At 70.1% G+C, this 57671-nt stretch carries 47 protein-coding genes and 2 pseudogenes (1 of these 49 running past the window's edge); 32 read left to right on the forward strand and 17 right to left on the reverse strand.

From position 1 onward, the window contains the following. On the reverse strand, nt 1-366 hold a 366-nt coding region (locus ACFWBB_RS09605; protein WP_385268896.1), incomplete at its 3' end, for a tectonin domain-containing protein. A gap of 254 nt (nt 367-620) precedes the next feature. On the opposite strand from ACFWBB_RS09605, the pseudogene ACFWBB_RS09610 reads away from it, so the two are divergent. Continuing rightward, a pseudogene (locus ACFWBB_RS09610) lies at nt 621-1603 on the forward strand (FAD-dependent monooxygenase); the annotation flags it as partial. Here ACFWBB_RS09610 and ACFWBB_RS09615 read toward each other — a convergent pair. The 3 genes from ACFWBB_RS09615 to ACFWBB_RS09625 all read right to left on the reverse strand — a co-directional run bounded on the left by ACFWBB_RS09615 (nt 1548) and on the right by ACFWBB_RS09625 (nt 3769). Next, nucleotides 1548-2621 carry a M14 family metallopeptidase gene (locus ACFWBB_RS09615; protein ID WP_385268898.1) on the reverse strand — a complete coding sequence of 358 codons (1074 nt, stop codon included), beginning with the start codon at nt 2619-2621 and terminating at the stop codon, nt 1548-1550. The pseudogene ACFWBB_RS09610 and the gene ACFWBB_RS09615 overlap by 56 nt on opposite strands. A gap of 10 nt (nt 2622-2631) precedes the next feature. Beyond that, entirely contained in the window at nt 2632-2946 is a 315-nt protein-coding gene (locus ACFWBB_RS09620; RefSeq protein WP_385268900.1) for a hypothetical protein, read from the reverse strand. Nucleotides 2947-3040: 94 nt separating this feature from the next. Next, nucleotides 3041-3769 (reverse strand): TetR/AcrR family transcriptional regulator, encoded by a 729-nt coding sequence (locus ACFWBB_RS09625; protein WP_385268902.1) that lies wholly within the window; start codon nt 3767-3769, stop codon nt 3041-3043. A gap of 1276 nt (nt 3770-5045) precedes the next feature. On the opposite strand from ACFWBB_RS09625, the gene ACFWBB_RS09630 reads away from it, so the two are divergent. The 21 genes from ACFWBB_RS09630 (at nt 5046) to ACFWBB_RS09730 (ending at nt 32642) form a co-directional block, all read left to right on the forward strand. Then, a complete protein-coding gene (locus tag ACFWBB_RS09630) occupies nt 5046-6524 on the forward strand; it encodes a sugar transferase (RefSeq protein ID WP_385268904.1) in 1479 nt (492 codons plus the stop codon). 73 nt (nt 6525-6597) lie between these two features. Beyond that, complete coding sequence (locus ACFWBB_RS09635) at nt 6598-7923, forward strand: nucleotide sugar dehydrogenase (RefSeq protein ID WP_385268906.1); 1326 nt, start codon at nt 6598-6600, stop codon at nt 7921-7923. Continuing rightward, entirely contained in the window at nt 7913-9193 is a 1281-nt protein-coding gene (locus ACFWBB_RS09640; RefSeq protein ID WP_385268908.1) for a glycosyltransferase family 4 protein, read from the forward strand. The genes ACFWBB_RS09635 and ACFWBB_RS09640 overlap by 11 nt, the downstream gene beginning before the upstream one ends. Further along, entirely contained in the window at nt 9190-10563 is a 1374-nt protein-coding gene (locus ACFWBB_RS09645; protein ID WP_385268910.1) for a Wzz/FepE/Etk N-terminal domain-containing protein, read from the forward strand. Before ACFWBB_RS09640 ends, ACFWBB_RS09645 begins: the two co-directional genes overlap by 4 nt. Further along, on the forward strand, nt 10560-12113 hold the full coding sequence (locus ACFWBB_RS09650) for a Wzz/FepE/Etk N-terminal domain-containing protein (RefSeq protein ID WP_385268912.1): 1554 nt from the start codon (nt 10560-10562) through the stop codon (nt 12111-12113). Before ACFWBB_RS09645 ends, ACFWBB_RS09650 begins: the two co-directional genes overlap by 4 nt. Before the next feature lie 3 nt (nt 12114-12116). Next, complete coding sequence (gene asnB, locus ACFWBB_RS09655; protein WP_385268914.1) at nt 12117-14042, forward strand: asparagine synthase (glutamine-hydrolyzing); 1926 nt, start codon at nt 12117-12119, stop codon at nt 14040-14042. Between the two features lie 25 nt (nt 14043-14067). Beyond that, nucleotides 14068-16272: a bi-domain-containing oxidoreductase gene (locus tag ACFWBB_RS09660; RefSeq protein WP_385268916.1), complete on the forward strand. Its 2205-nt coding sequence runs from the start codon at nt 14068-14070 to the stop codon at nt 16270-16272. Continuing rightward, entirely contained in the window at nt 16269-18245 is a 1977-nt protein-coding gene (locus ACFWBB_RS09665; protein ID WP_385268918.1) for an alginate lyase family protein, read from the forward strand. Before ACFWBB_RS09660 ends, ACFWBB_RS09665 begins: the two co-directional genes overlap by 4 nt. A 10-nt stretch (nt 18246-18255) precedes the next feature. Beyond that, the gene (locus tag ACFWBB_RS09670) at nt 18256-19776 is read left to right on the forward strand and encodes a right-handed parallel beta-helix repeat-containing protein (RefSeq protein ID WP_385268920.1); all 1521 of its coding nucleotides are present in this window, start codon (nt 18256-18258) and stop codon (nt 19774-19776) included. A 1-nt stretch (nt 19777) separates the two neighbouring features. Next, a complete protein-coding gene (locus ACFWBB_RS09675; RefSeq protein WP_385268922.1) occupies nt 19778-21019 on the forward strand; it encodes an O-antigen ligase domain-containing protein in 1242 nt (413 codons plus the stop codon). 2 nt (nt 21020-21021) lie between these two features. Beyond that, the gene (locus tag ACFWBB_RS09680; protein ID WP_385268924.1) at nt 21022-22293 is read left to right on the forward strand and encodes a glycosyltransferase; all 1272 of its coding nucleotides are present in this window, start codon (nt 21022-21024) and stop codon (nt 22291-22293) included. Continuing rightward, complete coding sequence (locus ACFWBB_RS09685) at nt 22293-23528, forward strand: class I SAM-dependent methyltransferase (RefSeq protein WP_385268926.1); 1236 nt, start codon at nt 22293-22295, stop codon at nt 23526-23528. The genes ACFWBB_RS09680 and ACFWBB_RS09685 overlap by 1 nt, the downstream gene beginning before the upstream one ends. Further along, nucleotides 23525-24334, forward strand: a complete 810-nt coding sequence (locus ACFWBB_RS09690) for a glucose-1-phosphate cytidylyltransferase (protein WP_385268928.1) — start codon at nt 23525-23527, stop codon at nt 24332-24334. Before ACFWBB_RS09685 ends, ACFWBB_RS09690 begins: the two co-directional genes overlap by 4 nt. Further along, entirely contained in the window at nt 24331-24978 is a 648-nt protein-coding gene (locus ACFWBB_RS09695) for a PIG-L deacetylase family protein (RefSeq protein WP_385268930.1), read from the forward strand. The genes ACFWBB_RS09690 and ACFWBB_RS09695 overlap by 4 nt, the downstream gene beginning before the upstream one ends. A 3-nt stretch (nt 24979-24981) precedes the next feature. Then, complete coding sequence (locus ACFWBB_RS09700; protein ID WP_385268932.1) at nt 24982-26007, forward strand: NAD-dependent epimerase/dehydratase family protein; 1026 nt, start codon at nt 24982-24984, stop codon at nt 26005-26007. Further along, on the forward strand, nt 25995-27278 hold the full coding sequence (locus tag ACFWBB_RS09705; RefSeq protein WP_385268934.1) for a DUF4910 domain-containing protein: 1284 nt from the start codon (nt 25995-25997) through the stop codon (nt 27276-27278). The genes ACFWBB_RS09700 and ACFWBB_RS09705 overlap by 13 nt, the downstream gene beginning before the upstream one ends. Nucleotides 27279-27283: 5 nt before the next feature. Further along, nucleotides 27284-28573, forward strand: a complete 1290-nt coding sequence (locus ACFWBB_RS09710; RefSeq protein ID WP_385268936.1) for a hypothetical protein — start codon at nt 27284-27286, stop codon at nt 28571-28573. Continuing rightward, on the forward strand, nt 28570-29517 hold the full coding sequence (locus ACFWBB_RS09715; protein ID WP_385268938.1) for a glycosyltransferase family 2 protein: 948 nt from the start codon (nt 28570-28572) through the stop codon (nt 29515-29517). Before ACFWBB_RS09710 ends, ACFWBB_RS09715 begins: the two co-directional genes overlap by 4 nt. Further along, the gene (locus ACFWBB_RS09720) at nt 29514-30752 is read left to right on the forward strand and encodes a polysaccharide pyruvyl transferase family protein (RefSeq protein WP_385268940.1); all 1239 of its coding nucleotides are present in this window, start codon (nt 29514-29516) and stop codon (nt 30750-30752) included. Before ACFWBB_RS09715 ends, ACFWBB_RS09720 begins: the two co-directional genes overlap by 4 nt. Next, the gene (gene rfbC / locus ACFWBB_RS09725) at nt 30749-31300 is read left to right on the forward strand and encodes a dTDP-4-dehydrorhamnose 3,5-epimerase (protein ID WP_385268942.1); all 552 of its coding nucleotides are present in this window, start codon (nt 30749-30751) and stop codon (nt 31298-31300) included. Before ACFWBB_RS09720 ends, rfbC begins: the two co-directional genes overlap by 4 nt. Before the next feature lie 7 nt (nt 31301-31307). Next, nucleotides 31308-32642: a glutamate-1-semialdehyde 2,1-aminomutase gene (locus ACFWBB_RS09730; protein WP_385268944.1), complete on the forward strand. Its 1335-nt coding sequence runs from the start codon at nt 31308-31310 to the stop codon at nt 32640-32642. Nucleotides 32643-32649: 7 nt separating this feature from the next. On the opposite strand, the gene ACFWBB_RS09735 is transcribed toward ACFWBB_RS09730, so the two are convergent. After that, nucleotides 32650-33330, reverse strand: a complete 681-nt coding sequence (locus tag ACFWBB_RS09735) for a phosphatase PAP2 family protein (RefSeq protein WP_385268946.1) — start codon at nt 33328-33330, stop codon at nt 32650-32652. A gap of 561 nt (nt 33331-33891) precedes the next feature. Then, entirely contained in the window at nt 33892-34107 is a 216-nt protein-coding gene (locus tag ACFWBB_RS09740) for a hypothetical protein (protein ID WP_385268948.1), read from the reverse strand. A gap of 122 nt (nt 34108-34229) precedes the next feature. Here ACFWBB_RS09740 and ACFWBB_RS09745 point away from each other — a divergent pair, with 122 nt between their 5' ends. From ACFWBB_RS09745 to ACFWBB_RS09755, 3 genes are all read left to right on the forward strand, one after another. Next, a complete protein-coding gene (locus ACFWBB_RS09745) occupies nt 34230-35192 on the forward strand; it encodes a hypothetical protein (protein ID WP_385268950.1) in 963 nt (320 codons plus the stop codon). 250 nt (nt 35193-35442) lie between these two features. After that, complete coding sequence (locus ACFWBB_RS09750; protein WP_385268952.1) at nt 35443-36978, forward strand: hypothetical protein; 1536 nt, start codon at nt 35443-35445, stop codon at nt 36976-36978. 59 nt (nt 36979-37037) lie between these two features. Next, nucleotides 37038-38183 (forward strand): hypothetical protein, encoded by a 1146-nt coding sequence (locus tag ACFWBB_RS09755; protein WP_385268954.1) that lies wholly within the window; start codon nt 37038-37040, stop codon nt 38181-38183. A gap of 577 nt (nt 38184-38760) precedes the next feature. Here ACFWBB_RS09755 and ACFWBB_RS09760 read toward each other — a convergent pair. Further along, nucleotides 38761-38956, reverse strand: a pseudogene (locus ACFWBB_RS09760) (LacI family DNA-binding transcriptional regulator); the annotation flags it as partial. 590 nt (nt 38957-39546) lie between these two features. Between ACFWBB_RS09760 and ACFWBB_RS09765 the strand changes: the two are divergent. Continuing rightward, complete coding sequence (locus tag ACFWBB_RS09765; protein WP_385268956.1) at nt 39547-41007, forward strand: arabinofuranosidase catalytic domain-containing protein; 1461 nt, start codon at nt 39547-39549, stop codon at nt 41005-41007. 232 nt (nt 41008-41239) lie between these two features. After that, the gene (locus ACFWBB_RS09770; protein WP_385268958.1) at nt 41240-41515 is read left to right on the forward strand and encodes a hypothetical protein; all 276 of its coding nucleotides are present in this window, start codon (nt 41240-41242) and stop codon (nt 41513-41515) included. Between the two features lie 58 nt (nt 41516-41573). Here the strand turns inward: ACFWBB_RS09770 and ACFWBB_RS09775 are convergent, their stop codons facing one another. From ACFWBB_RS09775 to ACFWBB_RS09785, 3 genes are read right to left on the reverse strand one after another with little or no spacing between them, the layout of a single operon-like run. After that, complete coding sequence (locus ACFWBB_RS09775) at nt 41574-42254, reverse strand: 3-oxoacid CoA-transferase subunit B (protein WP_385268960.1); 681 nt, start codon at nt 42252-42254, stop codon at nt 41574-41576. Continuing rightward, nucleotides 42251-42946, reverse strand: a complete 696-nt coding sequence (locus tag ACFWBB_RS09780) for a 3-oxoacid CoA-transferase subunit A (protein WP_385268962.1) — start codon at nt 42944-42946, stop codon at nt 42251-42253. Before ACFWBB_RS09780 ends, ACFWBB_RS09775 begins: the two co-directional genes overlap by 4 nt. Beyond that, the gene (locus ACFWBB_RS09785; protein ID WP_385268964.1) at nt 42943-44148 is read right to left on the reverse strand and encodes a thiolase family protein; all 1206 of its coding nucleotides are present in this window, start codon (nt 44146-44148) and stop codon (nt 42943-42945) included. Before ACFWBB_RS09785 ends, ACFWBB_RS09780 begins: the two co-directional genes overlap by 4 nt. A 71-nt stretch (nt 44149-44219) precedes the next feature. Here ACFWBB_RS09785 and ACFWBB_RS09790 point away from each other — a divergent pair, with 71 nt between their 5' ends. After that, the gene (locus tag ACFWBB_RS09790; protein WP_385268966.1) at nt 44220-45101 is read left to right on the forward strand and encodes a LysR substrate-binding domain-containing protein; all 882 of its coding nucleotides are present in this window, start codon (nt 44220-44222) and stop codon (nt 45099-45101) included. A 64-nt stretch (nt 45102-45165) separates the two neighbouring features. Here the strand turns inward: ACFWBB_RS09790 and ACFWBB_RS09795 are convergent, their stop codons facing one another. Together ACFWBB_RS09795 and ACFWBB_RS09800 are read right to left on the reverse strand one after the other, a co-directional pair. Beyond that, nucleotides 45166-45594 (reverse strand): MarR family winged helix-turn-helix transcriptional regulator, encoded by a 429-nt coding sequence (locus ACFWBB_RS09795; protein ID WP_385268968.1) that lies wholly within the window; start codon nt 45592-45594, stop codon nt 45166-45168. Further along, nucleotides 45594-46010: a polyketide cyclase gene (locus tag ACFWBB_RS09800; RefSeq protein ID WP_385268970.1), complete on the reverse strand. Its 417-nt coding sequence runs from the start codon at nt 46008-46010 to the stop codon at nt 45594-45596. Before ACFWBB_RS09800 ends, ACFWBB_RS09795 begins: the two co-directional genes overlap by 1 nt. 468 nt (nt 46011-46478) lie before the next feature. On the opposite strand from ACFWBB_RS09800, the gene ACFWBB_RS09805 reads away from it, so the two are divergent. After that, nucleotides 46479-47774 carry an MFS transporter gene (locus tag ACFWBB_RS09805; protein WP_385268972.1) on the forward strand — a complete coding sequence of 432 codons (1296 nt, stop codon included), beginning with the start codon at nt 46479-46481 and terminating at the stop codon, nt 47772-47774. Nucleotides 47775-48196: 422 nt separating this feature from the next. On the opposite strand, the gene ACFWBB_RS09810 is transcribed toward ACFWBB_RS09805, so the two are convergent. From ACFWBB_RS09810 to ACFWBB_RS09820, 3 genes are all read right to left on the reverse strand, one after another. After that, nucleotides 48197-48736, reverse strand: a complete 540-nt coding sequence (locus ACFWBB_RS09810; protein ID WP_385268974.1) for a hypothetical protein — start codon at nt 48734-48736, stop codon at nt 48197-48199. A gap of 574 nt (nt 48737-49310) precedes the next feature. After that, nucleotides 49311-49652 carry a hypothetical protein gene (locus ACFWBB_RS09815; protein ID WP_385268976.1) on the reverse strand — a complete coding sequence of 114 codons (342 nt, stop codon included), beginning with the start codon at nt 49650-49652 and terminating at the stop codon, nt 49311-49313. Between the two features lie 253 nt (nt 49653-49905). Continuing rightward, nucleotides 49906-50133 carry a hypothetical protein gene (locus tag ACFWBB_RS09820; RefSeq protein ID WP_385268978.1) on the reverse strand — a complete coding sequence of 76 codons (228 nt, stop codon included), beginning with the start codon at nt 50131-50133 and terminating at the stop codon, nt 49906-49908. Between the two features lie 594 nt (nt 50134-50727). Between ACFWBB_RS09820 and ACFWBB_RS09825 the strand changes: the two genes are divergently transcribed. After that, nucleotides 50728-52722, forward strand: coding sequence for a hypothetical protein (locus tag ACFWBB_RS09825; RefSeq protein WP_385268980.1), 1995 nt, complete (start codon nt 50728-50730; stop codon nt 52720-52722). Nucleotides 52723-52825: 103 nt separating this feature from the next. Further along, nucleotides 52826-53050 (forward strand): hypothetical protein, encoded by a 225-nt coding sequence (locus tag ACFWBB_RS09830; protein WP_385268982.1) that lies wholly within the window; start codon nt 52826-52828, stop codon nt 53048-53050. Between the two features lie 274 nt (nt 53051-53324). Here ACFWBB_RS09830 and ACFWBB_RS09835 read toward each other — a convergent pair whose 3' ends face one another. Next, complete coding sequence (locus tag ACFWBB_RS09835) at nt 53325-56384, reverse strand: ATP-binding protein (RefSeq protein WP_385268984.1); 3060 nt, start codon at nt 56382-56384, stop codon at nt 53325-53327. A 356-nt stretch (nt 56385-56740) separates the two neighbouring features. Between ACFWBB_RS09835 and ACFWBB_RS09840 the strand changes: the two genes are divergently transcribed. Next, nucleotides 56741-57151, forward strand: coding sequence for a hypothetical protein (locus tag ACFWBB_RS09840; RefSeq protein WP_385268986.1), 411 nt, complete (start codon nt 56741-56743; stop codon nt 57149-57151). Nucleotides 57152-57612: 461 nt separating this feature from the next. Here the strand turns inward: ACFWBB_RS09840 and ACFWBB_RS09845 are convergent, their stop codons facing one another. Continuing rightward, nucleotides 57613-57671 carry the end of a VOC family protein gene (locus ACFWBB_RS09845; protein ID WP_385268988.1) on the reverse strand. The gene runs 682 nt beyond the window's last position, so the window shows 59 of its 741 coding nt (coding positions 683-741); its start codon lies off the right edge, out of view; it ends in the stop codon at nt 57613-57615.

Here is a 57671-nt window from a genome sequence, read left to right on the forward strand (position 1 = left end):
GATACCCACCCACGGGTTCGCGTCATGCCCGGTGTACCGGTAGATCTGACCCGACGAGTTCACCCCCCACACATGGGTCCTCGACCCCACCGAGATGCGGGACAGGCCACCCGAGACACCGACCCAGTCCGTGGAGCCCTGGTCCCCGGTGTAACGGAAGATGCCACCCGCGGAGTTGACGTGCCACACCGTCCCGTCGGCGGCCACACCGATATCCACCGCGCGACCCGGGATACCCACCCACGGGTTCGCGTCATGCCCGGTGTACCGGTAGATCTGACCCGACGAGTTCACCCCCCACACATGGGTCCTCGACCCCACCGAGATCGTCGTCAGACCACCAGAGATCTGCTTCCAGTCAGCCACGCTGTGCCCCTTTTCGCGTCGGACCTTGCCTCCGGAACATGTGACACAACTAGGACACCGAAACAGCCCCATATGCTGATTGGCCTCTTAAATCATCTAAAAATCGATGTTTGACGACGTCCCGCCTTCCCGGCGCACGGCGACCCGGCGGGCCGTGTCAGTTCATGAAGGCCAAAAGCGCGGTAACCCACATGGCGGCACCGGCCCCTCGCCGGGGATCACCCCCGCCCCGTGACTCCCCAAGCATCCGCCGCTGGCCCGCCCGGATGGACGGGACCCCGCCGGAACGCGAGTTGGGCACGCCGATCTTCGGTGTCCCCCGGTTCCTACTGCACCAACTGCTGCGCGCGGCGCTGCCGTCGGAGTGCCTGTTGGTCGGGGCCGAGGTGACGTCCGTCGGCTGTTCCGATCCCGGCCGGGTGCGGATACCACTCAACCACGCTGCCCTGGAGGCGGATCTGGTCGTGGCCGCGGACGGAGTGGGCAGTCGGCTGCGGGCCCAGCCGTTCCCCGAGTACCCCGGCCCGGCCGACAGTGGGTCGACTGTGTTGCGCGCCATCACCGAGCGTCAGGTCGATTTGGACGGCGACTTCGATCTGACCTGGGGTTCGATCTGACCTGGGGCAAGGGCGCCGAGTTCGGCCACGTCGCGTTCACCGACGGCCGGGCCGAGTGGCATGCAGTGCTCAACTCGCCGCCCGGCGTGCGACATGCGGACGCCCTCGCCGCGATGCGCCGGCGCTTCGGCGACCGGCACGATCCGATCCCCGCGCTGCTGGACGCGATCCGGCCCGACGCCGTCCTGCACCACGTTCCACGAACTCGCAACACCTTTGCCCGCCTTCGCCATTGGCCGGATCGCCTTGCTCGGTGACGCGGCCCACGCCATGACCCCCAACCTCGGCCAGGGCGCCTGCCAGGCACTGGAGGACGCGGCCGTGCCGGCCGCCGCACTCACCACCGAGCCCACCGTCGCATCGGCGCCGGCCCGTTATGACGCCGAGCGCCGCCCACGCAGCCAGTCCGTCGCACGCGCCGCCCGCCAGGCCGGCCGGATGGGCCAGCCACTCACCCACCCCTGGCCGTCGCCCTGCGCAACACCGCCCTCCGGCTGGCCCCCTCCCGCGCGACTGTCCAGGCCATCCTGCGCGACGCTGGCGCCACACTGCTGGATGCCGGCACTAGGTGGCAGCGGTCAGGCAGAACTGCACCAGCCCGGCGTCCACGTCGAGGATGATCTCCTTCATCTCCGGCCACGGCGGGTGGAAGCTCTTCTCTCCCCACTCGACCGTGAAGCCGAGGACCTTGCCGTTGCGTGACTCCACCAAGTGGCGCGCATAGGCGTAGTCGTCGCTGGTTCCGCAGGTCGGGTAGAGGTCGAAGGCGGGCATCGGCGTGTAGTTCTTCCCGCGTACGCCCTTCACCCCCTTACAGAACTGTTCCGCGAGCACGGCGGCGTCGTCGCTATCGGCCTTCGGGACGAACTCCCCGTACAGCAGGTCGTCGGTCAGTCCGCGCTTGCCGTCGAAGGCCGGGTTCTGGAAGTTCTTGTTCGGGTCGAGGGACTGGTTGTCGTCGTCCCCCCAGACGAAGAGCATGTCCTCGGAGTAGCTGTGCACGTCGACGAACCAGCGGGTCCGCGAGAACTGCTCGAGCAGCCAGCGGACGTTGCGGGTCTCGGGCTCGGAGAACGGCTTGGGGCCTTGGTACACCTGCCGGAGGTCGGCCGGATCGGCCGAGACCCGCACCGGGGCGGCCGGGTGGAAGGCGGTCTCGAAGTCGAAGAGGAAATCGTAGTTGCGGTTGATGTCGACGCCGACACCGGCCGGGTCGCCGCCGGACCGCGCCGGGTTGCGGTTCTTGCGCCACATCGGGTCGACGGTCTGGCTGTAGTGCCGACCGTCCGGATTGACGAGCGGGAAGACGACGACATCGAGTTCGTCGAGGATGCTGCGGTCCTGGGTCGAGGTGAAGGTGGTACTGCCGTAGGTGAGACCGGTACCGTCGCGGTGGGCCTCCAACAGGTCGGCTGCGAGGTCCACGAGGATCTCGCAGCTGCCCCACTCGCGGGCGTGGACGCCGCCGATCAGCACGACGGCCTCGTTGGCGCCGCGCTCCCCCGTGCCGATCCGCAGGGCGTGCGAGGTCCGGCCCTCGACGGAGGGCTCGGGCAGTTCGATGAGTTCCGCGGCCGGGAACGCGGCGGCCAGACTGGTCACGGCCGACTCGACCTCGGTGATGTTCAGATACGGCATGGCGTCCCTCCTAGGCTTCCGTGATCTTGAGGGCGAGCCCATGCGGAACCGCGTCCTCGGGAGCGAACCGGTCTCCCTCTCCGACCTCGGCCTGACGGGCTCTTCCGCTGGCCGTCGCGTCCTCGTGGATCGTGACCGACACACCCTCGCGGTCGAGGGCCTCGGCCTCCTCGGGGGACACGTAGGCGTCGATGCCGAAGCTGCCGTCCTCGCCTCGGCGGGCCCGGCCACCGACATCGGGACGGGCCTCGCGCAGGAGCGCGCGCAGCGTGTCGGCGTCCTTGGCTGTGACCCGGACGCGCAGTGTCGTGTACTCGGTGGACATGGCGGCCTCTTCCCGGGCGCCGCCGAACTCACATCAGCGGTGCCGGCGACGCGCTTGCCGACGTAGGGATATGTCCGATGTGTACCTCGTATCCTCAGGGTGCGCCTCTGCCGTAGAACGCGTCAAGGGGCGCCTCGGGCATCCGGCCGAGCAGGCTGTCGAGACCTGCGATCAGTTCCTGCTCGTCGTCGTACTCGGCAAGTCGCGGCACGAGGGCACGCAGTCGCGGGTACTCGGCGGCGGGCAGCCGGTGCAGCCCCAGGCGCAGCATGAGGTCCGGTTCGTCGGGGTTGTCGACGACCTGCCGCGTGTCCACGAGGAGACAGCCGAGAACCCAGGCCACGAACACGCGGTAGATGGTGAGCGTGGTGGCGTCGTCGAAGCCGGCCCGGCCGAGCACGGCAAGGATGTGTTCGGTGAGCTGGAGCAGGGGGGCCGGGCGCCGGGCCACCGGCACGGCGAGCGGGCGCGTGGCCACCACGGACAGGATTTCGGGGTGGACGTGCACCACCGCGGAGAAGGCGCACGCGATCCTGCACAGTTCGGCGCGCCAGGGCAGCTCGGAGAATTCGGCGTCCCGGGCCGGCCGGATCTCTTCGGACGTGGTGCGCGATTCGGACGTGGTGCGCGAGTCGGACGTGGTGCGCAACCGGTCGTTCACCTCGCCGAAGAAGGCCTCGACCAAGCCGTCGATCAGCGCTTCCTTGCCGGCCGTGTAGCGATAGATGGCCATCGGCTCCACACCCAGGTCGGTGGCGAGGCGCCGCATGGTCAGTGCCGCAAGCCCTTCCCGGTCGACGAGTGCGACCGCTGCGGCGAGCACCAGTCGACGGTTCAGACGCCCCCGTCTCCGTTTTTCTGGGCTGTCCCGCTCGACCATCTGCCCACTCCTGCCCGAGAGGCATACAAAGTACATATCATACGTAATTCTACTAAATATCCAGGGGCCACCGCGAGCCTGGTGTCCGCGTACGCCGTCGGCATGGTCGTGGACGTGGCCCACCCGAGCATCTCGTGACGCCATTGACCAGGAGATATACAGAATCCCGGCGCCGCATCGATACTCGCCACCTCGACAAACCCGACCTGTGCAACGGGGCACCTGACACCCAACAGCTCGGCGTCGACGGAGCGTCATTTCAGCGTCGAGTTATTGCCCGTAACACCCACACCGCACAGCATGCGAATGCACAAAACCGCAGTTCCGGAGCTCTTCACGGCCGGTCAAAAGATCACCACGCACTCCACGTGGTGTGCCATGGGGAAGATGCAACTGATCTCTGCGGGGTGAACCACCAAATCAGGCCCTGTTTGGGGGCGATCTTCCAGCCAGGCTCTGCGGGTCGATGATTGTCAAATCAACTTTACGAATTTTGATCAATGTGCTCCCCCTCGGACATGCCGCCGAACACCGAAACGATCAAGTCGTGCGCCGCGTTGCCCGGGTCGATCCCCCGCCCACCTCGGCACTCACAGCGGCAAGTTGCGGCCGAACCGAGCGCCGCGCAAGGCTCGATGCACCTCACGGTTCACCACCGCGAGGAAGCCGGGCCCGGGGGCCGGGCGAGCTGCTGGAGCGCGCGGTGGCCTCAAGACGTCCATAGGCAGGCACCGATCGGTGGATCCCGCCTCGAAGCTTGAACACAAATTACACACATCCCCTCTTCATATCTGGCCCCGATGGTCTAGATTGACCGTGCTTCAGCTGTTCGGATACGAGGCGACCAGTAATCATCTATAGGTCCGGCGCTACGGAAAGCCAGCAGTCGCGTCACCGGCGCCAGCCGTGGGGGTGATCAATTAGCGGAGCCCAGGGGGGGTCTTGGGTGCGGGGAGCACCCGAGGTTTCGACGGGTTCCCGCACGCCTCGAGAATCTGGCCGGACATGCGCGTCTGCTGCCGCCAGGGCGAGTTGTTCAACTGGCCGGGAAATAGCCGGGATGTCATGCGCGGGGGGCGGGGGTCTCCCGAGGGGAGGAACAGTGCGAGGGGGGGCGGGGGCCTCCCAAGGGGAGGAACAGTGCGGGGGGCGGGGGCCTCCCGAGGGGAGGAACAGTGCTAGGCGAACACGTCGAACCACTGGGGACCTGGGGGGTTCTGTGCGGCAAGGGGGCATAGTCAGCCCGTTTCCGTCGGCGCGCGGGCGTCTGACGGACGGGGCAATCAGCCAGCCCGCGGTCGACTGGGAGCAGCGGTACCGCCGTGCCGTGATCACCAGCGATACCGTGGCCACCGCCTTCGTGGTGGCGGCGATCGGCAACTTCTTCGGGGCCCGGGACGCGGCCAACTGGCACGAGAAGTGGGGGATTCTCGCATTCGGCACCGAGCTGCTGGTGCTGGGAGCGCTTGCGGTGAGCCGGTCGTGGGCTCCGGCCGTGCTCGGCCAGGGCGCCGAGGAATTCCGCCGGCTCGGACGCTCACTGTTCACGGCGACCGTCGTACTGGCGCTCGGCGGCATCGCTCTCACCTCGCGCAACATCAAGCTCTGGATCTTCGTCGCGATCCCCGCGATCGCGCTCGTCACCATGACCGCGCGGTATCTGCTGCGCCTCTGGCTGCACAAACAGCGGAAGGAAGGGCGGTGCCTGAGACCGGTGCTCGCTGCCGGAAGCCTGGCCACCGTGCACGACCTGATCACCCGAACCCGCAAGTTCCCGCACCTCGGCTGGCGGGTGGACGCGGTGTGCACGACGGACGGTCTCGGGCTCGACGGTGACCAACTGGACGGAGTGCCGGTCGTCGGCCTACTGACGGACGTCGCGGTTCACGTCCACCGCGACGGCTACCGAGTCGTCGCGGTCACACCGGACCCGCACTGGTCACCGAACCGGCTGCAACGGCTGGCTTGGAACCTCGAAGGCAGCGACGCCGAGATGGTCGTGGCTCCCGTGCTGATGGAGGTGGCCGGCCCGCGGCTGCACATCGACGCGGTGCTCGGGATCCCGCTGCTGCGGGTCAGCATGCCGACCTTCACCGGGGGCCGCCGGGCGGTCAAAGGGGTCGTCGACCGGATGGGCGCAGCGATCCTGCTGATGCTGTTCGCGCCGCTGATGGTGTTCGTCGGGCTGCTCGTACTGATGGACAGCCGGGGTGGGGCGTTCTACCGCCAGCGCAGAGTCGGCAAGGACGGCCGCGAGTTCACCATTCTCAAGTTCCGCACCATGGTCGCCGGGGCCGACAGGGCACGTGCCGAACTGGCCGACCGCAACGAGGGCGCCGGTCTGCTGTTCAAGCTCCGCCGGGATCCGCGGGTGACCCGGGTGGGGGCAGTGCTGCGCCGGTATTCGATCGACGAGCTCCCGCAGCTTTTCAACGTGCTCACCGGATCGATGTCGCTCGTCGGTCCGCGGCCTCCGCTGCCGGAGGAGTCAGCTGCGTACGGCCCGGACATCAAGCGGAGGCTGCTGGTCAAGCCCGGGCTCACCGGCCTGTGGCAGATCAGCGGACGCAGCGACCTGTCGTGGGAGGAGGCGGTACGGCTGGACCTGCGGTACGTGGAGGACTGGTCGCTCGCCCTGGACACAGTGATCTTGTGGAAGACGCTGCGTGCGGTGCTCTACGGGCAGGGGGCCTACTGATGCGCACGGATCGTCGTCCGGCCGGTGCGCGGACCGCAGGCCGGGAAGGCCTGCCTGGGGGGAGGAACGGGTCATGAGAGTCAGCGTTTTCGGGCTCGGCTACGTGGGCTGCGTGTCGGCAGCGTGCCTGGCCAGCATGGGTCACGAGGTCATCGGGGTGGACGTCAACCAGGTGAAGGTCGACCTGGTCAACGACGGCAAGGCCCCGGTGGTCGAGGAACGGATCGGCGAGCTCATCGCCGAGGTCGTGCGGACCGGAGCGCTACGCGCCACCGGTGACGTCCGCGAGGCGATCATGGGCAGCGAGGTGTCGCTGGTCTGCGTGGGCACGCCCTCGGAGCCCAACGGCAGCCTGTGCACGACGTACTTGGAGCGGGTCACCGAGCAGATCGGCGCCGTGCTGGCCGAGGGGGCCGAGCAGGGAGGCCGGCACACCGTCGTGTTCCGCAGCACCATGCTCCCGGGCACCTGCCTGAACCTGCTGGTGCCGATCCTGGAGAAGTACGTCGGCGGCACGGCCGGGGTGGACATCGGGGTCGCGGTCAACCCGGAGTTCCTGCGCGAGGGCACGAGCGTGCGGGACTTCTTCGACCCGCCCAAGACCGTCATCGGCGAGCTCGACCCGGCAAGCGGCGACGCGGTGACGGCACTGTACGACGGCTTGCCCGGCGAGGTGTTCCGGGTGCCGGTCCCGACGGCCGAGGCGATCAAATACGCGGACAACGCGTTCCACGGCCTCAAGATCGGCTTCGCGAACGAGCTGGGCGCGGTGTGCCAGGCGCTCGGGGTGGACTCGCACCAGGTGATGGACGTGTTCCTGGCCGACCACAAGCTGAACATCAGCCCCGCCTACCTGCGGCCCGGCTTCGCCTTCGGTGGCTCCTGCCTGCCCAAGGACCTGCGCAGCCTGGTCCACGCGGCGCAGCGGGCCGACGTCTCGGTGCCCATACTCGCCCACGTGCTGCCCTCCAACTCCGACCATCTGCAGCGCGCGGTGGAGCTGGTCGAGCGCACCGGCAAACGCCGGGCGGGCCTGTTCGGGTTGTCCTTCAAACCCGGCACCGACGACCTCCGCGAGAGCCCGCTCGTCGAGCTGGCGGAGAGGCTCTTCGGCAAGGGGTACGACCTGAAGATCTACGACGCCAACGTGAGCCTCTCCCGGCTGCTCGGCGCGAACCGCGAGTACATCGAGACCCGGCTGCCGCACCTCGCGCAGCTGCTCGCGGATTCCGTCGACGAGGTGCTCGAGCACGCCGAGGTGTGCCTGGTCGGGACCAGGGATCCGGCCGTGCTGTCGGCGCTGCCCCATGGCGACGGCCCGGTGATCATCGACCTCATCCACCTTCCCGACGCCGCGGCGCGCCGGACCGAACCGGGGTACGTGGGCCTTGCCTGGTGACACATCGTTCGATGACACGGCCGGCGGCGACCGGCCGGACCGGCGCGCGCTGATCCTGGTGGAGAACCTGTCGGTGCCGTTCGACCGGCGGGTGTGGCAGGAGTGCACGACGCTGCGTGACGCGGGCTGGACGGTGCACGTCATCTGTCCCCAGGGGAGCAAGCGGGACACGGAGCGGGAGGCGGAGATCGACGGGGTGCGGATCCACCGCTACCCGTTGCGCGCGGCCACCGGGGGGCCGGCCGGCTACCTGCGGGAGTACGGATCGGCGTTGTGGCACACGGTCCGGCTGGCCCGGAAGGTCGGCCCGGTCGACGTGGTGCACGCCTGCAACCCGCCCGACCTGCTGTTCCTGCCGGCACTGTGGCTGAAACGGCGCGGAGCGCGGTTCGTCTTCGACCAGCACGACCTGGTACCCGAGCTGTACCTCTCCCGGTTCGACCGCGGCGAAGATCTGCTCTACCGCGCCGTGTGCGCGCTGGAACGGCTGACCTACCGGGCCGCGGACGTCGTGCTCGCCACGAACGAGAGCTACCGGGACGTCGCGGTGCGCCGTGGCGGTCGGCGGCCGGCGGACGTCTTCGTGGTGCGCAGCGCGCCCGACACCGACCGGTTCCACCCCGTACCGCCCGAGCCGGAGCTCAAGCGCGGCAAGCCCCATCTGCTGTGTTACCTCGGGGTCATGGGTCCGCAGGACGGCGTCGACTACGCCTTGCGGGCCCTCGCGAAGCTGCGCGACGAACTCGGGCGGACCGACTGGCATGCGGTGTTCGTCGGCGCCGGAGACACCTTCGACGCGATGGTGGAGCTGTCCCGGCGGCTCGGGCTCTCGGAGCAGGTGCAGTTCACCGGGCGCATTCCGGACGCCGACCTGGTGCGCTACCTGTCCACCGCGGACGTGTGCCTCTCCCCCGACCCGCGCAATCCGCTCAACGACGTGTCGACCATGAACAAGGTCCTGGAGTACATGGTGATGGGCCGGCCGATCGTCTCGTTCGACCTCCGGGAGGCGCGAGTCTCCGCCGGTGACGCCGCCGTCTACGCGCCCGCCAACGACGAGGCCGCGTTCGCCGAGCTCATCGCGGCGCTGCTGGACGACCCGGAGGAGCGGGCCCGGATGGGCAAGATCGGCCAGGAGCGGATCAGCGGGCCGCTCTCCTGGCGGAACTCCCAGCGATCGCTGCTCGCCGCCTACGCCGCTGCCCGCCGTGAGCACGCTCCGGTATCGGCGAACCACCCGGATCCTGCACGGAAGAGGCCGCGTCGTTGAGCGATGACACCATACGCCTGGTCACGATCGGGCGGATTCTCCGTCGGCGCCGGCGGTTTCTCACCATCCTCGCCCTGGTGGGTGCGCTCGTCGGCTACGGCGCCTCTTTGCTGTTTCCGCCGCGCTACACGACGTCGGCGTCGGTACTGCTGCCGGGGGCGTGGGAGGAGCGCGAACTGCTGACCCAGGCGGAGATCGCGACCAGTTCGGTGGTGGTCGACCGCGCGGCCGCCAAGCTCAACTGGACCGGGGCCAGCGGCAGCGAGCTGCGGGATCGGGTGGGCGCCAAGGCCGCCGACGGGAACATCATCAAGATCTCGGGCACGGCCGACACCCCGAAGCGCGCGCAGCAACTCTCCGACCAGGTGGCCCAGCAGTTCGTCACGTTCGCCGCGCAGATCGCAGGCGACAACACCGACCCCGAGGCGGCGCAGCCCGAGGCACTGCGGCAGATGGTGGCGCAGACCAGCCGCCGCATCACCGAGCTGGCCGATGCGGCCGGTACTGGGCAGAGCGTGGAGAGCGTGCAGACCCGCACCGAGCTCGCCAAGCTGCGCACCGCGCTGCAGGAGGCCATCAACAAGCTTGACCAGGCCGACCCGACTGCCAACCAGGCCAACCGGGCCAACATGGTCGTCATGGGGCCGGCGCCCCGGCCGGCCGGCGAGGCACCGCCGACGAGGGTGCAGCTCATCGCCGCCGGGGCGCTGCTGTTCTTCCTGCTCGCGGTCATCGGCCATCTCACCGCCGCACGGATGAGCCGCCGGCTGCGCAGCGAACCGGAGATCGCCGCGGCGCTGGGCTCGGCGGTGCTGGGTGCCGTCGACGTACCGGGTGAACGGACCGCGCACCGGCCGGAAGGCCGTGGCCCGCGGGCCCGGATCCGCCGGCTGCTGGGCGTCGACATCCGGTGGGACCTACCCACCCCGCAGACGTCCGGCGACGAGGCCGGCAGGCAGATCCGCTACCGGCGGATGTGCGCCCGCCTCCGGGACCAGCTGCCGGCCCCCCGGCGGCTGCTGGTCGTCGTGCCGGACGGCGACGAGATCGCCCGCCGGGCCGCCGGACAGCTCGTCGCCGTGGCCGAGAGCGATCCGCTGCTGCGGGTGGTGGGGGTTTCGGTGTCCGAGCCGATGGTGCCGGACCGAGACAACGAGTCCGGCGTCCTGGTCGTGCTCAGCGCGGGCAGCTGGACCGCAGGGGACCTCGCCGGCATCGCCGAGGCGTGTGCGGACGCCAAGCACGAGGTCGTCGGCATCGTCCTCGCCGGCACGGTCCGGGCCCGTCCGACACGGTCTGCCGGTCATCCTCGGCATGCCGCCACGCCGGCGCTCGCAATCGGCGACGACGCGACAGGAGGTTCAGAGTGACGACGAGTACGACTTCGGAGTCGTCGGCCGCCGCTCCGCTGCTGGACCTGCAGGCGCTGGTGGTGGCGGTGCGGAGGCGGCGCCGTCTCTGGGGCTCCTTGGCGCTGCTGGGGCTGCTCGTAGGCGCGGCGGTGGCGGTCCTGCTGCCGCCGCCGCCGACCGCGGTGACCAAGGTGCTGGTCGCGCATCAGGAGGACCAGCCGAACGATCCCGGAACGCTGATCCGCACCGACGTCGCGCTGCTGCAGACCACGCGGATCGCCGGTGAGGCCCTGCATGCCCTCAAGTCCCCTGAAAAGCCAGAGGACTTCATGCCGGACTACGGGGGTATCGGCCTGACCAACAACCTGCTGCAGATCAACGTGACAGGTGACAGCGACGCACAAGCGGTGGCCCGCGCGGAGGCGCTGGCCGACGCGTTCATCGCGGACCATGTGAAGCGGATACAGGCAGCCGCGAACGCCGAGGCCAAGGCCCTGCTCGCCCAGCGTGACCGAATACGGGACGAACTCTCCCAGGTCAACAAGACGATCGGAGACGGATCGCAGGAGAGCGGGCCGAACGCGGCGGCGAACCTGGAGTCGCTCTTCGCCCGCCGGGCCGAACTCACTTCGCAGATCACCGATTTCACCCAGCGCGCCGCGGAGGCGCGCATCGGCACGCCCCAGCTCATCGCCGGCACACAGATCGTGGACGCCCCGCGCGCGGTGCCGCACTCCCTGCCCAGGAGCGCTGCCACCAACGCCGCGATCGGGCTCGTCCTCGGGCTCGCCCTCGGGCTCGCTGTGGCCGCGGTCGGCACGGTGGTGGCTGACCGCCCCGTACTGCGCCGGGAGATCGCGGCGAACCTCGGCGCCTCGGTCATCGCGGAGCTGCCCCGCCGGCCGGCCAGGCTGTGGCAGCGCCGACGCGTCCGGGCGGCACGCGAACGGCTCACCGCGTTCCTGGCCCGCACCGTGCGCGGCTCCGCGGAACCGGTGTCGCTGCTGGAACTGGGCTGCGCGCGCAGCGCCGGCGTGATCGCCCTGGACCTCGCCAGAGCACTGGCGGCGGAGGGACCCGTGGTCATCATCGACGGTCTGCCCGGCCCGCAGCTCGCCGGCCGCCGGCCGAAGCCAGGAGACCCGACCGTGGTCAGCGGCGAGCGTGCCACGGCAGTGTCGCAACAGGAGCGTCGGCTCGGCGTCGGCTCGGTGGCGCCCGGCACCGCGTGGACCGACCTCCAGTACCTCGGCACTCGGACCGTGCTCGTCGTGCGTGCCGGGCACGGCAGCGCCGCATGGCTGCACACCGTGGCGCGGCAGCTCGCGGACCAGCGCATCCCGGTCATCGGTGTGGTGCTGATCGACCCCGATCCACGTGACCGGACCGACGGCACGCTGTGGGACGGACTGCACACCGCGCTGCGCGGCCAGAACGAGCGGCCGGCCCGGCCGAACGGTGGGGGTACCTCCCACGCCTTTCAGGCAGTGGGGGAGGGCCGGCGGCAGACGGAGCGGCTGCCGATGTGGGCGGCACGGATCCCGGACAGCGACCAGGAGGCGCGGTAGCACATGTGTGGCATCGCAGGCACTTACCGATGGCCGGACGGGAAGATCGTGACCGACCGGCTCACCGATACCCTCGCCCACCGCGGTCCGGACGGGGCGGGCCGGTACAGCCACCCCGTCGGTGACGGCGAAGTGCACCTCGGGCACCGCCGGCTGGCCATCGTCGACCTGTCCGAGACCGGCGCCCAGCCGATGGCCTCGGGCGGCCTCGTCCTGACGTACAACGGCGAGCTGTACAACGCGCCCGAGCTGCGTGCCGAGCTGGCGGCCGCCGGGGTGCGCTTCCGCGGCACCTCCGACACCGAGGTGCTGCTGGAGGCCTGGCGGCGCTGGGGCACGGACTGTCTGCCCCGGCTGCGCGGCATGTTCGCGTTCGGGATCTTCGACGAGCGAACCGGTGAGCTGGTGCTCGCTCGCGACCAGCTCGGCATCAAGCCGCTGTTCCTGCTCCGGCGCGGCGAGGGTCTGGTGTTCGCCTCCGAGCTCAAGGCGCTGGCCGCCGTGAGCGGCGGGTCGCTGCAGGTGGACCATGCGGCGCTGGTGGCCTCGCTGCTGTACTACTGGGTGCCGGACTCACGGTGCGCCTTCCGCGAGGCGGAGAAGCTGCCGCCGGGGAGCTGGCTCCGGTGCCGGCCGGACGGCCGGGTGGAGCGCGGCCGGTTCTGGAACCTCCGGGACGTCGCCGCCGAGGGCCGGGAGCGGGCCCGGAGCGGCGAGCAGCCGGATATCGCCGCCATCGTCGAGGAGTCGACCCGGCGCCACCTGCTCTCCGACGTACCCGTGGCGACCTTTCTCTCCGGCGGTCTCGACTCCAGCTACCTGACCGCGCTGGCGGCCCGCGACCGACCCGGGATCTCCGCCTACACGATCGGGTTCCGCGCCGAGGACGCCAGGTTCGAGGCGATGCCGGACGACCTGCGCTATGCCCGGCAGGTGGCCGAGCGGTTCGGCGTCGACCTGCATGAGATCGAGATCGCTCCGAACGTGCTCGACCTGCTGCCGCAGATGACGTACCACCTGGACGAGCCGATCGGCGACCCCGCCGCGATCAACACATTTCTGATCTGCTCGGCCGCCCGGGACGCCGGGGTCAAGGTGATGCTCTCGGGGATGGGTGCCGACGAGCTGTTCGCCGGTTACCGCAAGCACCTGGCCAACCAGATGGCGCTGCGCTACCAGCGCATCCCGCGACCCCTGCGGCGCGGCCTGTCCAGGGCCGTGGACCGACTGCCGGTCGCCACGGCCCGCCGGGGGTACCGGTCGGTGCGCTTCGCGAAGCGGTTCCTCTCCTTCGCCGATCTGCCGGAGGAGGCCGCGTTCCGGCGCAGCTACACCATGTACGACCAGGACGAGCTGCTCGCCCTGGTCGATCCGGACCTGGCCGGGACGGTCGATGACGTGCTGACCGAGCATGCGGACGTCTACCAGGACAACGACCTCGACGACTTCGTCAACCGCATGTGCCTGGGTGACGCGCGGATGTTCCTGCCGGGCCTGAACCTCGCCTACACGGACCGGTCGAGCATGGCCGCGTCGACCGAGGTGCGGGTGCCGTATGTGGACGTCGAGGTGGTCAAGGCGGCGTTCGCCGTGCCCGGTGATCGCAAGATCGTCGGACGGCAGGGCAAGGCCGTCCTCAAGGAGGCGGCCGGCTCGGTCCTGCCCCGGGAGATCGTGTACCGGCCCAAGGGCCTGTTCAGCGCCCCGCTGCGCGCCTGGATGAGCCGGGATCTGGCACCGCTGGTACGCGAGGTGGTGAACGACGGCGAGCTCGTCCGTTCCGGGCTCCTGCGCCGCGACGCGCTGGCGCGCATGGTCGCCGAGGACGCCGCCGGGCACCGGGACTTCTCCAAGCATCTGTGGCATGTGCTGACCCTCGAGTACTGGTATCGCGGCGCGACCTCCGGGGCCGGTCAGAACTCCCTTTGACGGCGTAGAGACAAGAGGACTTCGGGTGAAACAGGTAGTACAGAACTACAAGAGCGGCGAGCTGACGCTGCTCGACGTGCCGGTGCCGGGGTGCAAGCCGGACGGTGTGCTGGTCCGGAGCGCCTACTCGCTCATATCGACCGGGACCGAGCTCATGAAGGTGTCCGAGGCCGGCATGTCGATGCTGGGCAAGGCCCGCTCCCGGCCGGACCAGGTGGCCAAGGTCGTGCAGAGCGTGGCCACCAACGGGGTGCCGGCCACCTACCGCAAGGTGATGGGCAAGCTGGACTCCTACACGCCGCTCGGGTACTCGCTGTGCGGGGTGGTCGAGCAGGTCGGCAGCGGGATCGACGATGTGAAGGTCGGCGACCTCGTGGCCTGCGCCGGCAACGAGCACGCGCTGCATGCCGAGCTGAACTGGGTGCCGAAGAACCTCTACGCCCGGGTGCCGGACGGCCTCGCGCCGCGGCACGCGGCGTTCGGCACCGTCGGGTCGATCGCGATGCAGGGCGTCCGCCAGGGCGAATCACGGCTCGGCGAAGTGGCGCTGGTCATCGGTCTGGGGCTGATCGGGCAGCTGGTGGTGCAGCTCCTCGCCGCCTCGGGGGTCCGCGTCGTCGGGGTCGACCCCGACCCGGCGCGCTGCGAGCTCGCCGAGCGCCTGGGCGCGGCGGCCTGCGGTGATCCCGCGTCCGCGGCCGTGGAAGCCGCCGTCGCCGAACTCACCGGCGGGCACGGCGTGGACCAGGTGTACCTGGCCGCCGGAGGCGGCAGCAACCAGCCCGTCGAGCTGGCCGCGCGGCTCTGCCGGGACCGCGGCCGGGTCGTCGACATCGGCAAGTGCCGCCTGGACCTGCCGTGGAACGCGTACTACGAGAAGGAACTCGACGTCCGGTTCTCGCGCTCGTACGGCCCCGGGCGCTACGACCCGGAGTACGAGCTCGAGGGGCGGGACTATCCGATCGGCTACGTGCGCTGGACCGAGCGCCGCAACCTGGCGTGCTTCCTCGATCTCCTCGCCCGCGGCAGCGTCGACGTGGAACCCCTGGTCTCCCACATCGCCGACTTCGATGACGCCGTCGAGACGTACCAGCGCCTGAAGGACGGCGGCCTCAAGGCCGTGGCTGTGCTGTTCCGGTACCCCGAGCAGAAGGAGGAAGCGGGGGAAGCCGAGGCCCCGGCGGTGGCCGTGCCCGCGGTGCGACGCGGCGGCGGAGCGTCCACCCCGGCCCGGTCCGCCAAGGCGCCGGTGCGGCTGGCGTTCGTAGGCGCGGGAAACTACGCGACGTCGATGCTGCTGCCGCACCTGGCGCAGCGCGACGGCGTCGAGTTGTCCACGGTCGTCACCACGACGGCGCTGTCCGCGGCCAACGCGCAGCGCAAGTTCGGCTTCGCCGAGGCGACCACCGACCTCGACGCCGTGCTCGGCGACAGGTCCATCGACGCGGTGTTCGTCGTCACCCGGCACAGCTCGCACGCCGAACTGACCCGAAGGGCGCTGCTGGCCGGCAAGACGGTGTTCGTGGAGAAGCCGTTGGCACTCACCGAGGACGAGCTGGCCGGCGTGCTCGCGGCGGTCGAGGAATCTGGCAACGACCGGATACAGGTGGGCTTCAACCGCCGGTTCGCGCCCCTGTTGCAGGAGGCGAGGAAGCGGTTCGGCGCCCGGACCGGACCGGCGAGCCTCCGCTACCTGGTCAACGCGGGCCGGCTGCAGCACGGCAGCTGGTACCTCCAACAGGGCACCGAGGGCTCGCGCTTCGCCGGCGAGGGCGGACACTTCATCGACACGGCGAGCTGGCTGCTCGAAGCCGACCCGGTATCGGTGTACGCGGTCGCCACGTCCGGCAACGAGGACCTGCAGGTCGTGCTGCACTACCCGGACGGGTCCACCGCGACCATCAGCTACGTCACCACCGGCGCGCCCAGCTTCCCCAAGGAGACGCTGGACCTCGTCGCGGACGGCAAGGTGCTGCGGCTCGACGACTTCGTCCGTGCCTCGCTGTACTCGGACGGCACGGTCGGCCGCAAGCGGTGGGTCAGTTCGCGGCTGCCCAAGGCCCGGGACAAGGGCCAGTCCGCCGAGCTGGCCGCGTTCGTCAAGGCCGTGCGGACCGGCGGGCCGATGCCGGTACCGCTGGAGTCGCTCGTCGCCACCACGGCGGCCACCCTCGCCGTGCAGGCCGGCCTGGCCGGCGGCGTGCCGGTGACGTTGGCGGAGGCGCGATGACTGTGAGCTCAGGGAGTCCGGGCTGGTACCTGCGGCGGCTGTCCCGGATGGGGCCGCAGGAGGTCGGCGGCCGGGTGGGCGACGCGGTGCGCAGGCGGCGGTGGCGGTCGGCGCGGCCGGACTGCCCGAGCGTGACCGGCGCCCGGTTCACCGCGGTACTGCCCGCGGGAACGATCGACGCGGTGCCACCGGACGCCGCGAAACGTCTCGTCGCCGAGGCGGACCGGCTGATGTCCGGGCACGCCGAGTTCTTCGGGGTGGACCGCGACGACCTGGTCGACCCGAACTGGTGGTACGACCCGAAGACCGGGCGCCGGGCTCCGTGGGGCTACGCCTTCGACGTGCCGTACCGGGACGAGGACGCGGTCGGGGACATCAAGCAGATCTGGGAGCTGTCCCGGCATCAGTACCTCACCGTGCTCGCCGCCGCCTACGCGATCACCGGGAACGAGCGGTACGCCGAGCGGGTGGCCGAGCACCTGCGGTCGTGGTGGGCGGCCAACGCACCGCTGCGCGGAGTGCACTGGACCAGCGGCATCGAGCTGGGGATCCGGCTGCTGTCCTGGGTGTGGATCCGCCGGCTGCTCGACGACTGGCCGGGCGTGGCCGCTCTGTTCGATGGCAACCCGGTGGCGCTGAACCAGATCTGGCACCACCAGCGCTGGCTGGCCGCCTTCCCCAGCCGGGGATCTTCGGCGAACAACCACGTCATCGCGGAGGCCGCCGGTCAGTTCGCCGCGGCCTGCGCGTTCGGGTGGTTCCCCTCCTCTGCGCGTTGGCGAGCCGACGCGCTGCGGTCGCTGGAGCGGCACCTGCGAAACAACACCTTCGGCTCCGGCCTCAACCGCGAACTGGCCACCGAGTATCACGGCCTGGTGCTGGAGCTCGGCCTGGCCGCGGTGGCCGAGGCGGATACCGCCGGCGTGCCCGTTCCCGCGTCGGTCCGGCTGGTGCTGCTGCGGATGACCGACGCACTCGCGGCCATCGTGGACAACCGGCTACGGCCACCGCGCCAGGGGGACGCGGACGACGGGCACGGTCTGGTCGTCGACGGCACGGGCACCGACCGCTGGGCCTCGCTGCTGGCCACCGGGGACGCCGTGTTCGGCCGGCTCGCCTGGTGGCCGACGGTGACCGGCACCGATGTGCGCACCCCGCTGCTGGCCGCGCTCATCCGGCCGTACCCGAAGGATGAAACCGCACCGGCCGTGTCCCGACCGGCAAGCCGGCCGGCCCATTTCGCCGACGCGGGCATGACCATCCTGCGTGGTCCTGCGGAGATCTGGTGCCGCTGCGACGGTGGTCCGCACGGATTCCTGTCCATCGCCGCGCATGCTCACGCGGACGCGCTCTCCGTGGAGGTCCGGCACGACGGAGTCGACGTGCTCGCCGACCCGGGGACGTACTGCTACCACGGGCAGCCCGAGTGGCGGCAGTACTTCCGGTCGACCCTCGGCCACAACACCCTGCGACTGGACGGCGGTGACCAGTCCGTCTCCGGTGGCCCGTTCCTGTGGACCCGGCAGGCCCGCAGCCGCGTCCTGGTCTCGGAAGCTGCCGACGCCTCCGACGGGGGGACGGCCCGCTGGTGCGCCGAGCACGACGGTTACCAGCGCTCCGTGCACCGCCGCCGGGTGGAGCTGACGGCCGCGAGCCAGGAACTGAGGGTGATCGACGAGGTGCGCGGCCCGCGCCGGGCCGTGCACCTGGCGTTCCACCTCGGCCCGGCGATCGCCGCGGACCTGGTGGGAAACCGGGCGCAGCTCACCTGGACCCGGGACGGTGAGGACCGCTCCGCGGCGCTCGAGCTGCCCGGGCAGCTGAGCTGGGGGGCACATCGCGGCGAGAGTGACCCGCCGCTGGGCTGGTACTCCGCCGGCTTCGGGCGCAAGGAACCCGCCACGACGCTGGTCGGCACCGGCTTCGCCGACGGCGCGGAGGGGTTCACCACCGTACTCAGGTTCCGCGGTTAGGGGGCGACGCGTGGGGATCAAGTGGCGGCACTGGGCGTGGCCGGCGGCACCGCTGGTGCTGGCCCTGCTGGCGGCGACCGGCTGCGAGAGCACGCCGAGTGCGCGGCCGAAGCCGACCGCTGCGCCGTCCACGTCCGTGGCCCGGGTGTGCGCCAAGCCCGCGGCCGGGCCGGCGAAGGCGCCTGCGGGCGCGGTGACGGTGGACCCCGCGGTGGCCGGTGACCTGGCCGCGAAGACCAGGAGCAGCCCCCCGAACACCACGTTCTGGCTTCGCCCGGGCAAACACAGGCTCGAGGCGGACCGCTACGCCCAGGTCATCCCCAAGAAGGGGGACAGCTATCTCGGCGCGCCGGGCGCGGTGTTCGACGGCCGGAAGACCAACCAGTACGCGTTCGGCGGCACCGCCCCCGACGTCACCATCCGCTACCTGACGGTGCAGGGTTTCGTCGCGCCGCATGACGAGGGCGTGGTCAACCATGACTCGGCCGACGGGTGGGTGATCGAGCACACGACGATCCAGAACAACTCCGGCGCCGGGCTGATGGCTGGTGCGCGCCAGCAGGTCCGCGCCAGCTGCCTGCGCGGCAACGGTCAGTACGGCATGAACGCGTACAAGGCCTCCGGCCGGATCAGCGGACTGGTGGTCGAGGGCAACGAGATCGTGGGCAACAACAAGGACGACTGGGAGAAGCGGCGGCCGGGCTGCGGCTGCACCGGAGGCATCAAGTTCTGGGCCGTCAACGGCGCCGACATACGCGGCAACTGGGTGCACGACAACCGCGGAGCCGGGTTGTGGGCGGACACCGACAACAACGACTTCGTCATCGAGAACAACGTGCTCGAGGCCAACGACGGTGCCGCGCTGATCTACGAGACCAGTTACAACGCGGTCATCCGGAAGAACACGATCCGGCGGAACAACTGGGTCGAGGGCCGCAGGTACGCCGACCGCGGCGACAACTTCCCGTTCGCGACCGTCTACCTGTCCGAGTCCGGCGGCGAACCACGGGTCCCGGCCCGCACGGACAAGATCGAGATCTACGGGAACGTGCTGGAGAACAACTGGTCCGGGATCACCCTGTGGGAGAACGCCGACCGGTTCTGCAACAGCCCGGCCAACACCTCGTCGGGTGACTGCACGTTGCTGGTGAAGAACACCGACAACTGCGCACAGCCGGCGATCGCCACCGCACCGCTCTACGCCGACTGCCGGTGGAAGACCCAGCGGGTGGACATCCACGGCAACCGCTTCGTGCTGGACAAGTCCGTCGTCGACTGCACGGTGAAGTGCGACCGAATGGCGGTGCTGTCCAACTACGGCACCTACCCGGACTGGTCGCCGTACAAGGGCGAGCAGGTGGCCGAGGCGATCACCCGTAAGCAGCACAACCGCTGGCACGACAACGTCTACCTCGGACCATGGAAATTCGTCGTCCACGACCCGAGCCGGATACTCGACTCCGGGCAGTGGCAGGGCACGCCGTACCAGCAGGACGCGGACAGCACCTTCCGCGCACAGGACGGTGGTTGAGATGAGCCCAGACCACACAAACCACACGTCGAAGATCGTCGGGACGGTCTGGGGGCTGCTGGTCCTCAACACGCTCGGCTCCGCCGGGGCCAAGACCATCGTCCCGCTGCCCCGCTCCCTCATCCAGATGGTCACCATGGGCGCGCTGGTCGCCGCGTTCGCGCTGGCGCTCGCGGTCAATCTCCGGCTGCGCATCCGAGCCAGCGCCTTCCTGTTCCTGCTCACCCTGCTGCTGGTGCTGAGCGTGATCTCCAGCGCGAACCTGGAGTCCGGGTTCGGCGCGCTGTTCCGCTGCGCCCGGCTGGCTCTCTTCGTCGGCACGCTGTGGCTGCTCAGCCGCTGGTGGGACGGCGGCCTGACGTTCGTCCGGCACCACATCCGGATGTATTTCGTGGTCCTCGGGTCGGTGGCCGCGGGCGCGGTCATCTCACCGGGCGCCGCCCTGCCCGACCTCTACGGCGGACGGCTGGTCGGCGCGTTGTGGCCGCTCACCCCGCCGCAGATCGGACAGTACGCCGCCGTGATCATCGGGCTCACCGTGTTGCTCGTTCTGGGCCGCCGGACCGACCGGGCCGGCGCGGCGGTGGTCATCGTGCCGTCGCTCGTCCTGCTCGCGCTGACCCACACCCGGACGGCCACGCTCGGCCTGCTCATCGGGCTGGCACTGGCGATCAGCTCGCTCATCCTGACCAGCGCCGCGGCCCGCCGGTTCTTCGTCCGGGCGGTGCTGTGCACCGCCGTGGCCGCGGTGGGGTTCGGCTCCGCGCTGCAGGCGTGGTTCCTGCGCGGACAGAGCCAGGAGAACTTCAGCAGCCTCACCGGTCGCGCCAAGGTCTGGCACGCCCTGCTGACAGCACCCCGGACGACCTCGGAGTACCTGTTCGGCGCGGGCCTGGGCGACAAGTCGTTCGGCGGGCTGCCGATCGACAACAGCTGGCTGGCCGTCTACAACGAGCAGGGTATGACCGGCGTCGCCCTGGTGGCGGCGATCATCATCGTGCTGGGTGGCGTCGCGTTGCTGCGGCCACCGTCGCTGGAGAGGGCCTGCGCGATCTTCCTGATCAGCTACTGCGCGATCGCGTCGTACACCGAGGCCGGGCTGGGCGACGCCTCACCGTATCTGCTGCACCTGACCGTGGCCGCCTCGCTGCTGGCGGCACCTGCCGCGGCCACTCCCCTCCCGACGCCCGAAGTCCCTCGACGACGCGTCCCGGGATGGGCCCGGAGATCGGAGGTGGCCTGAGCATGCACGTCCTCGTGGTGCACAACCGCTACGCCTCGGCGCAGCCGAGCGGGGAGAACAAGGTCGTCGACCAGGAGGTGGCGCTGCTGCGCGGGGCCGGTCACCGGGTCGAGGTGTTCGAGCGACGCAGCGACGACATCGCAGCCCGGTCCCTGCTGGGCAAGGTCGCGATACCGCTGCTTGTGCCGTGGAACCCGGCGGTCCGCGCGGAGCTCGCCGCCCGGCTTCGCACCGAGCGGCCGGACGTGGTGCACGTCCACAACGTCTTCCCGCTCCTGTCGCCGGCGGTGCTGGCCGCCTGTGGCGACGCCGGCGTGCCCGCCGTCGCCACCCTGCACAACTACACCCAGGTCTGCCCGCCCGGCACGCTGCAGCGGGACGGCCGGCCGTGCACCGAGTGCGTCGGGTCCGCGCCGCTGCCCGCCGTCCGGCACGGCTGCTACCGGAGCTCCCGGCTGGCGACGGTGCCGCTCGCGGTCAGCCTGTCGGTCAACCGGCAGCGGTGGTGGTCCGGCGTGGAGCGGTTCTTCTGCATCTCCGCGGCGCAGCGCGACGTCCTGGTGCGGGCCGGCATGCCACCCGGGCGACTGGCCGTGAAGCACAACTTCGTGCCCGAACCGGGCGTCCGCCGAGAGGGCGCCGGCGAGCATCTGCTCTATCTCGGCCGGCTCGCGGAGGCCAAGGGCGTGCGGCTGCTCATGGCCGCGTGGGACGAGCTCGCCGCCGGCGGTGGTGTGGGCGTACCGCTCGTGGTCGCCGGCACGGGGCCACTGGAACAGGAGGTGACCGCCTGGGCGGCGGGCCGGGACGACGTCCGGTACGTCGGCCTGTACGACCAGGCGGAGTGCCGGGAGGCCATCGCGCGGTCGGTCGCCGTGGTGGCTCCCTCCACGTGGCTGGAGGCGTTCGGCCTGGTGGTCGTGGAGGCGATGGCGGCGGGGGTCCCGGCCGTCGCCGCCGGTCACGGCGCCTTCGTCGAACTCGTCGAGGACGGGGTGACCGGGCTGCTGCACCGGCCGGGTGAGGTCGCCTCGCTGGCGTCCTGCCTGCGCCGCGTCACGGCCGAGCCGGCACGCAACCGGGAGATGGGCCAGGCGGCCCGGCGCCGATACGAGCAGGACTTCAGCCCGGCTGTCGGCCTTGAGGGCCTGGTGGACGGGTACCGCACCGCGATCGCGGGTCGGTCCGGCGGCGGGGACAGCCCGCCGCCGGTAGGGGACAAAAGCACTGGCTCGCGGCGGGGGCACCCGGGCGAGCGGGATGGGGGCAGTTGATGACACGATGCCGACTCTGCGGCTCGGCGGCGCTGACGAGCGTCGTCGATCTTGGAGCGACCCCGCCGTGTGAGAGCTTTCTCGCCGCGGACCAACTGGACCGGCCGGAGCCGGCGTACCCGCTGCACCTGCGGGTCTGCACCGACTGCTGGCTCGCGCAGATCCCTCCGCTGATCACGCCGGAGGAGACGTTCACGCAGTACGCGTACTTCTCGTCCTACTCGACCTCCTGGGTGGAGCACGCGCGCACGTTCGTCTCCGACGCCGTGCGGCGGCTGGGTCTGGGCTCCGACGCCTTCGTGGTCGAGGTCGCGAGCAACGACGGCTACCTGCTGAGGCATGTGGTGGACCGCGGGATCCGCTGCCTCGGCGTCGAGCCCTCGGTGAACGTCGGCGCCGCGGCGCGGGACGCGGGCGTACCCACGCTCACGGCGTTCCTGGACCCGGACAGCGGCGCCGCCGTCCGCGCCGAGCACGGCCCGGCGGACCTGGTCGTGGCCAACAACGTGTACGCGCACATCCCCGACGTGGTCGGGTTCACCCAGGGGCTGCGCGCCCTGGTCGCCGACGACGGCTGGGTCTCCATCGAGGTGCAGCACCTGCTGACGCTGATCGAGGAGAACCAGTACGACACGATCTACCACGAGCACTTCCAGTACTACACGGTGGCGTCCGCGATCCGGGCGCTGGCGAGCGGCGGACTCGCGCTCGTGGACGTCGAGTTGCTGCCCACGCACGGCGGATCGATCCGGCTGTGGGCCCGGCCGGCCGAGGTGGCCGGCGAGCCCACTTCGCGGGTGGCCGAGGTGCTGGACCGGGAGAAGGCCGCCGGGCTCCAGGAGCTGTCCGGGTACACCGAGTTCTCCGCTCGGGTGGCCAAGGTGCGCCGGGACCTGCTGCGGTTCCTCATCGAGGCGGCCGAGCGCGGCGAGAAGGTCGTCGGTTACGGCGCCCCGGGCAAGGGCAACACCCTGCTCAACCACTGCGGCATCCGGCCAGACCTGCTCCCGTACACGGTCGACCGCAACCCCTACAAGCACGGCAGGTTCACCCCCGGCACCCGCATCCCGATCCTGCCGCCCGAGCAGATAGCCGCCGACAGACCGGACTACGTCCTCGTCCTCCCGTGGAACCTGCGGGCCGAGCTGGTCGAGCAGCTGTCCTTCGTGCACGCCTGGGGCGGCCGACTGGTCTTTCCCATACCGGAACTGAGCATTGTCGAGGTCAAGGCATGAAGGTCGTACTGTTCTGCGGCGGCTACGGGCTGCGGATGCGCAGCGGAGCCTCCGACGACGTGCCCAAGCCGATGGCGATGGTCGGCCCGCGACCGCTGATCTGGCACGTCATGCGCTACTACGCGTACTTCGGGCACACGGAGTTCATCCTGTGCCTCGGGTACGGGGCTCACCACATCAAGAACTTCTTCCTCAACTACGAGGAGACGACGTCCAACGACTTCGTGCTGCGGGGCGGGCAGACCGAGCTGCTGTCCACCGACATCGCCTCCTGGACGATCACGTTCGCGCAGACCGGAATCGAGTCACCGATCGGGGAGCGGCTGCGCCGGGTGCGGCACCACCTGGACGGCGACGAGATGTTCCTCGCCAACTACGCGGATGTGCTCACCGATGCCCCGCTGCCGGAGATGATCGACAAGTTCGCCCGGCGCGACGCCGGAGCGTCGATGATGGTGGTGCCGCCGCAGTCCTCGTTCCACTGCGTGGATCTGGGCGATGACGGCCTGGTGGGGGGCATCACCGCGGTGAGCGACATGCCGCTGTGGGAGAACGGCGGCTACTTCGTGCTCCGCCAGGAGGTCTTCGACCACATCCCGGAGAACGGGGACCTGGTCGGCGACGGATGCGCCCAACTGGCCAAGCGCGGCCGGCTGGTGGCGCACCAGCACCGCGGCTTCTGGAAGCCGACCGACACCGTGAAGGAGCGGGCCGCGCTCGACGACGCCTACACCCGGGGCGACCGCCCGTGGGCCGTGTGGGAACGGGACGGCGCGGGTGCGAGAGCCGGGGCGAGGACCGCGTGATCCGGCTCGGGGCCGGGCGCCTGGACCGGATCGTCGCGGTGGGCGCGCACTGCGACGACATCGCCATCGGCGCCGGCGGCACGCTGCTGACGCTGTGCCTCGCGCGGCCGGGTATCCGCGTCGACGCGCTGGTGCTCTCCGGCGGTGGCAGCGAGCGGGAGCAGGAGGAGCAGGCCGCGCTCGCCGCCTTCTGCCCGGGCGCCGACCTGCGGCTGACCGTGCACAAGCTGCCGGACGGCCGGCTGCCCGCGCACTGGGACGAGGCCAAGGCCGCGGTCGAGGAGCTGCGCGCGCAGACCGAGCCGGATCTCGTGCTGGCCCCGCGCACCGATGACGCGCACCAGGACCACCGCGGTCTGGCGAAGCTGATGACCACCGCGTTCCGCGACCATCTGGTGCTCGGCTACGAGATCGTCAAGTGGGACGGCGATCTCGGCCGTCCGGCGGCGTACCAGCCTCTGTCGCCGGAGATCGCCGAACAGAAGGTGCGGCTGCTGCAGGAGCACTACCCCTCGCAGCAGCACCGGCCCTGGTACGACCGGGAGGCCTTCCTCGGGCTGGCCCGGATCCGCGGTATCGAAAGCAACGCGCGCTACGCCGAGGCGTTCGCCGTCACCAAACTCACTCTCGACCTGGGGGAATGAACCTTGCGCGTACTGCTGACCGGGCACCAGGGCTACCTGGGCACCGTGATGGCCCCGGTCCTCGCGGCCGCCGGGCACGAGGTCGTCGGTCTTGACGCCGGCCTGTTCGCCGACTGCGTGCTCGGCCCGACGCCCGCGGACCCGCCGGGGCGGCGGGTCGACCTGCGCGACGTCACAGCCGAGCATGTGGCCGGCGTCGACGCCGTGATCCACCTCGCCGCGCTGTCCAACGACCCGCTGGGATCGCTGGCGCCGGAGCTCACCTACGACATCAACCACCACGCGTCCGTGCGGCTGGCCCGGCTGGCCCGCGACGCCGGAGTGCGGCGCTTCCTGTACGCGTCGACATGCTCGGTCTACGGCGCCGCCGGCGGGGACGACCTGGTGGCCGAGGACGCCCCGCTGCGCCCGGTGACGCCGTACGCGGAGTCCAAGGTGCGGGTGGAGGACGACCTGCACGCGCTCGCCGACGGCGACTTCAGCCCGGTGTACATGCGCAACGCCACCGCCTTCGGCTTCTCACCCCGGCTGCGCGCCGACATCGTGCTGAACAACCTGGTGGGGCACGCCCTTCTGTCCGGCGAAGTCCTTGTGCTCTCCGACGGCACCCCGTGGCGCCCTCTGGTGCACGCCGCCGACATCGCACGGGCCTTCACGGCCGCGCTGGTGGCACCGCGCGAATCGGTGCACGACCGGGCGTTCAACATCGGCAGCGAGATCAACAACGTCACGGTCGCCGAGATCGCCGACCAGGTCGCCGAGGCGGTGTCCGGTGCGAAGGTGGTGATCACCGGGGAGAACGGTGCCGATCCGCGGTCGTACCGGGTGGACTTCTCCCGGTTCCGGGCCGCGGTACCCGGCTTCGACTGCGAGTGGACGGTGAAGCAGGGCGCGCTCGAACTCGCCGACGCCTACCGGAAACACGGGCTGACCCGGGAGGACTTCGAGCGACGCTTCACCCGGCTGGCCGTGCTGAGCGCGGCGTCCGAATCCGGCGCCGTCGACGAAACCCTGCGGTGGCGCCGATGACCTCGACCGGCGAAGAGATGCACGCACTGGTGGAGCGGTTGTACCCGCTGTGCCGGAGCATCACCGGCGACGGTGTGCGCGCCACCCTGGACATCGTCGGCGAGTACGTCCCGCTACAGGTGCACGAGGTGCCGACCGGGACCCAGGTGCTCGACTGGACGGTGCCGCAGGAGTGGAACATCCGGGACGCGTACATCGCCGACACCGCGGGCAACCGGGTCGTCGACTTCGCCGCGTCCAGCCTGCACGTGCTCGGCTACAGCGTGCCGGTGTCGGCGACCATGCCGCTGACCGAGCTGCGCGGACACCTGCACACCCTGCCGGACCACCCGGCCTGGGTGCCGTACCGGACCAGCTACTACCAGCCGGAATGGGGGTTCTGCCTGGCCCAGGAGACCCTGGACGCGATGCCGGACGGCGAGTACGAGGTGCGCGTCGACTCCACACTCTCCGACGGCCACCTCACCTACGCCGAGCACGTGGTCCCCGGGCAGGTCGCCGACGAGGTCATCGTCTCCTGCCACGTCTGCCACCCGTCGCTGGCCAACGACAACCTGGCCGGCATCGCGGTGGCGACATTCCTGGCCCGGGCACTGGCGGAGCGGAAGCCGTACTACACCTACCGGTTCATCTTCGCGCCCGGCACCATCGGGGCGATCACCTGGCTGGCCCGCAACGCCGAGCGGGTGGAACGGGTCAAGCACGGGCTGGTGCTGGCCTGCGCCGGCGACCCTGGCCGGCTGACGTACAAACAGAGCCGGCGGGGTGACGCGGAGATCGACCGGGTGATGCGGCATGTGCTGGACGCCTCCGAACGCCCGCACCACATCGCCGAGTTCACTCCGTACGGCTACGACGAGCGGCAGTTCTGCTCGCCCGGGTTCGATCTCGGCGTGGGCTCGCTCAGCCGGACCCCGTACGCCGGCTACCCCGAGTACCACACCTCGGCGGACAACCTGGACTTCGTCTCCCCGGAGGCGATGGCGGACACGCTCGCCGTCTGCCGCGAGGCATTCGCCGTCCTTGACCGCAACCGGCGGTACGTCAACCTCAGCCCCTACGGCGAACCGCAGCTGGGCCGGCGTGGGCTGTACGACTCGCTCGGCGGCCGCAGCGACGCGAAACAGGCCCAGCTGGCCATGCTCTGGGTGCTCAGCCTCTCCGACGGCGAACACAGTCTGCTGGACGTCGCCGAGCGGTCCGGGCTGCCGTTCGACACCGTCGCCGCCGCGGCAGGCGCCCTGCACGGCGCCGAGCTGATCAAGGCGTGACGCCGATGACCACCGACGGGGAGAAGGCGACGGCACCGGCCGGGTCCGCCAGGCGGGCCCTCGTCGGTCGGCTGTCCTGGGGACTGGCCGACCAGGCGGCCTCCAGCGTGAGCAACTTCGCGGTGGGCATCTATGTGGCCCGCTCACTGGGGGTGACCGCGTTCGGCGTGTTCAGCCTCGCCTGGGTCACCTACGGCGTGGTGCTCAACGTCTCCCGCGGGCTGGCCACCGATCCGCTCGTGGTCCGCTTCAGCGGCGTGCCGGACGCGTCCTGGCGCGGGGCGGTGACCCGGTCGACGGGTACCGCGCTCGGCGTCGGTGCCGCCCTCGGCGCGGCGTGTCTGGTGGCGGGGCTCGGCCTCGGCGGCCGGGTGGGACCCGCGTTCGCCGCCCTTGGCGTCATGTTGCCGGGGCTGCTGCTCCAGGACGCCTGGCGGTTCTCGTTCTTCGCCGCCGGTACCGGGCGGAAGGCGTTCGTCAACGACGTCGTGTGGGGTGTCGCGCTCGTCCCGGCGCTGGTGGTGGCGGCCCGTATGGGCAGCGTGGCCGCTTTCGTGCTCGCCTGGGGCGCGTCCGCCACGGTGGCGGCGGGGTACGGCTACCTCCAGTCCGGCATCCGGCCCCGGACGACCGAGGCGCGCGGATGGCTTCGCGAGCAGCGCGATCTCGGCTACCGGTACCTGGCCGAGAACGTCAGCCTCAGTGGCGCGAGCCAGCTGCGGGCGTACGGGCTCGGCGCGATCGTCGGGGTCGGCGCGGTGGGCGCGGTGCGGGGCGCCGAGCTCCTGCTCGGCCCGTTCCTGGCGGTGCTCATGGGGCTTTCGCTGGTCACCGTCCCGGAGGCGGCACGGGTGCTACGGCAGGCCCCGCACCGGCTCGGCACGTTCTGCCTCCTGCTCGGCGGGGGGCAGGCCGCCGGCGCCCTGATCTGGGGCGCGGCGCTGCTGCTGATGCCCGGCCGGCTCGGCGAGCTGGTGCTCGGCGGCGTCTGGCACTCCGCCTCGGAGCTCATCGTGCCCATCACCCTCGGCGTCGCGGGCGCGGGCCTCGGCACCGGCGCGGCGGCCGGGCTGCGCGCCCTCGGCGCGGCCCGGCGCGGCCTGCGCTGCCAGTTGTTCGCCTCCGCCTGCTACGTCAGCGGCGGCCTAGGTGGGGCGGCCGCCGCCGGCACGGTCGGCTCGGCCTGGGGCGTCGCCGCCGCAACCGTCAGCGGCTCGGCCGTGTGGTGGCTGCAACTGCGGTCCGCCCTGCGCGAGCGCCACCGCGATCCCATCCCCGAAGTGAGGACGTCATGACCGACCGACCCAGGCTGAGCATCGGCCTGCCCGTGTACAACGGCGAGGAGTACCTCACCGAGTCGCTCGACGCCCTGCTCGGCCAGACCTACGAGGACTTCGAGCTGGTCATCTCCGACAACGCCTCGACCGACGGGACCGAGGAGATCTGCCGCAGGTACGCCGCGCGGGACTCGCGCATCCGGTACCTGCGGCTGCCCCGGAACATCGGCGCCACGCCGAACCACAACCATGTGTTCGCCGAGTCCCGCGGCGAGCTGTTCAAGTGGGCCTCGCACGACGACCTGTACGGCCGCGACCTGCTGCTGCGCTGCGTTGAGGCGCTGGACGAGCGGCCCGACGTGATCCTCGCGCACACCGGCCAGGCGGTCATCGACGGCGACGGCCAGGTGAAGGTCCCCTACCAGTACGGGCTCGCCACCGACTCTCCGCACGCGCCGGAGCGCTTTCGCAGTCTGCTGTTCGAGCCGGGTGGCGACGACTTCTACGGGGTGATGCGGGCCGACATGCTGCGCCGGGTGAAGCCGCTCGACAGCTACCACCACGCGGACCGCACGTTCGTCGCCGAGATCACCCTGCACGGGCCCTTCCACCAAGTGCCGGAGCTGCTGTACTTCCGCCGCGACCACCCCACGCGCGCCGAGCGGGCGAATCCCGGCAAGCGCGCCCGGTGCGTCAACCTGGACCCGCGCCGGGCGGGCCCGCTGCACCCGACGCCCCGGCTGCTCGCCGAGTACATGTGGGGCTTCGTCGCGGCGATCCGGCGGGCGCCGTTGTCCCCGGCCGACCGGCGCGCGTGCTACCGCCACCTGGCCGCGTGGATGACCAGCCGGGTCCGGCCGGGCGCCGGTGAGCGGATCGAGGACCGCGCCCCGGTCGATCCGGGCCTGCTCACGGTCTCCGTCGACGCCCTCGTCGCCGGCCGTGAGGGGAGGCAGGCATGACGGCCGCGGACAGGGCCCCGGTGCGCGTCGGGGTGTTCGGCCTGCTCGGCTCCGGCAACCTCGGCAACGACGGATCGCTCGAAGCCGTGCTCGGGTACCTCCGCGCCGAACACCCTGAGGCGCCCGTGGACGCGCTGTGCGGCGGCCCCGAGGCCGTGACGGCCCGGTTCGGGATCCCCGCGACGCGGCTGCACTGGTACCGCGGGGAGTACCGGACCGCGTCGCGTGCGGGCGCGATCGCGGCGAAGGGTCTGGGCAAACTCGTCGACGTCTTCCGCACCGCTGCCTGGGTGCGCCGGCACGACGTGGTGATCGTGCCGGGCATGGGCGTCCTGGAGGCGACGCTCCCGCTGCGGCCGTGGGGCTTCCCGTACTCGCTGTTCCTGCTCTGCGCGAGTGGCCGGCTGTTCGGCACCCGGGTCGCGCTGGTCGGCGTCGGCGCCGCCGCGATCGGCAACCGGCCGACCCGGACCCTGGTGCGCTGGTCGGCGCGGCTGGCCGCCTACCGCTCGTACCGGGACGCCCCGTCCCGCGACGCGATGCGGGCGATGGGCGTGGACACCACGCGCGACGAGGTCCACCCGGACCTCGCGTTCGCCCTGCCGACGCCGCGAGCGAGCGCGCCGGACCCGTCGGCCCCGCCGGGCCCGGTCTGCGTCGGCGTCATGGACTTCCACGGCGGCAACGACGATCGCGCCCGGGCCGACGAGATATACCGGCGCTACCTCGACGGGACGGTCCGGTTCGTCCGCGCGCTGGTCGAGGAGGGCAGGACCGTCCGGCTGCTCACCGGTGACGAGTGCGACGCGTCGGTGGTCGCCGCGATCCTCGAGGCGGTGGACTCGCCGCTGGTCACCGCTGCCGAGCCGTCCTCACTGGCCGACCTGATGAAGGAGATGGCCGCTGCCGACAGCGTGGTGGCGATCCGGTACCACAACCTGATCTGCGCGCTGAAGACCGCTACGCCGGTGCTCGCTCTCTGCTACGCGGCGAAGAGCGACGCGCTCATGGCGGAGATGGGCCTCGGCGCGTACTGCCACCCGGCGCGCGAGGTCGACGCCGAGCGGCTGCTCGAGCAGTTCCGTGCGCTGGAGAAGCGTTCGGCCGAACTGCGGCAGACCCTCACCGAGCGGAACCTGGCCGCCACCCGGCGACTCGAGCACCAGTTCAACTCCTTGACAGCGGCCCTGTTCCCGGCGACCGACCACACCACCACCCTCCGGAAGGCTCCATGAAGGCGACCGAAGTCCCGGCGATCGCCGGCGCGTACCTGTTCGAGCCGACGCCGTACGCCGACGAGCGCGGCTTCTTCTGCCGTACCTTCGACGCCGACGTGGTCCGCTCGGTGGGCCTCGACCCGTACGCCTTCGTCCAGGACAGCCTGTCCCGCTCGGTCGGGGGCGTGCTGCGCGGCCTGCACCTGCGCTCCGGCGCCGGCGAGGCCAAGCTCGTGCGGTGCTCGTACGGGAGGATCTTCGATGTCGTAGTGGACCTGCGGACGGACTCGCCGACCTACCGCAACCGGGCCTTCTTCGAGCTGTCCGACGACACGCAGCGGACCCTGTACATCCCGGCGGGGTGCGCGCACGGCTTCCAGGCTCTGACCGAAACCGCCGACGTCTCGTACCGGATCGACCGCCCGCACGATCCGGCCGAGGACGTGACGATCGCCTTCGACGACCCGGAGCTCGCCATTCCCTGGCCGCTGCCGGTCACATCGATGTCCCAACGGGACCGGGAGGCACCGAGCCTCGCCGAGGTCCTGAAGCACAAAGAGAGTTGAGGTCGGCGTGAACACCGAAGCCACCGAAGAGTTCCTCCTGCCCCGGTCGCGGATGGCGAACGAGCGGCTGCACGCCATGATCCCCGGCGGCGCACACACCTACGCCAAGGGCGACGACCAGTACCCCGAGAACCTGGCCCCGGTCATCAGCCACGGCCGCGGTGCCCATGTGTGGGACATCGACGGCAACCGCTACGTCGAGTACGGCTCCGGCCTGCGCTCGGTCAGCCTCGGCCACGCCCACCCTCGCGTGATCGAGGCGGTGCGACGGCAACTCGACCGCGGCAGCAACTTCGTCCGGCCGTCCATCGTGGAGGTCGAAGCCGCGGAATGCTTCCTGGCCACGGTGCCGACCGCCGAGATGGTGAAGTTCGCCAAGAACGGCTCCGACGCCACCACCGCCGCGGTGCGCCTCGCCCGCGCCGCCACCGGGCGCCCGCGGGTGGCCCTCTGCGCCGACCATCCGTTCTTCTCCGTCGACGACTGGTTCATCGGCACCACGCCGATGTCCGCCGGAGTTCCGGCGGCGACCAACGAGCTCACCGTGGCGTTCCCTTACGGGGACCTGGCCGCCACGGAGGAGCTGCTCACCCGGTACCAGGACGAGGTCGCCTGCCTGATCCTCGAACCCGCCACCCACACCGAGCCGCCGCCCGGGTACCTCGCCGGTCTGCGCGAGCTGGCCGACCGGCACGGCTGCGTACTGATCTTCGACGAGATGATCACCGGCTTCCGCTGGTCCGAGGCGGGCGCCCAGGGCCTGTACGGCGTCGTCCCCGACCTCTCCACGTTCGGCAAGGCGCTGGGCAACGGATTCGCCGTCTCCGCGCTGGCCGGGCGCCGCGATCTGATGAAGCTGGGCGGACTGCGTCACTCCGGTGACCGGGTGTTCCTGCTGTCCACCACGCACGGTGCGGAAACGCACTCCCTGGCAGCCGCGATGGCCGTGCAGAACACCTATGTCGAAGAGGGCGTCACCGCGCGGCTGCACACCCTCGGCGAGCGGTTGGCCGCCGGTGTCCGCGAAGCCGCGGCCGCCATGGGCGTCGGCGACCACATCGTCGTCCGGGGCCGGGCCAGCAACCTGGTCTTCGCCACCCTCGACGAGAACCGGCAGCCGTCGCAGCTGTACCGCACCCTGTTCCTGCGCCGGCTCCTCGCGGGCGGGGTGCTGGCCCCGTCGTTCGTGGTGAGCAGCGCACTCGACGAGGCCGACATCGATCACACCGTCGACGTGGTCGCTCAGGCATGCGCGGTGTACCGGAAGGCACTGGACGCCGCCGACCCCACCCCCTGGCTGGCCGGACGACCGGTGAAGCCCGTGTTCCGCCGCTTGGCGTGACGTGACGTCAGCGGCGCTCCCGCCGACCGGCGTCGGCCGTCCGATCGACCAGCTGGTCAGCCATCCGGTCGACCAGCCACCCGGTCGCCGGTATCACTGCCAGCGCGGTGCACAAACCGCCGAGGACGTCGGTCGGGTAGTGCGCGCCCAGGGCGACCTGCGCCCAGCCCATGGCGGCGCCGGCGACCAGCGCCGCGGCGAGCACGAGAGACGTGCCGGCCGTCCTGCCGAGGCCGAGCCGGCCCGTCACGAGCAGCGCCACCACGAGAGCGAGCGCGGTGGCGAAGGCGGTGTGCCCGCTCGGGTAGGACAGGTTCCCGTCGTGGATGGTGCGTCCCACCAGGGACTTGAGCAGTGTCGCCGTCCCCACGGTCATGCCGGCGCCCACAACGACGAGCACCGCTGCGCGCGGACGCCGAAGCAGCAGACAGCCCGTCACGGCGGCCACGATCACCATCGCCGATCCCACGGGCTCCCCCAAGAAGTCCAAGGCCTGAGCGACGTACCGCCACGGCGGCCCCACCCCGTACACCGCCGCCGAGATCCGCGCGTCCACCGTGCCGGGCTCGCTGTCGCCGGCATACAGGACCCCGAGCACGACGACCATCAGAGCGGCGAGGGCCGCAATCAGCCCGAGCCACACGCGCAGCGCCGAGGGCAGCACCGCGGGTGCCGACCGGCCGGTCACACGATGTCCCGGTCCCCTGATGCGATGCACCTCCCCCTCCCGTCGGGGCCGACGCCATGCGACCCGCCGCTACCGCGTTGCCGCGGCCCGAGAACTGCCCGCTGCCGCCCGCCGAAATGGCCGGGACCGTCAGATGTACGGACTGCGCACGGCTGAACCGAGCAAGACTGCAAGCACGTCAAGAGCGAACCGGGCCGGCCGACCTCCTGGCCCACTCCGGCCAGGCGATCCCACGCCACTGACGCTGGTCGACCTGGCCTTCGGCTTCGGCTGACGCCGACTCCCCACCGGCAAGCCCTCCCCCGTCGTGTCTGACTCGACCCGCGTTGGAGCCATGGGCCCGTGCGGCCCCGAACCCGCCAGCCTGTCCTTCACTCTGCCCAACGGCATCGGAGCCTTCACTCGCCACCCTAACCAACAACACGGTCGCGGCACACCGACGTCGGAAATTCCACGTGTCAACACTCCGCGGTCTTTGATTCCGGATCGCTTTTCCGCGCCGAAGCCACGGAGTGTCACGAGGTCACGGGATTGCCCAGCGACCTTCTTTCCTGCCGCCTGCTACTGCGCCTCATACCGGCGTTTTTCCACGGCCAGCGGCAGTCCCTCGACGTCCGGGACCTGCAACTGCGCGGGCACTTCGGCCTCCGGGTCGACGGTGACCTCCAACACGAGCCTGTCGTCCCGGAGTTTCACGCCGATACCGGTCACGGACGGCAAGGACAGGATGCCCGGTTCATGACGGCGCTGAATGGACAGCGCCTGTTCGAGGGTCATCTCCACTCCTTCATTATGCGCGCTCTGGGCTGGGATCACCCTGTTCAGACAGGTCGGCGAGCGAAGCCGCGGCAGCCGTGGGAGCGTGATATGTGATGCCATGACGACCGAAGGAGTGCGTGATGTCAACGATTGAGCAACTCGTCGCCATCAAGCAGCAGGTCGAACAACGCTACATCGACCAGACCGGCGTCACCGGAATCGACGTCGGCTACAAGGAAGTCGGCGGCGAGCTCACGGACCAGATCGCCGTACGCGTCCATGTGGCGCGGAAGACCGATGACATACCGCCCGACCAGAGAGTCCCCCTGGAGATCCACGGCGCCATCACCGACGTGGTGGAACGTGCCTACGAGCTCCACGTCACCTCTGTTCCCGCGAGGTCCTTGCTGGCGGACGCCAAGCACTACTCTCCCCTTCAGGGAGGCGTGAGCATGGGTCCGAGCAGGGCCATCGACGACAGCATTTTCGCCGGCACGCTCGGAGCCGTCGTCATCGACAACGAGACCGGGTCCCGTGCGGCGCTGACCAACTTCCACGTCGCCGCCGTCGACTCGACGGGCCAGGTGGGCGACCGCATGGTGCAGCCCAGCCGTATCGAGCACGGCAAGGTCCCCCAGGACGAGTTCGGAGCCACTTTGCGCCTCGTCCTCTCCGATCACGTCGACGGCGCGGTGGTCTCCATCGACGAGGACCGGCAGACGTCGTGTGACGTCGTCGACATCGGCGGCGTGCGGGGAACGAAGCCCGCCGCACTCGGGATGGCCGTACGCAAGCGCGGGCGGACGACGGAGTTGACCCATGGCTCGGTCGACGGAATCTCGGCCACCATCCAGGTGCCCTACGGCGACGGCATCGGCGTGCGCACCTTGCGCGACCAGGTGAGCGTCACGGCCGCCACCTCCCCCGACTCCGTCTTCTCCGACCACGGTGACTCGGGTTCCGTCATCGTCGACGAGCAGGGTTTCGTGGTGGCGCTGCTCTTCGCCGGCGCGGGGTCGAACACGGTCGGCAATCCGATCGCCAAGGTACTTCAGGAGCTGAACGTCTCCCTGTGCACGGGCGGGCCTGACGGCCACCACTAGCCACGTGTGCCGTCGGCCACGGCGCGGGATGCGGCACGTCCTCGGGCGAGGCAGACTGGTCGTGGAGTGCGCGGCACTCGATCCCTGATGCACCGCTGCCACCTCGCTGGACTGATGCAGGCGACGAAAGGCCGAGTCGGTGGACGGCATACGAGAGCATCGCCGGGCAACCGCCTGGTCGCAGCAGGCTCGTACCGCGGAGACTTGCGGTTCCCCCTCTGGAATCGCTCGCACCGCGAGCCGCGCGGTCGTGGACGCCCTCGGTGACGCGGACGTCCACGACCGGCAGGCACCGGGGCTGTACCGCTTCGTGGTGGGCGTCGACCGGCAGGCCCGACCGCTGGACGCCCATGAGCTGGCCGCGCTGGGTGATCCGATGGCCGCGGTGTTCTTCCGCGAAGGCACTTTCCCACTGACGGTGCAGGATGTCCTCGCCGGGCTGCCCCAGCCGGCGACGAAGGAGAACCAGTCCGTCTATCTGATCGGTGAGGCCGGGCAGATTCCGTCCGGCTCCGCCGCCGAGCTGCCGCGTGCCATGCGGTTCGCCGTCGCCCGCGCCGTCACCGGCCGGGACGTGGACCTGCTGGTGAGCACAGGGGCCAACGAGGATCCGGCCGCGACGTTCCTGCAGGTTGTTGCCTGGGACCCGGCCGCGAGAGTCTTCAACTACTACATGCGGATCAGTCCCGTGTGGGTGTGGGCGGGCAACTCCTGGTCCGCTCTCGCCCCCGGCTCCCGCGGCCACGGCTGCTTCGACAGCCACATCAACGGCAGTGTGGTCATGAAGGAGTTGAAAGAGCCCTGGGCCAACTGGCAGTCCCAGGCGGCGACGGTTCGGCTCGCCCCGGACGATCCCTTCCGTGCCGACCCGCTGTATCAGCAGGTCATCGGCGCCGAGAACCTCGAGCTGACCGTCCGTGCGCTGGTCAGCCGCTGGACGGCCGCCCGCCTGGCAGCCGTCACGCAGGACGGCACCGTGGAGCATCCCGAGCAGTTGATGCGCCATCTGTTCACCACGACCGCCGTGAACCTGGCGAGTACGGCGACCCAGAGTTCGACGGTCACCCCCTCCAGCGGTGATCTGATCCCGCCCCCCGGCTTCTGGCTGAACAGCGACGCGCTCCTGGGTGATCTCGAACTGCCCGTCACGGCCGCCCTTCCACCCAGGGCGCCCGCCGCCCACTACGTGGCGAGCCTGGCAACCTTCGACTTCGCCCTGGAGGAGCAGAGCAGCCATTTCTCCCAGCCTGGGGACACCTTTTTCGCGTTCGTCGTCCCGGAGGCCGCCTGCGAGGACAACGACGTGGTGCGGCAGATGGTGGAACAGGGCCTGATCACACCCAAGTTCGCCGCCTGCGCGCTCATGGTCGATTTCACCAATCCCGTCTTCAGCCCCGTCCGGGCTCGCTTGATGGCCCACGTACCCACCACGCCGACCGCCATGACCGAGCTGCAGGACCACGTCGCGCTGGCGATCGTGGAAGCTGCTGGCAGTCAGCCGTCCAGCAGCCCTGAAGGCCGTTTCGCCGCCGACTGGGCCCTTGCCGACGACACCTGGCCCAAGGCCTTCGCCCAGCGGATCGACGACTACCTCGGTCACGTCGGCCGACGGATCCGCGAATCGGCCGGCTTCGACGACTACGTCCGGCTGGCAGAGTCCCGCCGCCGCGACTTCAAGGCGATGCGCCTCAACGAGTTCGAGCTGACGCTGCCGACCACCAACATCGCCGCGGACGTCCCGCGGCTCGGGATGAACGACGACGGAACGGTCGCGCCCACCTCCTGACAACCGCCGCCGTCCGCGGCTCGTCCATCCGCGGCCACCTCTCAGCGAAGGAGTGCCCCATGAGCCTGCTCGCCTCCTACGGCCCGCCCGGACACCTCGACGATCTCGACGAGACCGGCCTGAAGGCCTGGAACATGTTCATCAGTGACCGGGTCGACCACTCGATCGCGGGCCCTGATCCCCACAAGGTGCTCAACGACAGTCCTCGCAGCCAGTTCTACAACCTCACCAAGACCGACACAGCGGCTGACGCCCAGGAGGCGACCGTCACCTGGACGGCCTTCCCCCGTCTGGTCAAGATCCAGTCACTGGCCGATGCCCAGCGGTGGAAGCGGGCCGACGCCAGCCGGGACGTCCAGGACGAGTACTGCGAGTGGAGCGTCACCCGCGATGCCGACGAGAAGATCACCAAGGTCATGTTCACCTGTGAGGGCCCCGAGTACTGGCATCTGCTCGCCCAGTCGAACCCCGCCAAGGTGCTCAAGCTGTATCAGACGCACATCAACCCGAACGTCCAGCACAGCGACCTCTTCGGAGCCACCGGCACCTACAACCCCCGTAACCGGTGGAACGACTCCACGACGGACGGCGCCATGCATCTGATCCAGCCCAACAACACCCTGGGCGCCGAGATCGAACTCGCCGCCGCTGCCACCGTCGTGCGGGTCATCGACGGCCACGAGCTCATCACCGAGCAGGAACTCGTCCAGTGCAGCAAGTACGGCGAGCCCGAGCGCAACAGCGACCCGCACATCGGCGGAGCCGTGAACGGCCTCGCCCGGCAGAAGGCGGCCGTCTCCCTCGCCGACCCGGTCGGTCTCTACTTCGACAAACTGTCCACGGACGGCTGGGTCACCCCGGACGACTCCGACCCCGGGGACTACTGGATCAGGCAGCGCGGCGACGCGACCCATCCCGTGCGGTTCGTCTACGAGGTGCCCCAGGACAAGGACTTCGCCGTCGGCGATATCAAGATCAACGGGAAGCCCATCCGGTTCGGCGCCCAGATCGCCGACTTCATCACCATCAAACTGACGGGCGTGGCCTGCCGGTTCGGGCAGAGCACCACGCAGCCGAAGACCGCCTGCGTGCAGCTCGCCCCCGCACCCTTCGAGCCGGCCGCGGCCGCACGGAACCTCAGCGCGGCATCGGTCCCCGGCTACCGCGCCGCTCCACTCGCCACTTCCTGGACCCGCCGCCGCTGAGCAACCCTCCTGGCGGCGCACCTCGGTCACTGTCGCGCGGTCGACTCCGGGTCCATCAGCCCCTGATGGACCCGGACCCGCTGTCCTGCGGCGGCGCCTACCACGGTCAGAGGGCGACCTGCCCGGCCACACGACCCGAGACGGCTTCAGCGCGGACGGCCGCCGGGCCGTAGTCCGTCCTCGACGCAACCGGCGACGCTCGTCGGACTCGTCCACCCAACAGGCCCGGGAACGGCCTGATCGACGGCGAACTCTGCGCGTGAGACCGGGGTGGGCCGGCCGCGACGGCGCCCGCTCCGGTGCCGTCGCGGCTGGTCCTGCCGCCAACCGGTTCGGCGGGCCACTCAGCGCGACGAGGACACCGTGGCCATGGGGAGGAAGGAGCTCTGGAACCAGACCGGTTCCACGACATCAGAGGCAACTCACGTGACCTGAGGCCGCCCTGGCTTTCGCCGGGTCGGCTTTCCATCGTGCCGTGTGGGTACGGGTGTTGGGCCGGGAGAGTCCAAGTCGTCCGGCCCGCGGTGCGATCGGTCGGCCTCCTCTCCACGACCCTCACCGGGCAGGCACAGGGTTTTCGGGTGCGGCGGGCCGCCAGGGTGCGGGTGGCGGCGTTGGGGCGGCAGCCGAGTTCACCGACGGCGGCGAGCACGCGGTGCCGGGTCGCGGGCCGCACGTTCGGGTGGTCGTTCGAGGACCCTCGAGACGGTCTGGTGCGAGACGCCAGCGGCCCGGGCAACGCCCGCCGTCACCGGGGGACGATCTCCCCTCACGCTCCACCTCCTGACGCGCCAACACGTTTCCGGACGGTTTCCTTCTCCGGGGTAATCCGGCAAGCCGTCAAGGATTGTTAGCGCACACATTCCGAGCGGGTCAAGGCTCCGCCACGCTCGAACTCGGTGACTGCGAACAGGGCGTCAGATCACCGAAAGCCTCTGATCAGGTAATTCTTTGACGAAACAACAGCGTTCCGGCACGGCCGGACACCAGGGTCAAGGAAGTGCATGGCCTTTGTTTCCACACTCTTGACTGTTCAGGAGTGTTGACCCGCTGTTCACGCCAGCGTAAAAAGACGGAGTCGCGGGACCGGTCGATCACCACCGATCGCATGAGAACGGCGCAGGAAAATCCTTGGTCCACCTCCAACACAGCCGTCGGTGACCCGGCCACGCCCCCGTCCCCTGGAGCTCGGATGAGTGGTGGCATCCGAAGCCTCGATTGTTAGCGCTCACAATTCCCCCGCTCCGGCGGGTGGACGTCCCCCCTGGCTCTCTGCGCATCCGGCGCCGGGCCAGAGAAGAACGCAAGACGGAAGAGGTTCACAGTGATAGCCAGACACCTGAGAGGGCTCCGGCTGAGGGTGGTGGGCGCAGTCCTCGCACTGCTCGCCAGCCTCCTGGCCGGAGTCATCAGCACTGCGGGCACTGCCCAGGCCGCCTCGTCGCTGCCGTGCGACATCTACGCCTCCGCAGGCACGCCCTGTGCCGCCGCGCACAGCACCACCCGGGCGCTCTACGCCAACTACAACGGCTCTCTCTACCAGGTCAAGCGCGCCTCGGACTCCACCACCACCAACATCGGCGTCCTCAGCGCGGGAGGCTACGCCAACGCGGCGACACAGGACTCCTTCTGCTCGGGCACGACCTGCATCATCACCAAGATCTACGACCAGAGCTCGAACCACAACGACCTGACCATCGAGGGGCCGGGCGGCAACGGCGGGCAGGACGTGGGCGCGATCGCCAACGCCCTCCCGGTCACGGTCGGCGGCCACGCCGCGTACGGCGTCTTCGTCTCCGCAGGCGTCGGCTACCGCGACAACAGCACCACGGGCATCGCCACCGGAAGCTCCCCCGAGGGCGCGTACATGGTGACCAGCGGCCACCACGTGAACAACCGCTGCTGCTTCGACTACGGCAACGCCGAGACGTCCGGCAACGACACCGGCAACGGCCACATGGACGCGATCTACTTCGGCACAGCGTGCTGGTTCTCTTGCACCGGTAACGGATCCGGCCCCTGGGTCGAGGCGGACCTGGAGAACGGGCTGTTCTTCGGAGCGAACGGCTCCTACTCGGGCAACACCGGCATCTCCAGCGCGTACGTCACCGCCATGGAGAAGAACAACGGCACGACGACCTACGCGATCAAGGGAGGCAACTCCCTATCGGGCTCTCTGAGCACTTTCTACAACGGAGCCCTTCCCAACCTCGGCGGATACACCCCGATGCAGACCGAGGGCGCCATCGTCCTCGGCACCGGCGGTGACAACAGCAACGGGTCCGACGGCTCCTTCTTCGAAGGCGTCATGACCTCCGGCTACCCGACCGACGCCACCGACAACGCCGTACAGGCCAACATCACCTCCGTCGCCTACACCACCCCGACCGCCACCTTCCCCGTCGCCGGCACCGCCTACCGGCTGACCAACACCAACTCCGGCAAGGTCCTTGACGCGGTCAACTGCGGAACGGCCAACGGAACTTCGATCGACCTCTGGTCCTCACTCGGCAACACCTGCCAGCAGTGGAAGTTCGCCGGCGCGGGCAACGGCCACTACACCATCACCAACGTCAACAGCGGCACGGTCCTGGACGACAAGAACTGCGCGCAGTCCAACGGCACGGCCGTCCAGCTGTGGGCCTCCCTCGGCAACAACTGCCAGCAGTGGGACGTCACCAAGGTCGGCACCCACTACACCCTCACCAACGTCAACACCGGCATGACACTGGACGTCGCGAACTGCGGAACGGCCAACGGCACCGTGGTCCGCCAGTGGCAGCAGCTCGACAACGTCTGCCAGCAGTGGGACATCGCCCCCTGACCGGACAACCGAGTCACCGATGGCCCGCCGGACTCCCCACCGGCGGTCCATCGGCCCCCTGGCGGCGTGCGCCCGGGCGACGACGGCCCGGAATTCAGCGCCCTGCGGAACCAGGTCCAGCACGGTCCAGATCCGCGAGGTCGTCGAACGGCTCGTCGCCGCCGTTCGACGGAAGCCGGTGACCCGAAGGTCCCGGCGGTGAAACGAGCAGGATCACCACCAGCTCGGGGATGTGCACCAGCTCCGTCAACACACCCAGGGGCAGCCCGCCCACCAGGGCACCGGCAACCGACCCGCGGCCAGGCACCTCGGCCGCGGTCTCGGCCACCTCGACGACAACCGCGGCCGCGACTACGCAGCCTCCACCGGTCGGGCGATGGCCTCCAACCTCGTGTCGTCCTCCAAGAACCTCACGGCCCATCTGGACGTCCTGGTCGACTGTCCGGCGCCCGGCCCCACCAGCGACCAACCTGCCACCTGGACCACGGCCCGTCAGCTTCTGTCCTGACAGGACCTGGTCGAGGACCCCTGAACCGGGAGCCGCGTCAGCGCCGACCCATCTCCGTTCAGGGAAGCGTGATGCCCAGTCGCTCCGCGAGCTCGTGGGCGCCGACGCCGTACGTCTCCCGGATCCGCACACCGTCGCGGCCGACGTCGAAGACGCCGTGGTCCGTGTAGACGCGGCTGACGCAGCCGACGCCGGTAAGGGGGTAGGTGCACCGGGACACGAGCTTCGGCTCACCGGAGCGGGTGAAGAGCGTCATCATCACGTAGACGTCCTTGGCGCCGATGGCGAGATCCATGGCCCCGCCGACGGCAGGGATGTCGTCCGGCCTACCGGTGGTCCAGTTGGCGAGGTCGCCGTCGAACGCGACCTGGTACGCCCCGAGGACACAGACGTCGAGGTGCCCGCCGCGCATCATCGCGAAGGAGTCGGCGTGATGGAAGTACGCCGCCCCCGGCAGCTCGGTCACCGGGACCTTGCCGGCGTTGGTCAGGTCGGGGTCGACCGCGTCGCCCTCGGCCTTCGGGCCCATGTTGAGCATGCCGTTCTCGGTGTGCAGCACCACCCCGGAGTCGGCCGGCAGATGGTCGGCGATCTTGGTCGGCTGCCCGATACCGAGGTTGACGAAGGCGCCGGCCGGGATGTCGCGTGCGATGACGGCGGCCAGTTCGTCCATCGAGAGCCGGTGGTCGGCGCTCCTCGGCGCCCCGGCGTACGCCTGGCCGCTCGAAGTGGTGGTCATCGTGCCCCCTGGACGGTGTAGTGGCGGGCCTCGACCTGGACGACCCGGTCGACGTAGATGGACGGGGTGACGACGGCCTCGGGGTCGAGCGTCCCGGGCTCGACGACCTCGTCGACCTGGACGATGGTCGTCGTCGCGGCCGTGGCCATGACCGGTCCGAAGTTGCGGGCGGTCTTCCGGTAGACGAGGTTGCCCATCGCATCCGCGACGTGCGCGCCGATCAGCGCGTAGTCGCCCTTGATGGGGTACTCCAGCAGGTACTTCCGGCCGTCGATCTCACGCTCCTCCTTGCCCTCGGCCAGCGGCGTGCCGACCGCGGTCGGGCAGTAGAACGCGCCTATGCCGGCACCCGCCGCACGCATCCGCTCGGCGAGGTTGCCCTGGGGCACCACCTCCAGTTCGATCTTGCCCTCGCGGTAGAGACCGTCGAAGACCCAGGAGTCGGACTGGCGCGGAAAGGAGCAGAGCACCTTGCGCACCCGGCCGGCGGCCAGCAGCGCGGCCAGCCCGACGTCACCGTTGCCGGCGTTGTTGGACACGATCGTGAGGTCCTTCGCACCCTGCCGGATGAGCGCCTCGATCAGATCGAACGGCATGCCGGCCAAGCCGAAGCCGCCGACGAGGACGGTGGAGCCGTCCTCGATCCCGGCGACCGCCGCGTCGGCGCTGTCGACGATCTCCGCCCTGCTCACCGGGCCGCCTCCGTGACGTCGCAGTTCTCGAGTACGACGGCCAGCCCCTGACCGACCCCGATGCAGATGGCGGCGACGCCGTAGCGCTGCTTCGTCGCGCGCAGCACCTTGGCCAGCGTGGCGAGGATGCGACCGCCCGAGGCGCCCAGCGGGTGCCCGATCGCGATGGCGCCGCCCTTCTGGTTGACGATGGCGGGGTCGACCTTCCATGCGTCGAGGCAGGCGAGCGACTGCACGGCGAAGGCCTCGTTGAGTTCGACCGCGCCCACCTGGTCCCAGCGGATCCCGGCCCTGGCCAGCGCACGGTTCGCCGCCTCGACCGGGGCATATCCGAAGGCCTGCGGCTCCAGCGCCATCACGCCGCGCCCGGCGATGCGGGCGATCGGGTCGGCCCCGATCGTGGCCGCGGCCTTCTCGCTGCCCAACAGCACCGCGGAGGCACCGTCGTTGAGCGGGCTGGCGTTGCCCGCGGTGATGGTGCCGCCCTGGTCCGGTGTACGGAAGACCGGCTTGAGTCCGGCCAGCACCTCCGGAGTGGATCCGGCTCGGATGCTCTCGTCGCGGGTCAGGTCGACACCTTCGACCGGCACCACCAAGTCGTCGTAGAAGCCCGACTCCCATGCCTCGTGGGCGAGTTGATGGGAGCGGGCGGCGAACTCGTCCTGCCGCTCGCGGGAGATCCCGAAGCGCTCCCGGAGTTGCTCGTTGGCCTCGCCGAGGCTGACCGTCCACTCTTTCGGCATCCGCGGGTTGACCAGCCGCCAGCCGAGTGTGGTCGAGACCGCGGTGACATCGCCGGCCGGGAACGGCTTCGCCGACTTGGGCAGCACCCACGGCGCACGCGTCATCGACTCCACGCCGCCGGTCAGCACCACCTCGGCATCGCCCGACTCGATCATCCGGCCGGCCATCATCGCCGCGTCGAGGCTCGAACCGCACAGCCGGTTCACCGTGGTGCCGGGCACGCTGGCAGGAAGCCCGGCGAGCAACGCCCCCATGCGGCCGACGTTGCGGTTCTCCTCGCCGGCGCCGTTGGCGTTGCCCCACACCACGTCGTCGATCGCGGCGCGCTCGAGGCCCGGCACCCCGGCGAGCGTCGAGGTGATCGCGGCAGCGGCGAGGTCGTCGGGTCGGACGCCGGCCAGCGCGCCGTTGAAGCGACCGAACGGAGTCCGCGTCGCTGCGTACATGAATGCACTCATGGCAGAGACGCTAGTCGCGGGCCGCGATATTCTGAAGTACACATATCCAAGATGATTGATATGGACAACATATGGATCTGCGCCATCTTCGCTACTTCGTGGCAGTGGCCGAGGAGCGCCACTTCGGTCGCGCCGCCGAGCGGCTCCACATGGCCCAGCCGCCGCTCTCCCAGCAGATCCGCCAGCTCGAGGCCGAGCTCGGCGTCGAACTGCTCCAGCGGACCACGCGCCGCGTCGACGTCACCGAGGCCGGCCGGGCCTACCTCGAGCGGGCGCGCGCGATCCTGGCCGACGTCGACGAGGCCGCCCAGCACGCACGGCTCGTCGCCGCCGGTTCGGTGGGCCACCTCGCGATCGGGTGCGTGGGCTCGGCGACGTACAGCCTCCTGCCCGCGCTGTCGCGGCGGCTCTCGGAGGAGCTTCCCGGCGTCGACTTCTCCTTCCGCGGCGAGATGCTCGCGCCCGACCAGGTCGAGGCGCTGCGCACCGGCGCAATCGACGTCGCACTGCTGCGCCCCCCTGCGGCCGACCTCTCTCTCACCGTCCACACCCTGCGCCGCGACCGGCTCGTGGTCGCCGTGCCCGTCGACCATCCCCTTGCCCGCAGGTCACGACTGCGCGCCGCGGACCTCGCCGGTGCCGACCTGATCGTGCACTCCGCCGGCCGCCGGTCGGTGATGTACGACGTCGTAGTGGGCCTCCTGCGCGACGCCGGCGTCGAGCCGCACATCCGCCACGAGGTCGGCGAGACCTCGACGCTGGTCACGCTCGTGGCCGGCGGCCTCGGCGTCGCGGTAGTGCCCGAGCCCGTGACCGCGTTGGCGCTCGACGGCGTCGCCTACCTGCCGCTGGCCGGGGCCGACGCGCGCGTGGAGCTGGCCGTAGCCCACCGGGCCGACCGCACCGAGCCGCACCTGGTGCGCACCGTGGGGATCATCCAGGCGATGTTCTGAGACCTCCACCGACGCCGGACAGGGCCGCCCCGGCGACGACTGGCGGCTCAGCCGGCCACACGTATCAGGATTCGGGATGAGCCAGACGGCCGAGCAGGGCTACCGCGTTGTCGATGGGCACCGGCTGGAAGAACCGTGCGTCGGCACTCTCAACGGCGGCAATCGCGCGTGGGGCCAGGGCGGCGCCGGCGTCGGTGACGCGGAGCCGTTTGGCGCGGGTGTCGGCCGGGTCGACTTCACGCGCGATGAGTCCCTTGTGTTCCAGGGTGCGCAGTACCTGGGAGGTCATCTTGACGTCGGTGCCGGCTTGGCGGGCAACGGCCAGCTGGTTGGGATGCTCTCCCTGGGTGTTGAGCCACCAGGTGCAGGCGAGCAGCACGAACTGCACATGGGTGAGATCGAGCGGAGCCAGAGCCGCCGCGATGTCGCGCTGCCAGCGCAGCGTGGCATGCCACAGCAGAAACCCGGGGCTGTCGCTGGGGCTGAGGGGCATCAGCCCAGAGCCCGCTCGGCCAGTGAAGCCATCGTGTCGGGCCAGTCGGCGGTGATGCCCGGGCCGATCTGCGGGCCTGCCTCGTCGGCGCCGGTACCGGTGATCTCCATCCGGTACACCACCCGGATCCGGTCCTGGTCGATCCGGTCGATCCGGTGGGTGGTGCGCAGCAGCAGGCCGTCGAAGCCGGCCTCGTCGACGAACAGTTCGCCTTCGACCGCCTCGGCGATGCGCAGCAGTACCGGGTCGTCCCCGGGCGGCGTCATTTTGATCTGCGTGCCCGCCGCGAACGGGCCGCTCATCTCGATCTTCTCGATCTCGGCGTTCCAGGTACCCCAGTTCTCGACGTCGGCCCAGAGCTGCCAGATCGCCTCGGGAGTGGCGCTGGTCTCGATGCCGTGCTCGTATTCCCACATGTGTGGTCCCCTTCACTGGATGATCTGTTCGTAGATTATCTTCGCAGAGATTATCTGTCCAGTGGTGCATGGACCTCGTCCTTCAGCTCTGCCATCGCCGACTCGAACCACTCCCCGCGCCCGCGCTGCCGAGGGGGCGCATTCCACACATCCGAGTTCCGCCTCCCCACCCAGGCATCCTCCCGGCCCGCTGGACAAGGCACCCACCGCCGGGGCGCCGGACCGCCAGCCGCCACCCCTCCCGACGGGCCGCCCTCTCGCGCCTGAAACCGTGCCCGGTCACTGCGCACGACCGCGACATGCGAGCCGGGCCGAGGGCGCCGACGACGACACCGAGAAGGGGGGAGTTGCTGCGAGGACGCGGTCATACCCGCACGATCTCGGCCCTGTTGACGTGGTAGGGGCGCTTAACCACCCCTGTAGATCTTTTCACTTGTCCTGCCACAGAGCGTCGGGCAGCGTGCAACCGTGCAGACTCCCACACGGCCGACCGCCACACAGCCGACCCCCTCACCCTGGCGCGTCCGCGACTTCCGCGTCCTGTTCTCGGCCAGCGCACTGAGCCAACTCGGCACGAACGTGAGCTATGTCGCCGTGCCTCTCGTCGCGGTGACCGCGCTCGACGCGAGTCCTGGACAGGTCGGCGCCCTGGCCACGCTGAGCACGGTCGCGTTCCTTTTCATCGGCCTGCCGGCCGGGGTCTGGGTGGACCGGATGCGCCACGGCCGCATCCTGATCGGAGCGGACCTGTCGCGGGCCGTGCTGTTCTCCTCCGTACCCGTCGCCTGGCAGGCCGACGCGCTCACCCTCGTCCACCTGTACGCGGTGGTCCTGCTCAACGGGTGTGCGACCGTGTTCTTCGACGTGGGCTCGCAGAGCGTGCTGCCCCATGTGGTCGGCCGAGCCACCCTAATACGGGCCAACACGGCAGTCGTGAGCCTCCAAGCCGCGGGCAGCATCGCGGGACGCGGCGCGGGTGGCGGACTCGTCCAACTGCTCACGGCGCCCGTGGCCGTGCTCTGGGCGGCGGGCGCCTACCTCGCCTCGGCACTCCAGCTCCTGGCACTCCGGCGGAGTGACGACACGCCCCGACCGGCGCCCGGGACCCGGCTGGGCGCCCAGATCGCGGAGGGCGTACGGCATGTCCTGGGCGACCGGGAACTGCGCGCGCTCGCGCTCACCGCCGCCCTCAGCAACTTCGGCTCACAGATCGTCACCACCATGCTGCCCATCCTGTTCGTCCGCGAACTACGGCTGTCGGCAGGCGCGTTGGGGATGTTCTGGGCAGCGGGCGGGCTCGGTCTGCTGCTCGGTGCCCGGTGTGCCCGCCCGCTGGCCGGACGCCTCGGGTACGGCCGTGCGCTCGCCCTCACCGGAGCGGTCCTGGCACCCGCGGCCCTGCTCGTTCCCCTGATCGGCCGGGGCCCCTGGCTGTGGATCGCGGGGGCGGCCTGGGTACTGACCCTGCTCAAGACCGGCGTGGACAACGTCCTCGGCGTGAGCCTGCGTCAGCGGATGACCCCGGACGCCCTCCTGGGCCGTATGAACGCCACCTTCCGCTTCGTTCTGACCGGTGCACTGGCCGTGGGCGCCGCCGTCTCCGGCCTGATCGGCGAACTGGCCGGAGTGCGGGTCGCCCTCTGGGTGGGCGCCGTGCTGCTTGCGGTGAACTTCCTGCCCGTCTTCCTCTCCCCGGTCCGCACCCGCCGTGAACTCCCGCAACAGCGGGGCCCGGTGCCGCTCATCCGGGACGTGTCGAAGTGAGCGCCTGAAGCACCCGCTCCCGATCCACCCGTGAGTTTCGCCAGTTGGCGAACGCCGCCCGCAGCGCCGGCACTCCGCCGTACACCGTGGGCGTCAGGAACGCCTCCCAGCACACTGGAAGCAACGGCCTCACCGCCGCCCACCCCGTGTCCGTCATGTCCGTCGGATAGCACGGGAGCCGTGTCCCGTCGTCGGCGGAGTTTCCGAACCGGTGAGCCAGACAGTCACACTCCAGCGGGACGGAACTGGACTGCCCGCCCATCGACACGGAACACTGCGGCACCAGGGCCTCCTGATGTTGCTCGGTGATTCGACACCAACGAGCTGTTCAGGAGGCCCTGCTCGTATGCGCCGAGCACCCTGCGACCACCCGATCGAGACTCCCGTTCGACGGACATCGCTCAAGATCGGAGCGACAACGGCTACTTGGGCCCGCCCAGGGCATGCTCCTTCAAGAAGGCCCCTGCATGGGCTGCGGCCTCCTCCTTCGTCGCATAACAGGTGCCGGCTTCGGCCGCCCCATGCGTTGCGTCCGCGCCTTTGCCGCTCCATCGCCAGCGGCCGGACGAGGGCTCCTGCTTCAGTTCGGCCGTTCCGCCGCACAATTCGAGTGTGGTGCTCGTCCGCGCCGCTGTGGTCACCGGGCGGCTGACGGCTTCGGGCCACTTCTTGCGAGCGCCTTGGCGGGTAATGCCCCACACGGCACCCATCTGTTCGTAGCTCGCGCCGTAGGACCCGGCAGTGCCTGCCGCGATCGCCGTCAGCCGTTTGACTGCCGTGTCGATCACCTTCCAGCCGGCCAGTACGGACAGCGTCACCTCGACGGGGTCCGCCTCCCACATGTGATCCTCGGACAGCCCCGACGCGCGGGAGCGCAAAGCCCGGGCGAGTGGGTTGAGGGCATCGTAGAGAGCCTTGTCGAGCTCGACCTGTTCTTCGGGAGTGATCTCACATGAGGACATGTGACAACCTTAGTTAACGCACAAGGACATGTGAACCTTAGTTGTCGTTCAATTGCTTCCAAGGAGCCGTCGAGTGCGGCCTGTTAGCCGACGTCGCCGGGCAACGCTGCTGGGTGCAGGCGTGACCGACGGGGTGCCAGGCATGGGACTCAGCGGCGGCGCTGTCGCCGACGCTCTGCCCAGCACCCACCGAAGTCGCCCGATCGAGAATTCTGTTCGGCCAACACCGCTCAAGATCGGAACGACAACAGCCACTCACACAGCCCGCCGCCTGGCGTCGTCGACCAGGGGCGCGTCCGCCGGCGACATCACCGCCACCCCGGCAGCAGCGACACGAGCGGCGCCTGGTCCCCTGCTCGCGCGAGACGCCCACGTCACTGACGAGGCGCTGGGGGATGCGGGCTTGCGTACGATGTGGTGCCCACCGAGGGTTGTCGGGCCAGGAATTCTTCGAATGCCGCCGATTGCTTGGGGTCCATGAATCCCTGACGCGAGTGCATGGCCTTCTCCCTGAGCCACGCCGCCTCGTCGGCGGTCAGCTGCACCGCCACCACCGTGCCGCCCCGGGCGAAACTCACGCGACTGCCGTCAGCGCGCACGTACCGGGTGTAGGTTCCGCACTCCTGCGGCCGGCCAACGGCTCGGCTCGGAGCCGGCCGACGTCCCACGTCGCCTCGTTCGCGTCTTCCTCTTCGTCTTCCTCTTCCTGCGGTATCGCTGCGGGTATGGGGTAGTCGGTGCGGGCCCAGTGCTCCAGTTCAGCCACCGCCTGCGCCGGCAACAGCACACTCACCGGCACGTCGGCATCGGTGAGTACTACACGTTCGCCGGTGCACTCGACGAGTGAGACGAGGCGCTCGTAGTCGATCGGGTCCGGAGCGTACCGACGCTCAACAACGATCTTCACATCATCCATAGCGCCTGAGGCTACGGCCAGTTACGGCACTCAAGGTGTCAACTGTCACGCTGGATGGCCAACGCGACGCTCAGTCGCGTCGGTCCGGGGCTCGCGGGCTGTACAGGGCGCGGCTGGAGATCGAACTCCGGGTGCGCGCCGTCTGCGGAATCGATGGGAACGGCTGAACGACACCCACGAAGCGTCCCTCTGACTCGCCCGCCCCTCCGGCGAACGGATTGCCATGTCCGGGAAGCTGCCCGCCCGGCGGCACTTACCGCAGCCGCCCGTCGGGGTCGGTCACCGGCGTGAACCCGACGGCCTGCAGCTGGGCGGTGTGCTTGGCTCTGTGACGTCGGCTGTAGACGAGCAGGACGGGCAGCAGGGCCATGAGCGCGGCCCAGACGATGACGACGATGACGACTGCGGTGGTGTCCGCGCCGAGCCTGACGCCGATGGCCGCGGCGGACGCGGTGAGGAAGAAGACCCGTAGAAGCAGCATTCCCAAGACCACAGCCTCAGCGCCGAACTCCCAGCTCACCCCTCCCTACCGAAGCGCCGCACCCAACTCGGGGTGTGCGTACGCGCTGGAGGACTGGTGCTGGGCACCGGGATGCGGAGCCGGGAGTGGGCTTTCCACCCCAGCTACACCCCAGGTTGTACACCGCCAACCACCCTGGTTGCAGGCGCAGTTCAACCCACGGTTGGACGAGAGGCAACGGCCCCTCCAGCTAACTTTCACCCACGGCGACAACGCCTCGGGCGGGCTCTGCTTTGGATGGGATCAAAACCACAATCCGCGATCGCCCGTCTCCGGAGCGGTCCGATCTGACCGGCGGCGGCGCCTCTGGTTCCGTCCGCCCTCTTGAGGGGAATTCACGTGACCGTTCGACGTAGACGGAAATGGATGCGTGCTGCCATGGCGGCCATGCAACCGGTCAGACCTCTCGGCAGCCGCCGAGGGGTTGCTTGGCTGGCGACGGTGGCCAGCCTGGCCGCCGCTGTGCTCGTGCCGTTGGCGGCGCCGGCCACCTCCGCGCAGGCTGCCGCGTCGGTTTCCCCTGCGGGGCAGTGGTACCTGAACCGTGGTCGGATCATGGACAACGTGGTGGTGGCACCGAACAGCACAACCACGGTCGCCGTTGCGGGCCAGGGCTTTTTGCCCTCCTCCAACCTCGCCTCGGTGGCGCTCAACCTCAGTGCCGAGGGCGAGACCGGCAGCGGATCGCTGAAGGTGTACGCCAGTAACGAGACCGAGCCCACCGCGACCGCACTGAGCTACGGGACCGCGAACTACCGAGCGAACCTGGTGATCAGCAAAGTCGGCGCGGACGGCAGGATCAAACTGGTCAACACCGGGTCCTCCACTGCCCGGGTGTACCTGGACAACCAGGGCTACACCTTCCTCACCTCCTCGTCCACGACGGGCAGCACGTACGTGCCGGTCGCGCCCACCCAGATCCTGACCAATGTCACGATCGCGCCGAACTCCACCTACCGGATGTCGCCACTGGACAACGGGCCGATCCCGGCCCTCGGGGTCCAGGCAGTCTCCTTGTCGGTCGCCGCGCTGAGCTCCGGGACCGGAACCGTCCGGGTCTACGCCGCCGGCGACATCACCCCCGCCGACGCCACCCTCGACTACGCGGCAAACACCCCCGCCCAGAACTTCGCGATCGCCAAGATCGGTGCCAACACCCTGCTGGACGCCAACGGCTCCGGCATCGTGAACATCAACAACTTCGGCTCCAGCCCAGTCACCATCTCGGTCGCAGCCACGGGGTACTTCTCCAACACCGCCGCCGGCGCGCTGACCCACGCGCTCACCCCGGCCCGGATCGCCGACAACGTCACCATCGCCGCCGGCGACAAGTACGCCCTACCCGTGCTCGGCCAAGGCGGCATCCCCACGTCCAAGCCCGCAGCGGTCGGCCTCAACCTCACCGCCACCAGCGCCGACGCTGGCCTGCTCACCGTCTCCTCGGCCGGACTGACCGACGCGGGATACAACACAGTCGCCTACCAGGCCAACACCCCGGTCAGCACCTTCACCACAGCGCGCGTCGGCTGCGCCGGGCAGGTCGTGCTCAGTAACACCGGTGCCTCGCCCGTCACCGTCTCGGTCGACGCCTACAGCTACTTCGGCAACCCCGACACCAGTACCGCGTCCACCCCCGGAACGACCGCCGCCACCATCGAGAAGGTCACCGGCGTCACCGACATCAACCAGAAGACCACCAGTGACGCCAGCAATGTCACCGTCTCCTCCTGCACCGACGACACAGGGACCGGCACCGTCACCGTACCGAGGACGGCGTCCTCCGGCGTCTCGGTGACCACCAGCTCCGGAACTGTCACCGTCGGACTTCCCGCCACGGGGACCGGAACGCGGTCGGCGACCGGGACCGTCGTCTACGCGGGTGCCCAGAGCGGATACTCCACCGCGGTCCAGCCCACGGACGACGGCGGCTTCCGAGCCCTGGTCACCCTCAACGGCAGCTCATCGCCGACATCCTTCGACTTCCCGGTGACCATGCCGAGTGGTGCCAAAATGGTCGCCGGTGACGACGACGACGACGGGGCCGTCAGCATCGTCAAGGAGTCCACCGACGCGGACGGGAACACCCTGGCCGCTCAGCTGGCCATCATCGAGAAGCCCTGGGCCACGGACGCGGCGGGCGTCAGCTGGCCGGCGACCTACACCGTCAACGGCAACACACTGACTCTCCACGTGAACCTCGCGCCGGTCACCAACACCTCGGGCGCCACCGTCTCACCGACATTTCCCGTGGTGGCTGATCCCAGGTGGAAGTGGACATGCTGGTGGCATCTCTGCGGCACGATCTACCTGAACCGTTCCGAGACCGCAAATGCCCGGGACGCCGGCTACCTCGCCACCGCCGTCTTCAGCTTCTGCGCAGGCATCCTCAGGACGAGCGTGATCGGCATTGCTGCTTGCGGAATTCTCGGACTGACCTCGGCCGTCCTGTCTATCGCGGCAAACCGGTACTACAGCGCCGGAGGCTGCCTCAAGGTCAGGATTCCATCAGGCCAGGCCCAATTCCAGCAGCGGGGCAACTACAACTGCTGAAGCCGTAGACGGAGCAGATCGCGCCGTCCAGGGTGGTTGGGCAGGCACCCCCGCTGTGGCGAGGAGCCGCTACGAGCCTGCCACTGAGAGGTTCTGACCAGCCGTGACGGCCTACCGCGTGCAGCCGTGGGCCGTCACGGCATGGCCGGCGGACCGCTTCGACATCACCGGATCCCGGTGGAGCGTCGAGGGTGCCGAAGCCCTCCTCCCGCTCCGCGCCGTGATCATCAACGGAGAGTTCGAGGAGTACTTGCTTCACCACATCGAACAAGAACATCTCCGCACTCGGCAGGCCCGCCACCAGGACGGATACGCCCTCACCGCTTGACCGAGCAGGTCACTACGAGAGAGCCACACCCGGCTGGGTTTGCGGGTGTGACGCGGACCAGGAGCCGACGGCCGGGGAGCTGCCTGGCGCCTGTGCCTGTGGAGCGGGGTCCATCCAGACCCAGGTCTTGGGCGAATCATCCAGTGAAGTGTGCTGCTGTGAGGTTTTGAGCCTTGCTCGGCCCGCTTCTCCCAGATGCGATCCGCCTCTCCGTCGGCGTAGAACCGCGCAGCCGCAGGCGTTCGGGCTCCCGACGGCAGGGGGCCCGGGCCGGTCAGGGCGAGCTCAGGGCTCCGTATCTGGAGAAGAGCGCCGCTGCGTGCTGTGCCTCGGCTGCTGCCGCGGTCGGTTGACCGGTGGTTGTCAGCGCGGTGGCGGCCGTCGTGCGGGCAAGGGCTTCGTAGAGCGGCATGCGGGCGTCGTGAAAGGCGTACGAGGCATTGAGGGCCGCTTGTCCGGCAGGACCGGGTGACACGGTCAGATGGGCCTCGGCCCACGCGAGAAGTGCAAACCCCTTTTGCCCCCGAAGTCCGGTGGGAGCGGCGGCCGCTGCCGCGCGGTCGGCCCAGTGGGCGGCGGCCCGGGTGTCGGCCCGAGCGGCCTCGGCTGCGGCCAGCAAGCGGAACCACAGCGCTCGCACTGAGGCTTCGAATTCCGCCAGATCCGGTCCACCACCGGCTCGGAGCACTGCTCGCACACACCCCGCGGGGTCACCGTCGAGCAGGCGGGCCTGGCCGAGCATGGCCAGGGCCAACGAGCCGCCGACGGCGTCTCCGGCTTCGGCCATGGCCTTCTCGCAGTCCTCGAGGGCCGTGGTGAAGTTGCCGGCCCACAGCGTGACGGCGGCGTTCACCGCCAGGGCCATGGACCGGGGTTCGGCGCTCGCGGTCAGTGCGGCCGCGTCCATGGCGTCCTCGGCATACCGGCCTGCCTGCTCGAGCCGGCCGAGCCAGAGAGAGGCGTAGGCGGCTCCGGTGAGCAGGTCGGTGAGCAGGTGGCTGTGGCTGGTTCGCCGGGAGACCGCCAGCCCGCGGTCGAAGTGACGCAAGGCTTCCTCGAAGCGTTCCTGCAGTATGTTGGCCCATCCGGCCGCCAGAAGCGCATCCAGGTACTCCCCCGCCCGACGCTCGTCGAAGGCAGAAGTGCCCAGCCCCTGGTGCGCGAGGCTCAGGTGACTGCCACCCTGGCGCATGTCTCCCACAGACGTGTACGCCAGTGCCAACAGGCTGTTGATCACCGTGGTCTGTACGGGGTCACCGGACGCTTCGGCCAGACGCATCGCGCGTACCCCCCACACGGTGGCACCGGTGAAGTCCCGGGCGCACAGTCTGACTGCGGCGAGCTGGCCGTACAGGGCCGTGGTCAGAGCGGACGGCAGGTCGTTGCAGCGGAGTGTCTCCTGCTCCAGGAGTGCTGTTGCCTCGTGGTAGCGGCCCAGGAGGCGTTGTGCCGTGGCGAGGGCCTCGACCGTGCGGGCCCGATCCCTGTGCGCCTCGGGGGGTAGCAGGGAGTGTGCCTCGTCCAGGACGTCGAGGCTCTTGTGCAGATGTCCTGCCGTACACAGCGCGTGGGCCTGAAGGAGCCATAGGTCCGGGTGCCGTGAGGCGTCGGGTCCCAGCAGGCGCAAAGCCTCGGCGGTCCAGTGTGCGGCGGTGGCCGGTGCCACGGGCAGCATCTGATGCGCCGCCGCTGTCAGTACGGCGATGGCCCGCGGGTCGCCAGGACGGGCCGATTTCGCCACGTGCAGGGCCTGAACTGTCGGCTCGGCACCGCGAGCGGCCAGCTGACCCGCGGCTCGTGCGTGCGCGGCCCGACGCCAGCCGGCACCCGTCTGGTGCAGGACGGTGGAGCGGACGAGGGGATGGCGGAAGATCAGACGGGAGCCGCGGCCCGTCTCACGCACGAGATCGCGCTCCACCAGCTCGTCCAGAGCGGCCGCGACGTCTTCTTCGCCTCTCTGGGCGACGGCTGCCGCCAGTTCCGCTTCAAAAGGGTCCCCCAGCACGGCTGCGGCGCGTATCACCGCCCGGGCCAGGGGTGAAGCGCCTTCGAGTTCCTCGAGGAGCGCGCCGCGGATGGACGCCGGGATATCGTCGCCAACCGCTGTGGCCCCGTCACAGCGGGGCGCCAGCGCCTCCGCTCCTGACCGGCGGGCAAGCGCCTGGAGGTACAACGGGTTGCCTCCGCTGGCGGCGTAGAGAAGATCGCGACGCCAGCCGCTCACCTCCACCCCGAGCAAGCCGGCCGCATGGGCCGGGGACAGGGGGCCCAGTTCCAGGCCCACGAGGAGGCCCGACGCCTCGGCGCGGGCCAGACTGGCGGTCAGCCGGGCGGACGTCTGGCGGGGCCGGTGCGCGATCGCCAGCACGAAAGGCAGCGCCGGCGGATGACGCACCAGGTGGTCGACCAGCTCGATGGTGCCCTGGTCGGCCCAGTGCAGATCATCGAGAAGCAGTGCGAGGCCTGCGCCGCTGCCGAGAACCTCCAGCAGGGCGCGTACCGCTCGGTGCACGCGGAAGCGTTCGGCCGGCATCGTTCGTTCCCCGCCGGCCGTTCGTCCGGACAGGGCCGGAAACACGGCCTGCAGCAGATCGAGTGCCGCACTTCCGATCTTCTCCGGCAACGCCTGGTCCGCCACGCTCAGAGCGTCGTCCAAGGCGTCCACGAAGGCCCCGTAGGGGACGCGCTCGAACTCCGTGGAGCGCCCGACCAGTACCGCGAAGTTACGAGTTCTGGCCTGCTGCTCCAGCCACCGGAGCAAGTGGCTCTTCCCTATCCCCGGCTCGCCGCTGAGCACGGTGATGTGTTGCGTCCCGTTCGCAGCGTCATCGAGGATCCGGGACAGCGTCCGCGTTTCGGCAGTACGGCCGTGCAGAAGCCTGATCGTGCCGGGACGCGCAGAAGGCAGCAGTGGCACGGCGGTGCTTCGTGGCACGACAGGCTCTGGCCCCAGTGGCTCACGCGAGGTGTGGACGAGGGCCGGGTCACCGGTCTGGGTGCGCTGATCCAGGCGTTGCGGGGACGGGCCGGGGGCACTGTCGGCTTCTTCGGCCAGCCGTCGCCGCACCTGGTTGCCGGCGTCCAGCCAGGCGCCGACCCGGTGTCCGTCTCCGCAGGCGCGGACGAACGCGGCCAGCAGGTCGGGGTGCGGCAGGCTGGTGCGTCTCAGGATGTCGGCCAGCGTGCTGCGCGCCAGTACGTCACCGTTTCGGGCGGCTTGCTCCTCCAGTGCGCGATACGTCAGTCCCGAACGCTTCTTGAGCTGCTGCATCGACTCGACGAAACCGGCGGCGTCTCGGGCTTCGTACGGCGACAACTCCCCCAGGTTCCCCATGAAGACCATCCTGCTGTGGCGTCGGCCGAAAGGGAACCAGCGGTTTCCGCCATGGCCCGCTGTCCGGGACGTGATCCGGACAACGTCCTGACCAGTCCGGACAGCCCCCGCCTGTCCGGGACAGCCGTTTGCCGTTGTTCCGGCCCGCAGGCGGTCAGCAGACTCTGTGGTGCCCGGCCGGAAACGAATCATCGCTACGGCCGGCGAAACACACAGCACCCGCACAAACGGGGCCGATCCCGGCGGCTGTCGGACAACGGGGACGGGGGCCGGTGGGGCGGACGACCGTCCGCCCCACCGCTGGCAAGACGTAGCCGCTCCCGCATCCCGGCCACACATTGCCCAGAAGGAGATCCATGCGCATTCGTCACGCCCTGACCGCCGGTGCGGCACTGGGGGCCGCTCTCGCTATGGGGGCCGTAGCGTCTCCCGCCCATGCCTCGGGCGGTAACTACTACGGCATCACCAGAGACAGTTGCGGTGTCGCTCAAGGCACGTACCACTGGTACGCGACCACCGTGTACAACGGCAAGCAGGCCTACAAGACCGACTGGGACATCCTGGTCTCGGACAGGTGCTCCGCCGACTCGAACAGCGAGGGCCTCTACACCAAGTACACGAAGTGGAACGGCTCGTCCTGGGCCAGCGACGGCGACTACCACCGGCTCAACGATCTGTCGAACAAGGCCAGCGACGTGGCTGATGTCAGCCTCTTCGTCTGCCACGTCGGAAACCGGGACAGCTGCGTGAAGCTGCAGCCCAACTGACGCAGGCAGCCCGAACGCCCTCACCTTCCCCGGCAGCCCCGCAGCCCCGGGCTGCCGGGCCCGGGCCTGCAGGGGCGTGGTCTCGCAGCGGGCCTGGCGGGGCCAGGGCCAGTGGCCTGACGGAAGCCAGGGCCAGTGGCCTGACGGGGGGCCAGGGACGAGCGGCCTGACGGGGGCCAGGGACGAGGACAACGGGCGCCGACCGGGGCCGCCGACGGGTGCACCTTGCCGGTCACCTCACCGCGCGGGCCGCGGTTCGGCGGCGCGGAGCCGGGCCTTGAGCGCTTCAGTCGGCGAGTCGCGACTCGCGTGTTGTGGTCGGCGAGCGAGCTGATGTCGCCCCCGACACGCAAGCTCCCGCCGCCCGGATCGGCTGAGACGCCGGAGCCCAACCGACCACCCCGGGCCATGGCACATGAGCAGACAGGGCTCACATGTCGGGGTGTCGTTGAGGCTCCGCGTCAGGACAGGGCGAGGACGCAGAACTCGTGGCCCTCCGGATCGGCCAGGCACGTCCACG

The sequence above is a fragment of the Streptomyces sp. NPDC060000 genome, from assembly GCF_042737375.1.
Lineage (GTDB): Bacteria > Actinomycetota > Actinomycetes > Streptomycetales > Streptomycetaceae > Streptomyces.

Bases quoted from the DNA above. Each gene is read 5' to 3' on its own strand.
- ACFWBB_RS09615 (WP_385268898.1), bottom strand. From the start codon at position 2,621: ATGCCGTATCTGAACATCACCGAGGTCGAGTCGGCCGTGACCAGTCTG.
- ACFWBB_RS09620 (WP_385268900.1), bottom strand. From the start codon at position 2,946: ATGTCCACCGAGTACACGACACTGCGCGTCCGGGTCACAGCCAAGGAC.
- ACFWBB_RS09635 (WP_385268906.1), top strand. From the start codon at position 6,598: ATGAGAGTCAGCGTTTTCGGGCTCGGCTACGTGGGCTGCGTGTCGGCA.
- asnB (WP_385268914.1), top strand. From the start codon at position 12,117: ATGTGTGGCATCGCAGGCACTTACCGATGGCCGGACGGGAAGATCGTG.
- ACFWBB_RS09665 (WP_385268918.1), top strand. From the start codon at position 16,269: ATGACTGTGAGCTCAGGGAGTCCGGGCTGGTACCTGCGGCGGCTGTCC.
- ACFWBB_RS09675 (WP_385268922.1), top strand. From the start codon at position 19,778: ATGAGCCCAGACCACACAAACCACACGTCGAAGATCGTCGGGACGGTC.
- ACFWBB_RS09680 (WP_385268924.1), top strand. From the start codon at position 21,022: ATGCACGTCCTCGTGGTGCACAACCGCTACGCCTCGGCGCAGCCGAGC.
- ACFWBB_RS09685 (WP_385268926.1), top strand. From the start codon at position 22,293: ATGACACGATGCCGACTCTGCGGCTCGGCGGCGCTGACGAGCGTCGTC.
- ACFWBB_RS09690 (WP_385268928.1), top strand. From the start codon at position 23,525: ATGAAGGTCGTACTGTTCTGCGGCGGCTACGGGCTGCGGATGCGCAGC.
- ACFWBB_RS09710 (WP_385268936.1), top strand. From the start codon at position 27,284: ATGACCACCGACGGGGAGAAGGCGACGGCACCGGCCGGGTCCGCCAGG.
- ACFWBB_RS09715 (WP_385268938.1), top strand. From the start codon at position 28,570: ATGACCGACCGACCCAGGCTGAGCATCGGCCTGCCCGTGTACAACGGC.
- ACFWBB_RS09720 (WP_385268940.1), top strand. From the start codon at position 29,514: ATGACGGCCGCGGACAGGGCCCCGGTGCGCGTCGGGGTGTTCGGCCTG.
- rfbC (WP_385268942.1), top strand. From the start codon at position 30,749: ATGAAGGCGACCGAAGTCCCGGCGATCGCCGGCGCGTACCTGTTCGAG.
- ACFWBB_RS09740 (WP_385268948.1), bottom strand. From the start codon at position 34,107: ATGACCCTCGAACAGGCGCTGTCCATTCAGCGCCGTCATGAACCGGGC.
- ACFWBB_RS09745 (WP_385268950.1), top strand. From the start codon at position 34,230: ATGTCAACGATTGAGCAACTCGTCGCCATCAAGCAGCAGGTCGAACAA.
- ACFWBB_RS09755 (WP_385268954.1), top strand. From the start codon at position 37,038: ATGAGCCTGCTCGCCTCCTACGGCCCGCCCGGACACCTCGACGATCTC.
- ACFWBB_RS09775 (WP_385268960.1), bottom strand. From the start codon at position 42,254: ATGACCACCACTTCGAGCGGCCAGGCGTACGCCGGGGCGCCGAGGAGC.
- ACFWBB_RS09785 (WP_385268964.1), bottom strand. From the start codon at position 44,148: ATGAGTGCATTCATGTACGCAGCGACGCGGACTCCGTTCGGTCGCTTC.
- ACFWBB_RS09790 (WP_385268966.1), top strand. From the start codon at position 44,220: ATGGATCTGCGCCATCTTCGCTACTTCGTGGCAGTGGCCGAGGAGCGC.
- ACFWBB_RS09795 (WP_385268968.1), bottom strand. From the start codon at position 45,594: ATGCCCCTCAGCCCCAGCGACAGCCCCGGGTTTCTGCTGTGGCATGCC.
- ACFWBB_RS09800 (WP_385268970.1), bottom strand. From the start codon at position 46,010: ATGTGGGAATACGAGCACGGCATCGAGACCAGCGCCACTCCCGAGGCG.
- ACFWBB_RS09810 (WP_385268974.1), bottom strand. From the start codon at position 48,736: ATGTCCTCATGTGAGATCACTCCCGAAGAACAGGTCGAGCTCGACAAG.
- ACFWBB_RS09815 (WP_385268976.1), bottom strand. From the start codon at position 49,652: ATGGATGATGTGAAGATCGTTGTTGAGCGTCGGTACGCTCCGGACCCG.
- ACFWBB_RS09820 (WP_385268978.1), bottom strand. From the start codon at position 50,133: ATGCTGCTTCTACGGGTCTTCTTCCTCACCGCGTCCGCCGCGGCCATC.
- ACFWBB_RS09825 (WP_385268980.1), top strand. From the start codon at position 50,728: ATGGACAACGTGGTGGTGGCACCGAACAGCACAACCACGGTCGCCGTT.
- ACFWBB_RS09835 (WP_385268984.1), bottom strand. From the start codon at position 56,384: ATGGGGAACCTGGGGGAGTTGTCGCCGTACGAAGCCCGAGACGCCGCC.
- ACFWBB_RS09840 (WP_385268986.1), top strand. From the start codon at position 56,741: ATGCGCATTCGTCACGCCCTGACCGCCGGTGCGGCACTGGGGGCCGCT.